General features: G+C 43.3%; 52 protein-coding genes and 1 pseudogene. 19 read left to right on the forward strand and 34 right to left on the reverse strand.

What is annotated here, in order from left to right; all coding sequences use genetic code 11:
* Nucleotides 1-753: 753 nt before the first annotated feature.
* Nucleotides 754-1,719 (forward strand): GDP-mannose 4,6-dehydratase, encoded by a 966-nt coding sequence (locus tag LYNGBM3L_RS16330; RefSeq protein WP_008185429.1) that lies wholly within the window; start codon nt 754-756, stop codon nt 1,717-1,719.
* 129 nt (nt 1,720-1,848) lie between these two features.
* On the opposite strand, the gene LYNGBM3L_RS34925 is transcribed toward LYNGBM3L_RS16330, so the two are convergent.
* The 6 genes from LYNGBM3L_RS34925 to psbQ all read right to left on the reverse strand — a co-directional run bounded on the left by LYNGBM3L_RS34925 (nt 1,849) and on the right by psbQ (nt 7,194).
* Entirely contained in the window at nt 1,849-3,342 is a 1,494-nt protein-coding gene (locus LYNGBM3L_RS34925) for a M23 family metallopeptidase (RefSeq protein ID WP_008185431.1), read from the reverse strand.
* Nucleotides 3,343-3,352: 10 nt separating this feature from the next.
* The gene (locus LYNGBM3L_RS40940) at nt 3,353-3,622 is read right to left on the reverse strand and encodes a hypothetical protein (RefSeq protein WP_131827241.1); all 270 of its coding nucleotides are present in this window, start codon (nt 3,620-3,622) and stop codon (nt 3,353-3,355) included.
* A gap of 96 nt (nt 3,623-3,718) precedes the next feature.
* On the reverse strand, nt 3,719-4,549 hold the full coding sequence (locus LYNGBM3L_RS16340) for a biotin--[acetyl-CoA-carboxylase] ligase (protein WP_008185433.1): 831 nt from the start codon (nt 4,547-4,549) through the stop codon (nt 3,719-3,721).
* A 29-nt stretch (nt 4,550-4,578) separates the two neighbouring features.
* Nucleotides 4,579-5,295, reverse strand: coding sequence for a hypothetical protein (locus tag LYNGBM3L_RS16345; RefSeq protein WP_229414541.1), 717 nt, complete (start codon nt 5,293-5,295; stop codon nt 4,579-4,581).
* 243 nt (nt 5,296-5,538) lie between these two features.
* Complete coding sequence (locus tag LYNGBM3L_RS16355; RefSeq protein WP_008185439.1) at nt 5,539-6,675, reverse strand: NAD(P)/FAD-dependent oxidoreductase; 1,137 nt, start codon at nt 6,673-6,675, stop codon at nt 5,539-5,541.
* An 18-nt stretch (nt 6,676-6,693) separates the two neighbouring features.
* The gene (psbQ, locus tag LYNGBM3L_RS16360) at nt 6,694-7,194 is read right to left on the reverse strand and encodes a photosystem II protein PsbQ (RefSeq protein ID WP_229414543.1); all 501 of its coding nucleotides are present in this window, start codon (nt 7,192-7,194) and stop codon (nt 6,694-6,696) included.
* A gap of 1,104 nt (nt 7,195-8,298) precedes the next feature.
* Between psbQ and LYNGBM3L_RS16365 the strand changes: the two genes are divergently transcribed.
* Nucleotides 8,299-8,505: a DUF433 domain-containing protein gene (locus LYNGBM3L_RS16365; RefSeq protein WP_008185444.1), complete on the forward strand. Its 207-nt coding sequence runs from the start codon at nt 8,299-8,301 to the stop codon at nt 8,503-8,505.
* A 21-nt stretch (nt 8,506-8,526) separates the two neighbouring features.
* Here LYNGBM3L_RS16365 and LYNGBM3L_RS16370 read toward each other — a convergent pair whose 3' ends face one another.
* Nucleotides 8,527-9,372 (reverse strand): alpha/beta fold hydrolase, encoded by an 846-nt coding sequence (locus LYNGBM3L_RS16370; RefSeq protein WP_008185446.1) that lies wholly within the window; start codon nt 9,370-9,372, stop codon nt 8,527-8,529.
* A 202-nt stretch (nt 9,373-9,574) separates the two neighbouring features.
* A complete protein-coding gene (bcmE, locus tag LYNGBM3L_RS16375; RefSeq protein WP_008185449.1) occupies nt 9,575-10,957 on the reverse strand; it encodes a thiamine pyridinylase in 1,383 nt (460 codons plus the stop codon).
* 368 nt (nt 10,958-11,325) lie between these two features.
* Here bcmE and LYNGBM3L_RS16380 point away from each other — a divergent pair, with 368 nt between their 5' ends.
* The gene (locus LYNGBM3L_RS16380) at nt 11,326-11,742 is read left to right on the forward strand and encodes a Tery_1686 family protein (RefSeq protein ID WP_008185450.1); all 417 of its coding nucleotides are present in this window, start codon (nt 11,326-11,328) and stop codon (nt 11,740-11,742) included.
* A 146-nt stretch (nt 11,743-11,888) separates the two neighbouring features.
* Here the strand turns inward: LYNGBM3L_RS16380 and cobJ are convergent, their stop codons facing one another.
* A complete protein-coding gene (cobJ, locus tag LYNGBM3L_RS16385) occupies nt 11,889-13,859 on the reverse strand; it encodes a precorrin-3B C(17)-methyltransferase (protein WP_008185453.1) in 1,971 nt (656 codons plus the stop codon).
* 397 nt (nt 13,860-14,256) lie between these two features.
* On the opposite strand from cobJ, the gene pheA reads away from it, so the two are divergent.
* The gene (pheA, locus tag LYNGBM3L_RS16390) at nt 14,257-15,117 is read left to right on the forward strand and encodes a prephenate dehydratase (protein WP_008185455.1); all 861 of its coding nucleotides are present in this window, start codon (nt 14,257-14,259) and stop codon (nt 15,115-15,117) included.
* A gap of 169 nt (nt 15,118-15,286) precedes the next feature.
* On the opposite strand, the gene LYNGBM3L_RS16395 is transcribed toward pheA, so the two are convergent.
* Complete coding sequence (locus LYNGBM3L_RS16395; RefSeq protein WP_008185458.1) at nt 15,287-15,928, reverse strand: LON peptidase substrate-binding domain-containing protein; 642 nt, start codon at nt 15,926-15,928, stop codon at nt 15,287-15,289.
* Between the two features lie 308 nt (nt 15,929-16,236).
* On the opposite strand from LYNGBM3L_RS16395, the pseudogene LYNGBM3L_RS36650 reads away from it, so the two are divergent.
* Together LYNGBM3L_RS36650 and LYNGBM3L_RS16400 are read left to right on the forward strand one after the other, a co-directional pair.
* A pseudogene (locus tag LYNGBM3L_RS36650) lies at nt 16,237-16,404 on the forward strand (element excision factor XisI family protein); the annotation flags it as partial.
* Nucleotides 16,405-16,525: 121 nt separating this feature from the next.
* Nucleotides 16,526-17,509 carry an alpha/beta hydrolase family protein gene (locus tag LYNGBM3L_RS16400; RefSeq protein ID WP_008185462.1) on the forward strand — a complete coding sequence of 328 codons (984 nt, stop codon included), beginning with the start codon at nt 16,526-16,528 and terminating at the stop codon, nt 17,507-17,509.
* Between the two features lie 288 nt (nt 17,510-17,797).
* On the opposite strand, the gene LYNGBM3L_RS16405 is transcribed toward LYNGBM3L_RS16400, so the two are convergent.
* From LYNGBM3L_RS16405 to LYNGBM3L_RS16420, 4 genes are all read right to left on the reverse strand, one after another.
* Nucleotides 17,798-18,940, reverse strand: a complete 1,143-nt coding sequence (locus LYNGBM3L_RS16405) for an IS4 family transposase (protein WP_044492478.1) — start codon at nt 18,938-18,940, stop codon at nt 17,798-17,800.
* Nucleotides 18,941-19,022: 82 nt separating this feature from the next.
* Entirely contained in the window at nt 19,023-19,277 is a 255-nt protein-coding gene (locus LYNGBM3L_RS16410; RefSeq protein WP_008185466.1) for a hypothetical protein, read from the reverse strand.
* A gap of 238 nt (nt 19,278-19,515) precedes the next feature.
* Nucleotides 19,516-20,181: a class I SAM-dependent methyltransferase gene (locus LYNGBM3L_RS16415; RefSeq protein WP_008185468.1), complete on the reverse strand. Its 666-nt coding sequence runs from the start codon at nt 20,179-20,181 to the stop codon at nt 19,516-19,518.
* A gap of 342 nt (nt 20,182-20,523) precedes the next feature.
* A complete protein-coding gene (locus LYNGBM3L_RS16420; RefSeq protein ID WP_008185470.1) occupies nt 20,524-21,501 on the reverse strand; it encodes an NAD-dependent epimerase/dehydratase family protein in 978 nt (325 codons plus the stop codon).
* 626 nt (nt 21,502-22,127) lie between these two features.
* Between LYNGBM3L_RS16420 and LYNGBM3L_RS16425 the strand changes: the two genes are divergently transcribed.
* Complete coding sequence (locus LYNGBM3L_RS16425; RefSeq protein ID WP_008185472.1) at nt 22,128-22,409, forward strand: tellurite resistance TerB family protein; 282 nt, start codon at nt 22,128-22,130, stop codon at nt 22,407-22,409.
* A 156-nt stretch (nt 22,410-22,565) separates the two neighbouring features.
* On the opposite strand, the gene LYNGBM3L_RS40945 is transcribed toward LYNGBM3L_RS16425, so the two are convergent.
* Nucleotides 22,566-22,760, reverse strand: a complete 195-nt coding sequence (locus tag LYNGBM3L_RS40945; RefSeq protein WP_131827240.1) for a hypothetical protein — start codon at nt 22,758-22,760, stop codon at nt 22,566-22,568.
* A gap of 141 nt (nt 22,761-22,901) precedes the next feature.
* Between LYNGBM3L_RS40945 and LYNGBM3L_RS16430 the strand changes: the two genes are divergently transcribed.
* From LYNGBM3L_RS16430 to LYNGBM3L_RS16435, 3 genes are all read left to right on the forward strand, one after another.
* Entirely contained in the window at nt 22,902-24,053 is a 1,152-nt protein-coding gene (locus tag LYNGBM3L_RS16430) for a linear amide C-N hydrolase (RefSeq protein ID WP_081431945.1), read from the forward strand.
* Between the two features lie 110 nt (nt 24,054-24,163).
* Entirely contained in the window at nt 24,164-24,394 is a 231-nt protein-coding gene (locus tag LYNGBM3L_RS40950) for a hypothetical protein (protein ID WP_131827239.1), read from the forward strand.
* A gap of 345 nt (nt 24,395-24,739) precedes the next feature.
* Nucleotides 24,740-25,006, forward strand: a complete 267-nt coding sequence (locus LYNGBM3L_RS16435; RefSeq protein WP_008185476.1) for a hypothetical protein — start codon at nt 24,740-24,742, stop codon at nt 25,004-25,006.
* A gap of 30 nt (nt 25,007-25,036) precedes the next feature.
* Here LYNGBM3L_RS16435 and LYNGBM3L_RS16440 read toward each other — a convergent pair whose 3' ends face one another.
* The 4 genes from LYNGBM3L_RS16440 to LYNGBM3L_RS16455 form a co-directional block, all read right to left on the reverse strand.
* Nucleotides 25,037-25,444 (reverse strand): DNA adenine methylase, encoded by a 408-nt coding sequence (locus LYNGBM3L_RS16440; protein ID WP_008185477.1) that lies wholly within the window; start codon nt 25,442-25,444, stop codon nt 25,037-25,039.
* A gap of 271 nt (nt 25,445-25,715) precedes the next feature.
* Nucleotides 25,716-26,609 carry a metal ABC transporter permease gene (locus LYNGBM3L_RS16445; protein ID WP_008185479.1) on the reverse strand — a complete coding sequence of 298 codons (894 nt, stop codon included), beginning with the start codon at nt 26,607-26,609 and terminating at the stop codon, nt 25,716-25,718.
* A 132-nt stretch (nt 26,610-26,741) separates the two neighbouring features.
* Entirely contained in the window at nt 26,742-27,224 is a 483-nt protein-coding gene (locus LYNGBM3L_RS16450; RefSeq protein WP_008185480.1) for a DUF2656 domain-containing protein, read from the reverse strand.
* A 173-nt stretch (nt 27,225-27,397) separates the two neighbouring features.
* Nucleotides 27,398-28,117 carry a metal ABC transporter ATP-binding protein gene (locus LYNGBM3L_RS16455; RefSeq protein WP_008185482.1) on the reverse strand — a complete coding sequence of 240 codons (720 nt, stop codon included), beginning with the start codon at nt 28,115-28,117 and terminating at the stop codon, nt 27,398-27,400.
* A 124-nt stretch (nt 28,118-28,241) separates the two neighbouring features.
* Between LYNGBM3L_RS16455 and LYNGBM3L_RS16460 the strand changes: the two genes are divergently transcribed.
* Nucleotides 28,242-29,324, forward strand: a complete 1,083-nt coding sequence (locus LYNGBM3L_RS16460; RefSeq protein WP_008185484.1) for a metal ABC transporter solute-binding protein, Zn/Mn family — start codon at nt 28,242-28,244, stop codon at nt 29,322-29,324.
* A 250-nt stretch (nt 29,325-29,574) separates the two neighbouring features.
* Here LYNGBM3L_RS16460 and LYNGBM3L_RS16465 read toward each other — a convergent pair whose 3' ends face one another.
* From LYNGBM3L_RS16465 to LYNGBM3L_RS16495, 7 genes are all read right to left on the reverse strand, one after another.
* On the reverse strand, nt 29,575-30,108 hold the full coding sequence (locus LYNGBM3L_RS16465; protein ID WP_008185486.1) for a hypothetical protein: 534 nt from the start codon (nt 30,106-30,108) through the stop codon (nt 29,575-29,577).
* A gap of 8 nt (nt 30,109-30,116) precedes the next feature.
* Nucleotides 30,117-30,881 (reverse strand): MBL fold metallo-hydrolase, encoded by a 765-nt coding sequence (locus tag LYNGBM3L_RS16470; RefSeq protein ID WP_008185488.1) that lies wholly within the window; start codon nt 30,879-30,881, stop codon nt 30,117-30,119.
* Entirely contained in the window at nt 30,865-31,800 is a 936-nt protein-coding gene (locus tag LYNGBM3L_RS16475; protein WP_008185491.1) for a hypothetical protein, read from the reverse strand. Before LYNGBM3L_RS16475 ends, LYNGBM3L_RS16470 begins: the two co-directional genes overlap by 17 nt.
* A 377-nt stretch (nt 31,801-32,177) precedes the next feature.
* A complete protein-coding gene (locus LYNGBM3L_RS16480; protein ID WP_008185493.1) occupies nt 32,178-32,954 on the reverse strand; it encodes a hypothetical protein in 777 nt (258 codons plus the stop codon).
* A gap of 591 nt (nt 32,955-33,545) precedes the next feature.
* Nucleotides 33,546-34,256 carry a PHP domain-containing protein gene (locus LYNGBM3L_RS16485; RefSeq protein ID WP_008185495.1) on the reverse strand — a complete coding sequence of 237 codons (711 nt, stop codon included), beginning with the start codon at nt 34,254-34,256 and terminating at the stop codon, nt 33,546-33,548.
* Between the two features lie 382 nt (nt 34,257-34,638).
* On the reverse strand, nt 34,639-35,847 hold the full coding sequence (locus LYNGBM3L_RS16490) for a HetZ-related protein (protein ID WP_008185497.1): 1,209 nt from the start codon (nt 35,845-35,847) through the stop codon (nt 34,639-34,641).
* Between the two features lie 500 nt (nt 35,848-36,347).
* Complete coding sequence (locus tag LYNGBM3L_RS16495) at nt 36,348-36,989, reverse strand: L-threonylcarbamoyladenylate synthase (protein WP_008185499.1); 642 nt, start codon at nt 36,987-36,989, stop codon at nt 36,348-36,350.
* 282 nt (nt 36,990-37,271) lie between these two features.
* On the opposite strand from LYNGBM3L_RS16495, the gene larC reads away from it, so the two are divergent.
* Nucleotides 37,272-38,711: a nickel pincer cofactor biosynthesis protein LarC gene (gene larC, locus LYNGBM3L_RS16500; RefSeq protein ID WP_008185500.1), complete on the forward strand. Its 1,440-nt coding sequence runs from the start codon at nt 37,272-37,274 to the stop codon at nt 38,709-38,711.
* Here the strand turns inward: larC and LYNGBM3L_RS40955 are convergent.
* Together LYNGBM3L_RS40955 and LYNGBM3L_RS16505 are read right to left on the reverse strand one after the other, a co-directional pair.
* Nucleotides 38,652-38,837: a hypothetical protein gene (locus LYNGBM3L_RS40955; RefSeq protein ID WP_131827238.1), complete on the reverse strand. Its 186-nt coding sequence runs from the start codon at nt 38,835-38,837 to the stop codon at nt 38,652-38,654. The genes larC and LYNGBM3L_RS40955 overlap by 60 nt on opposite strands.
* A complete protein-coding gene (locus LYNGBM3L_RS16505) occupies nt 38,837-39,811 on the reverse strand; it encodes a M48 family metallopeptidase (RefSeq protein WP_008185504.1) in 975 nt (324 codons plus the stop codon). Before LYNGBM3L_RS16505 ends, LYNGBM3L_RS40955 begins: the two co-directional genes overlap by 1 nt.
* 210 nt (nt 39,812-40,021) lie before the next feature.
* Here LYNGBM3L_RS16505 and LYNGBM3L_RS16510 point away from each other — a divergent pair, with 210 nt between their 5' ends.
* Both LYNGBM3L_RS16510 and LYNGBM3L_RS16515 read left to right on the forward strand, forming a co-directional pair.
* Nucleotides 40,022-40,477 (forward strand): helix-turn-helix domain-containing protein, encoded by a 456-nt coding sequence (locus LYNGBM3L_RS16510; protein ID WP_008185506.1) that lies wholly within the window; start codon nt 40,022-40,024, stop codon nt 40,475-40,477.
* Nucleotides 40,478-40,574: 97 nt separating this feature from the next.
* Nucleotides 40,575-42,317 carry a serine/threonine protein kinase gene (locus LYNGBM3L_RS16515; protein WP_008185508.1) on the forward strand — a complete coding sequence of 581 codons (1,743 nt, stop codon included), beginning with the start codon at nt 40,575-40,577 and terminating at the stop codon, nt 42,315-42,317.
* Here the strand turns inward: LYNGBM3L_RS16515 and LYNGBM3L_RS45835 are convergent.
* Entirely contained in the window at nt 42,314-42,472 is a 159-nt protein-coding gene (locus LYNGBM3L_RS45835) for a hypothetical protein (protein WP_154659822.1), read from the reverse strand. The two genes, LYNGBM3L_RS16515 and LYNGBM3L_RS45835, sit on opposite strands and share 4 nt — an antisense overlap.
* A gap of 180 nt (nt 42,473-42,652) precedes the next feature.
* Here LYNGBM3L_RS45835 and LYNGBM3L_RS16520 point away from each other — a divergent pair, with 180 nt between their 5' ends.
* The gene (locus tag LYNGBM3L_RS16520; protein WP_008185511.1) at nt 42,653-43,243 is read left to right on the forward strand and encodes a DUF2808 domain-containing protein; all 591 of its coding nucleotides are present in this window, start codon (nt 42,653-42,655) and stop codon (nt 43,241-43,243) included.
* 297 nt (nt 43,244-43,540) lie between these two features.
* Here the strand turns inward: LYNGBM3L_RS16520 and LYNGBM3L_RS43715 are convergent, their stop codons facing one another.
* Nucleotides 43,541-43,687 carry a hypothetical protein gene (locus LYNGBM3L_RS43715; RefSeq protein ID WP_154659823.1) on the reverse strand — a complete coding sequence of 49 codons (147 nt, stop codon included), beginning with the start codon at nt 43,685-43,687 and terminating at the stop codon, nt 43,541-43,543.
* A gap of 309 nt (nt 43,688-43,996) precedes the next feature.
* On the opposite strand from LYNGBM3L_RS43715, the gene LYNGBM3L_RS16525 reads away from it, so the two are divergent.
* Together LYNGBM3L_RS16525 and LYNGBM3L_RS16530 are read left to right on the forward strand one after the other, a co-directional pair.
* Entirely contained in the window at nt 43,997-44,992 is a 996-nt protein-coding gene (locus LYNGBM3L_RS16525) for an RpnC/YadD family protein (RefSeq protein ID WP_008185513.1), read from the forward strand.
* Between the two features lie 254 nt (nt 44,993-45,246).
* On the forward strand, nt 45,247-45,612 hold the full coding sequence (locus tag LYNGBM3L_RS16530; RefSeq protein ID WP_008185514.1) for a hypothetical protein: 366 nt from the start codon (nt 45,247-45,249) through the stop codon (nt 45,610-45,612).
* Here LYNGBM3L_RS16530 and LYNGBM3L_RS35425 read toward each other — a convergent pair.
* Complete coding sequence (locus LYNGBM3L_RS35425; RefSeq protein WP_229414545.1) at nt 45,594-50,192, reverse strand: HEAT repeat domain-containing protein; 4,599 nt, start codon at nt 50,190-50,192, stop codon at nt 45,594-45,596. The genes LYNGBM3L_RS16530 and LYNGBM3L_RS35425 overlap by 19 nt on opposite strands.
* A gap of 568 nt (nt 50,193-50,760) precedes the next feature.
* On the opposite strand from LYNGBM3L_RS35425, the gene LYNGBM3L_RS16540 reads away from it, so the two are divergent.
* A complete protein-coding gene (locus LYNGBM3L_RS16540; protein ID WP_044493524.1) occupies nt 50,761-51,936 on the forward strand; it encodes a clostripain-related cysteine peptidase in 1,176 nt (391 codons plus the stop codon).
* Nucleotides 51,937-52,119: 183 nt separating this feature from the next.
* On the forward strand, nt 52,120-52,245 hold the full coding sequence (locus LYNGBM3L_RS48745) for a hypothetical protein (protein WP_267872047.1): 126 nt from the start codon (nt 52,120-52,122) through the stop codon (nt 52,243-52,245).
* Between the two features lie 103 nt (nt 52,246-52,348).
* Here LYNGBM3L_RS48745 and LYNGBM3L_RS16545 read toward each other — a convergent pair whose 3' ends face one another.
* The 3 genes from LYNGBM3L_RS16545 to LYNGBM3L_RS16550 form a co-directional block, all read right to left on the reverse strand.
* Nucleotides 52,349-53,107: a phosphoadenylyl-sulfate reductase gene (locus LYNGBM3L_RS16545; protein WP_131827442.1), complete on the reverse strand. Its 759-nt coding sequence runs from the start codon at nt 53,105-53,107 to the stop codon at nt 52,349-52,351.
* Between the two features lie 174 nt (nt 53,108-53,281).
* Nucleotides 53,282-53,446, reverse strand: a complete 165-nt coding sequence (locus tag LYNGBM3L_RS43720) for a hypothetical protein (RefSeq protein ID WP_154659824.1) — start codon at nt 53,444-53,446, stop codon at nt 53,282-53,284.
* On the reverse strand, nt 53,415-53,609 hold the full coding sequence (locus tag LYNGBM3L_RS16550) for a hypothetical protein (RefSeq protein WP_008185522.1): 195 nt from the start codon (nt 53,607-53,609) through the stop codon (nt 53,415-53,417). Before LYNGBM3L_RS16550 ends, LYNGBM3L_RS43720 begins: the two co-directional genes overlap by 32 nt.
* Nucleotides 53,610-53,807: the final 198 nt, after the last annotated feature.

Consider the following 53,807-nt stretch of genomic DNA (forward strand, 5'->3'; position numbering starts at 1 on the left):
AGGGAGCAGGGAGCAGGGAGCAGGGAAGAGGGAAAAAATATGTGTACCTCATGAGGAGAAAAAGCGCTATATCGGTTTGTTCTACTTAGAGGATACTCGTAGCTGGAAAGTTCCCCATCTGACCAACTGCTGCTATAAGTAATTAGTCATACTTAATTCTTAATACCCACATAATAGCACTGACACCAATCTGTTCCCCTTTGCCAACTCTAAGTCAGCAGGTTATACTTGACTAGTAGTTTGCTATTCATCAAGACAGAAGGGGGTCTTATTTTTTTTTGGTGACGATTTAAAATAGAACCAAAGTTATTTAATAACACAAGATAATTTGTCGCCGTTGTCGGGAAAAGGTTACAGTAAATAAAAATTTACGAAAACAGTATCAACAAAATAGTTTTACCATAGTTATAATCAAAATAATTATAAGTGATGTTTGAAGTTATGGGGTAATTCACCTAGGTAATCAACTTAATTATCTCTATTTTTAGCTCTTGCCTCCGGTTTATAGTTTGACGAACGTAACGTTAATTTTTATCTCTATTTATATCTATCCCTATTTATATCCCTAAACAACTTAGCCTTAGCCATAATTCTCGACAATCTAGGATAATTAACTAAATTTAAAAGACTGTCGCTCAGGGCTATCAATTAGCATTATTGTTCTTTATTATAGTGTACACTTCGATTCATGATATCTAACATGGATAGTTAATATTAACATGACATGAATCGTTTATTTCCTGAGAAAAGTTAATGAAAAAGGCACTGGTTTGTGGAGTATCTGGTCAGGATGGAGCCTATTTAGCAAAATTGCTCTTAGACAAAGGCTATACTGTGTGTGGCACGTCACGGGATGCTCAAATGTCCTCCTTTAGGAACTTGGTGTATTTGGGTATCCGAGACCAAGTTAAGTTGGAATCAATGACACTGACGGATTTTCGTAGTGTCTTGCAAGTGCTGACGAAATTCCAACCCTATGAAGTCTACAACTTGGCGGGGCAAAGTTCAGTGGGTTTGTCTTTTGGACAACCAGTAGAAACCCTAGAAAGCATAGCGACTGGCACGATTAATTTACTAGAGGCAATTCGCTTTACTGGTGCTCCCATTAAACTCTATAACGCTGGTTCTAGTGAGTGCTTTGGGGATACTGGAGAACAAGCCGCTGATGAACAGACTCCCTTTCGTCCCAGAAGTCCCTATGGTGTTGCTAAAGCAGCAGCGTTTTGGGAAGTAGCTAACTACCGTGAAGCCTATGGGTTATTTGCCTGCTCTGGTATTTTATTTAATCATGAGTCTCCCCTACGACCAGAACGATTTGTGACCCAAAAAATTGTTAGTGCTGCTTGTCGGATTGCTAACGGTAGTCAAGAGAAGCTTCGTTTGGGCAATATGGCAATTCAGCGTGACTGGGGTTGGGCTCCTGAATATGTTGAAGGAATGTATTTAATGCTACAGCAAGACCAGCCAGATGATTATGTAATAGCGACAGGGGAGAGTTATAAATTAGAAGATTTCGTGGCAACGGCGTTTGCTACAGTTGACTTGGACTGGCAAGAGCATGTGGTGACCGATAGCAACTTATTCCGACCGACTGATTTGGCTTTAGGGAAATCTAACCCAGCTAAGGCAAGGGATAAGTTAGGCTGGCAAGCCCAATACAAAATGCCGGATGTGGTGCGAATGATGGTGGAAGCTCGGTTGGAGAGTTTGTCTAAGTAAAGGGTAAAGGGTAAAGGGGAAAAAGGGACTGGGGACTGAGACGGTGATATAACTGGTGCTGCTGATATAACTCTGTCCCCATTACCCCATCACCCGATCACCCCATCACCCGATCACCCGATCACCAGCCTAAAATCCTCGTAGGGAAAAGGAGGTATTTTGGGCTACCTGTAGGGCTTGGACTAGTTGACCTAAAGAATACTTCAAATGGGAGCCAGCATCCACTGCTACCCAGCCTTGGGGAGTGGCATGCCGCCATTCAAAGTGTAGGTGGGGACCAGTAGAATTACCGGTGCTGCCAACCCGCCCAATTACAGTTCCTTTTTGTACCCATTCCCCAGGTTGGACAAAGATTTCTGATAGGTGAGCGTAGCGGCTTTCTTGGGTACCTTCCTCATGGCGCACCATAACGGTCAAACCGTAGCCACCTAAGAAGTCAGCTGTTACTACTTCACCATCAGCGGCAGCAACAACTGGAGTACCTAGGGGTGCTGCTATATCTGTACCAGCGTGGAAACGGCGATTACCGGAAATCGGATGAGTCCGCCAGCCGAATAGGGAGCTAATGGCAGAAGGAATCGTTACGGGGAACACAAAGCTGGATTGCCTGAAATTGGCCAGTCCTAAGGGTCGTTGGGTGAGATTGTAGTAGGCTAAGGCTGTAGGAAGTTTCCTGACAGACCGATTCCGCCGAGCAACGCTAATCCCACGAGGAACCCATTTAGCTGGACGACTCTTGGCAGGTTTGACTCGATTAAATCTGACCGGTTGAACTGAATTATATGAATTATATCTGACTGGTCGAACCGGATTATATCTAGCAGTTTGAGTACTAATTACTCGTGGTCTGGGTAATTGAGTTACTCTACGGTTCCGTCTACTTCCAGAGATAGCAATTGGTTGACGCCTCGGGGCAACACCACAATTCCCCCTGAGTTGCCCATTTCTGGCTACAGTCCGACAACCCCTTGACCGTTCAGTTAAAACAACTGCCGAGGGGCGAGTGTACCGTTTAGTGGCACCAACATTGTAGTTTGTGCGGTCAATATAGCTATTTTTAGCAGCGGTTTTTGGAACTCTAGGCTGTAATGCTACTGGATTGAGCTTGACTTTCGGTGGCTTGGCGACAGTGGCTTTAGCTGGTACAGAGAATTGGGTTCTACGCTGTACTCGTTTGACTGCGATCGCTTTTGTCCGGACAGATTTCCTAGCTGGTGGAGCAATCGGTTTCTTAACCTGGATAGGCACCGAGGGAGCTACTGATTTCCGGGCAACTTTTGGTGCTCGTGGGGCAATGGGTTTAGTGACCTTGGTTGCTGCTACTGGTTTTGAAGCAGCTTTTGCTGGGGCTGGTTTGGCCACTGGCACAGCTGGCACAGCAAAGGAGCTTGGGGGTGTAGGTTTAGGCAAAGCAGCAATAAGAGTTGGATCAAATGCTGCTTCCGTTATAGATTTGGTAGTGGTGTTGACTGATACAGCTTCTATGGGTGACTGAGTTTTGGCCACAACCATACCGCTGCTGAGGACACCAATACTACTCATCACACTCAGTCCATGGATGAGTTTTGGGCATCGGTAGAAAATGCTATACAGGGTGCTACCAGGGGAGTTTTCTTTGGTCATTTACGACTCACTAAATAATTACTACACAGTTATACTCGCTCGGCTCAGCCATCAGCCATAATTCCGGCGTTGCGTCAGTCTTGGAATGAATAGGAGTAGAGTGGGCATCCTGCCCGCCCGGAAACTGTAACGGGCAAGATGCCCATGCCACGGCAAGATGCCCATGCCACGGCAAGATGCCCATGCCACGGCAAGATGCCCATGCCACAGGTGCGACCGTTGGCGAATTAAATTCGCTATAGGTGCGCACCGTCAGGAACGGGCAAGATGCCCATTCCACAAAACTATTAAAATCATTCCATTATTAAGCAACGCCATAATTCCTGTTTTGTTGATTAGTTGATGCTTAACATTTGACCCTTAACCGTAAGAGTTCTCAACAACTACGATAGCCAAGACTGATTGTACCGGGCTTGAGCAAAATTTCTTTTGGGGTCGGAGTATCGTGTAGATGCACTCGCAGTTCGCCCCTAGGGGTTACCCCTGTTATGATGCCTGGATTTCCTTCTACCATGACCTGGCTTCCTTGATAATTGAATAGCGCTAGATATCGTGGTAGCAAACTATTCATTCCTTCCTCTGACCAGAGTTGATATCCGGACAGTAGTCCTTGTAAAACAATCGCAGCCAGCATTTCTATAGAAGTCACAGTGGCATAGGACTCGGGTTGCCAAAATGAGCGCAAATTGATGCCAGATTCCGGCACTTCATTGCTCCAGTTAATTCCGACACCCACAACGGCTTTGGTAATTTGACCCTGTTTGACACGGGTTTCTGTTAGAATACCTCCGAGTTTGCGTCCCTTAAGTAGTAGGTCATTTGGCCACTTCAGAGACACAGGCATAGCGTAAGCTCTCAAAGCTGTAGCAATTCCCCAAGCACTACACATGCTTAGCTGGGCGCTGTCCAATGCCTGTAACTTGGGAGCTAAAGCTAAGGATAAGTAGAGTCCACCTTTTGGAGATTGCCATTGTCGTCCCCACTGTCCCCGCCCTGCTGTCTGTTGCCCAGCAATAACCATGGTGGGAACTGTTGCACCTTGGTTGAGCAATTCCCAAAGGGTTTGGTTAGTGGATGGGAGAGTGTCAAAGACCTGTAGAGGAATTGGTGGAAATTGCCCCATGGCTGGGGAGTTGAGGGGCAACTGTTCCCTTACTGCTTCCAGAGCAATTTCAAACGCTTGTTGATTAAATGAGCTTTTATTCATTTAAATGATAAGCTCACGTAAATGATTATCTAGCGTGAAGGACATTTATCTCGGCAATAGACTTCTAGAGATTTAATTGTCGCTGAGTCGCGATAGTTCTGGGTTTGGTTATATTCTTTCAATGGTGAAGCATAAAGGCCAGAAAACTGATTATTAGTATCATTGACGGCTACTCCCATGCGAAAGGCTATATCTTCCGATAGGTTGGCAAAATTGACGTATTCCCGAGACTCGCTGGCATAGTTAAAGGACAAGGTAGCATCACCGTAAGTTTGCTCAGCTAGTTTGAGGGGTGTGCCAGGGCCAACACCTTTGGTGGTGCGATAGTTAGGATTTGTGGTGAATAACGCTTCCATTACGGTTGAATTACCCATAGGTGTTCCCATCGGGTAAAGAATATAGTATTGGGGTTGTCCTGATTGGATAACTGCGATCGCATCGAAACCGACAATAAACGGTGACTTCACCTCAAATTTTGCTTTATCCCCTAGGGATTGTTTCAGCTGTCCCAAGGTCATTCCCAACTTAGCCGGTCCAATTCCTTTAGGAGAGATAGTAAAGGCATCTGATGCTGGTGGAGACAGTTTGGTTGTGGACTTTGAACTGCCAGATTTAGATGTGTCCTCTAAATTAGGCGGGCTTGGCATCGGTTGGGAAACCGGTGTTTTCTTAGTTGATGGAGTAGGCGACGGGCTACAGCTCATCAGCACCATCAGCAAACTCGTGATTAACCATCGAGATTTCATCAAAAATTCACGGCTGGATACTCCCCTGACACCCCATTGGGGTTAAACCTGAGAGGTTGCGCCGCGCCTCCTACAAAACAATTAGTTGATCAGTTAATGAACATTTAACCTATATATTTTAATTGATCGCTGTTTTTTGACGATTGACGGTTAACTGTTAAATCTCAATAGTAACTCTCAACAAAAACAATAGGTGCGCTTTCCGCATCTAATTATTAAATTCGCCACGGGTCGCACCTCTAGCTATTTTCCTGAGTCAATAATTTCTTCCCGAATTATTTGTGCGGTAGCCGGAGCAAGGAGTACACCATTGCGATAATGACCTGTTGCTAGCCAAACATTATTGTAACCAGGCAGTTGATCAATAACAGGGGCAGGTCGTCCTTCTGGACGAGGGCGTAACCCGTACCATGTGTGGATAATTTCTGCTGTGGCTAGAGCAGGGCAAAATGCGATCGCATTCTGTCTGACCACCTCCAGTAAGGCTGGTTGTGCTTCTACATTACCTGCATCATCGGGAAACTCAACTGTTGCGCCCACCCAGTAGTCTTGCTTACCTACTGGCAAAATATGAACATCATCACGAGTAATCACTGGCTGAAAATCTTCATATCCCATGGGCTGTGGCAGCCGCAATTTTACTCCTTGTCCCAGTACTGGTTTGAGAGTCAGAGGCAGATCTCGACTAACTTGCAAGTCTTGTGGTTGGAGCATCTTAATCAGCCCAGATGAACCCAACCCAGCAGCCACTACTAGCCAATCTATCTCTAGGGTTCCAGAATCAGTAGAGATTTGGGAGCAATTGAGAGAATTGTTGAGATCGGAACCTATGGATTCAAAGCCTTTAACTGTGATTCCAAAATTAAACCTAACCCCATTGGCCTCAGCACCAGCCACTAATACTTGGGTTAGGGCAGTTGGATCAATTTGTAGGTCTTGGGGAGAATAGATTCCAGCAATAAATTTATCTTGACTCAGCTGAGGGCAACGGTGCTTAACTTGGGGAACATCCCAAATTTCTAATTGCCAACCTTGGGTGAGGCGAGTTTGTACTAGTTTTTCCCAAGAGGCCAAGTCCTCTCCAGGCAAACACAGCTTCAAGATACCGTTGCGATTGACTGGAATCTGGTATCCCGTGAGTGCCTCTAATTCAGGAATCAGGGTCTGATAGCGCTGGATACTGACTTGTCGCAGCTGCCACGCCCTACCCTTGACTTTTTTACTAATGGCACCCATCAGTACCCCTAAAGCAGCACCAGTAGAGCCTTGTGCTGGCAGATGCTGGTCGAGCACAGTGATACTTAGCCCATTTACCCGACTAAGTTCATATGCGATCGCTGCTCCAACGATACCGCATCCAATAATAGCGACTTTACTCACAATTTTATCGATAACTTTTTAACTAGTGGGAATTAGTTCCAAAAAGTTATCAAATTTTTTCAAGGCTGCTTCGTAGTTTTTGAGTGCTAGCTGGGAGTTGCGCTCTACAGAAGCTTCATCAATTTTCACCAAAGATTTCAACAATACTTCAGCCGCTTGCTTGGCTGCTTTCTGGTCTTTGGGAAGAAGTTGACCAGCCAGATAGTTACTGCTGCGCCCTAGATCTCCTAACGGACCATGGATAAATGAACTAATATCTACCCAGTTTTCGTCTTGAATGTTGGCTTCGAGAACTGGCATTTTCTCGCGAAGCTCAAGCACTCTAGTAGCACTTGTCTGGATTTGGGCAATTTTTTCAGGGGTGTAGGTAGGAGCGGTGGTGGCACTTGGGCTACCACAGCTGACCAAAAAGGTCATCACCATTGCCAGAATCACAGTCAGAATAGACCGATAACTTCTCATCATCATTGTTTGTTCGCTAGCCAACCTCTCGGGAAAACTACTTAAGGTTCTTGACACTCCCCGCCAGCTTATGAGCGGGGATTCTTAGTTCTACGACACGCCTTGTCTTGATGCAGTCGCTCATGGGGGAAACCCCCAAGACCGCTTAGGTGCGCTTTCCGTAGGCGAATTAAATTCGCCACGGGTCGCACCTCTGCATCGCTAAAATTAGTTATCCAGCAAAGGCAGTACTTAAGCCAAATACCCGTTTAAAAACGCGCATATCGAGCCTAATTTAACTAAACGAGCGTGGGCTTATCTCCCTAAGCGTTGGGTCTCCCCCGTTCCCGTGTGCCCCACGGTACGTTTAGTTTTAAAATTTTATTTTACTGGGGTTTCGGTATCTGTTAAGATCCATGCGTTTTGGCGAGGTATGCGCGCTCCTCGTGTACTAGTATCGCTTTACGTCGTTGTTTTAAATTGGCAGTACCGACGAATCCTGCCTGTACTAGGCTACATGTTTATTCTATCACACTTTACTTAAAAGCCGTCCTATAATAACGGGGCTTTAAACCCAAAATTTTTGGTCAAGTACTATAACCCAATATTGGTCACATCAAACGAAAAGTTTAATACCCAATAGGGCACCTTGACCACTGATTGCATCAAAGCTTACCAACCCAAGCACTACTTTCAGCAAGATCTTGGTTGGCGACATACTAATTAATTCACGAGCTGCTCAGGTAGAAGCTACTGACTGCTGTTTGCCTTTCTCAAGCTTGTATCTGAGCTGTATAAATGTCAGATTAACAAGTTTATACAAAAATTAGAATTGGTTTGAAGTTGAGAATATCAAATTGATTGGTATCATGGTAAAAGCTAATAATTGGGATAACAATTATTAATTTCTCGATCATGACGGATTTTTAGTTTTAATTAAAATCAAGTCAAATAAGACTATATTACTAGTTCAGCAATCGTTACTGATGGAAATATTGACTAAGGCTTAAGCTAAGTAATGATGAAATAAATTCGCCAACCCTGATCACAAGATATTCTACCAAGCTATCATAAAACAAAATGTGATTTATAGTACTAAAAAATCTTTGGCTCTCTTTTCTACTCTTCCCTACTCCCTACTCCCTACTCCCTACTCCCTACTCCCTACTCCCTAAAACTCCAATGAGCGATCGCAATATTATTACCACCGAAGCGGATAAGCGAGGTGGTAAACCTTGTATTCGACAGATGCGCATAACAGTTGATGACGTTTTAGGCTGGCTAGCAGCTGGTATGTCTCACGCCGAAATTGTCGATGACTTTCCAGAATTGACCGAAACAGACATTAAAGCTTGCCTAGAATTTGCTGCTGATCGCGACATCGTTTAATTGCCACGGATACTGAAAAATTCAAGCTTTGCGTCTTAGAAACGGCACCAGTATTTCACTAATTTCCTTCGACCAATGCTCCTGAGGGTAATGTCCAGCTTCCTCCAGCTTCACCAATTCCCCATTCTTAAGCTGATTAGCAAATTGCTCAGCTTGGTCAACCGGAAGCCAAGGGTCTTTGAGTCCCCAAACAATTAAGGTTGGTTTGTCCCAGTTGCGGAAACCTGATTCAATTTCTGCCATACACTTGTTCATCTGGATATTCTTGATTGTCGCTACCAGAGAACGTCCAGGATCGGAGCTTTTGAGGAAAGGCTTGCGATAGAGATCTAAATACTTGTCTTCAATGCGATAGCGAGACCCCCCTTCCAGACTTCGGTCAACTAACAGGGGGTCTTGGGTTAACATATCTCCGATGAATGGCCATCCCCATTGCTGCATCTTGCTGGGTAACTTGGCAGCCGACGAGACAGGTGTATTGAGAATCACTAGACGCTCAATCTGGTCTGAGTGACGCAAGGCATATTGAAGTCCCACTGAGGCGAGAAAGCCTTGGACAACTAAGGAAAACCTTTCGATTTCCAGCTGTTTAAGGAAATCGCCTAAGGCTTCAATGAACGCATCTGGTGTGTAAGGAAAGTCAAGCCGATCCGGTTTTGCGGATAATCCAGAACCGAGCCAATCTGGTGCGATCGCATCGTACCCTACTTTAGCTAAATCTGGCATGATCTCACACCAGCAAAAACTCTGGGATGGCAAGCCATGAAGCAGTACTACTGGCACTGGTTTACTATCGCCAACGGCTTTAGCTTCCCGATAGAACCATTCCCAAGACCCGACTTCTATAGATTGTTCACTGATGGACACGGTTGTTTTGCCTTTACGCTGTTGCTTGTCGTGTGGCAATCCTGATCGACTTGTGAACAATACTTCCCTTGAAAATAGTTCGTCAGTCCTGAGTGCTGAGTTTTGAGTAAGAACTGTGACTGTTCACTTTTCAGCTCGGATTGCTATATGAGCTTACCCCTGAGTGGGAATTTAGACAAGTGAGGACTCAGGTGCCAGACTTTTATGGCAAGGGGCATGTGTTGCAACCACATACAGATGTTTCTTGTGCAGCTGGGTATGCATTGGTCCACTGACCGTTCCAAAAAGCGCCATGGTCGGCACATGTATCTCCACAAATCTCAGGAGCATAAGTGTTATTGAGAATAGGTTCGATAGCTGGATAATCACAGCCGCAAGAATAATTCTCCCTAGCCTTCTCACGAATCGTGTTTTTCATTTTCCCTAGCCAGCTACGGCTTTGATCATTCACCTTGAACATAATAATATTCTGACCTTGGATGAGCCCAAACATATCACCATAAAGCGGGAACGATTGCTCAAGAGTCTGGAATATGCTGGGACGAGTGGCCATAAGATACTGGGGATAGGGATGACTTGCATCTGCTCCAATACTTGCAATCATCGTTGTGGAGGCTGCCATCGTATTAGCTAGCTTTACAGCAAAGTCACGTGTCCCCCTGTTTTTAGTTGTAGTATTTACACCAATCACATCAGCATAGAAAACTTCTGGATAGGATTGATCTTGATCTGATAACGGCATGACCTTGAAGCCAATGTTTTGCCGTGTGTTTTCACTCATGTTTGACATCGCTTCTGTATAGCCCATGAGTGCACGTCCCCAATCATTACTAAACCACTCTGCCTGCTGGTAGGGCTGCTGCTTGGGCTCCATAGAATCCGTTGCATTCTCATAGCTTGCCATCCCTAGCAACTCTTGCATGTTGTCTATCGCCTGGGAGTTAAGTTGGCATTCATTCTCAGGCAATGGGAAGGGATATTCTCCAGTCAAGCTATGGGCAATGTCTAGGTAAAGAGTAGCATTTGTCGTGCCACCAGCCATATCAAGCATCATGCCCCGAATATCGGGGGGAATCTCGCTGGTATAGGTGCATGAAGACAAAGCACTCTGAATTTCATCTAGGTTCGTTGCATTGGCAATCGCTGGATCATCTTGTCTATAAAATAAGATATTTGCACAACCAAGCTGGGGAATTGCGTAATACTCCCCACCTACCTTAACCCCATCTATTGCGTATTCAACGAAGTCCTCCAAGTTGTCGATTTCACTAGCCTGTATCGGTTCGAGCCAGTTTTTACTGCGAAAGTAGTCGAAAAACATGGCATCGAATACATAAACATCTGCATCTTCAGGAGGATTATTCGAGTAACCCCCATCCCAATCCTCCGAAGGAACGAAATTCAAGGGAACGTTTGGTTCAACCAAATCCCATTCAGCTTGTATTGCTGTTTGGAATTGCTCAAGCCGAGGAACGTATGGATACAGTGCAACCTTTAGCTCTGTAGCCAATGCTTCTCCTATTCCTAGAAGACTGATAGCCAAGGCTAAAATTAGGGTCAAGCTGAAATTAATTAGTTTTTTCATCACTATTTCATCACTACATATCTAGCCCCTTTTTTCCCTCGTGGATCAATCAGTGCCTGCTGAACTTGTTGACAATCAGTAGCAGGCAGCAGTGGCAAGGATTGCCGACTTGTTCGAGTTGAGTAACCCGGGGGAATCGAAGCCAAGAACCATTGGAAACCTTTATTCTGACATCGGTTCCCCTAGCATATTATGAGTTCATTTTTCTTGCGCTTACCCTGGAACACTTGGTTCTTCTTTTGATCAAATTACTAAATTTTACACTAAAAGTATAAATTTTTATAAATAATTGGGTAGATTTATCTTAGGTTGTAATAAAAAGATACAAATTACGTTACTAACTAGCAGTTAACCATAGGAGATTAGGCGTGAACGCAGCTGAACAAGCAATCGGCTTAGAAGTCACCACCAAAATTGCGGCTGTTGTGAATTTGTTTAAGTCTGAATTCCCTGATGCCAAGGCTGACCTCAAGCCTTGGACCAATGACCCGGAAACCCGAGAACTGGTGGATCCTAACTCCATTGACATTGGTTTTCACTTCCCTGGCTGGAGTAGACGCTTCCAAAGTCGAAGTATTTTGTTACAGATTCGGTTTCATAAAGACCACTTGGATCAATCTCATCGGCTGATTGGTTTGGAAGCGACCGCCTTTAACCATCAAGGAGAAGCTTGGCGACTGTCCACAGTGGAGCGTTGGCAAATTATCGGTAATTGTCAGCCATCAGCTGAAGTGGGGGAAAAGCTAAAACATTTCTGTCGTCAGGTGTTTGAGTTGTTTCTCTGATTGAACTTGTTGAATCTGGTTTCAAGCCAATAACCTTGGCCAAAAGGCCACGCTTTAGGCTTTGCCGACGCTGCGCGAAAGCCAACAACCTTCAACATTAAACCTTAAACCTTCAACATTAAACCTTAAACCTTCAACATTAAACCTTAAATCTGATATCCCCTTGGTGTAATCATCCAATCCTGATGAATATCAGTGCTTTGATTACCAATTAGCACCATAGTTAGCATATCAATGGGTATTTCCAGCATTTTGTCAAGAGTTGTGAGAGTGATGTTTTCATCGTCTCGATAGGCTGAAACCACAATGGCTACAGGGGTATCAGGCTTACGATGCTTGAGAAAAATCCGTTGTGCGATCGCAATCTGCTCAGTACGATTACGCGATCGCGGATTGTACAACGCAGTCACAAAATCTGCTGCGGCTGAGGCTTCTAGACGCTTTTCGATTACTGGCCAAGGGGTCAATAGGTCACTCAAACTAATGGCACAAAAATCATGCATCAGGGGTGCTCCCACACGAGAGGCAGCAGCTTGTAACGCTGTAATACCAGGAAATACTTGCACCTGGGGTGTCTTACCATCCCAGCCCCTAGAGCGCAATTCTTCTAGGACTAACCCCGCCATACCATAGATACCGCAGTCACCAGAGGAAACCACTGCTACCGTTAATCCCCACTCAGCCAGTTCAATAGCCCGTTTTGCTCGTTGGGTTTCTTGGGTAATTGGTAAGGCTTCGATAATTTGTCCTGGACGTCGCAAGGTTGAAATTAAATTGATATAGAGGGAGTAACCAATCACAGCATCAGCGCTGGATATAGCCGTTTTAGCGGCTGGGGTTATTTGGTCAAGATTTCCCGGACCGATACCCACTAGCAACAGTTTCCCCATACGTCCAGTGTATTCTACTGGGGATTGAGCAATCGCTACAGTTACTGCTCCTGGTTGATTAGCTGATTTGACTATTTGTTTGGGAACTAATAAGGGTTGAAGGTTAGTCGCTTGTAAGTTAGTCGCTTGTAGGTTAGAACCTTCAACCTTCAACTTGCTAACCTTGGCCAAAAGGCCACGCTTCGCGAACAACTTGCTAACCTTCAACCCTCTAGCGCCACAGAGAGCTGCTGCTTCGGCAACGCTGGGAGTACCAACTTCTGCCGCCACCACATCCGATGGGTTGGGTACGGTTACGGAACGGAGTACGTCAGCTGGGAAAGTGCGTAAAGGCCAATGGCGCTCTTGGCACAATTGGACTATGCCGACTTCATCGGCTTTGCGGTCAATAGTAGCAATTCCTGCGATCGCATTTTCTGATAAACCATAACCCTCACAGGTCTGCCGAATCGCCATTTCAATCAACTGCTTCGATGTTCCTCGCTCACAGCCAATTCCCACCCACATTACCCGTGGATACCACTGCACGTTTGGTAAATCCGATTCTGGAGAAAATTGCTGGTGGGTGGGACTAATCCAAATCCTGGCTTTAGGTGAGATCGACTCGGATTCACTTGTAGCGCTATCCTCTGGAAATCCGAAATAAAAAGGATGTCCATCTCTAAGATGAGCTTGCCAAAGAGTGGAACCAGCCTCTTGAATTACCTGTACTATTTCCCCACGGGCAACCACAGCACTGACTCTAGTCCAATCCCCTTTTCCCCGATACCAGCCAAAGGGAATACCTAAGACATCAACTCCAGGTAGACCTAAATCCGCTGCTGCTCCCGTTAAAATAGGCGTTGAGTCGAGTTGGGAAGCAATTAACCGTGTCAGTTGATCTGCCCCCCCTTGATGACCACTACACAAACTAATTACAAAACCTCCCCCTTGATCAACTACCACAACTGCTGGATCACTGGACTTATCCGTTAACAAAGGAGCAATTAAGCGCACCGCTGCTCCGGCTGCCAAACAAAACACCAAAGCACGGTGGTTTGGCCAGAGGGAGGCAATGTGGTCTTTGAGAGAACCCTTGTAGACAGCAACCTGTTCTAGGGTGCTCAGAGAATTCGGTACCCAAAGAGTTGCACCAGTAGTTTGACACAGGGGTTGCAGGATTTGAGCCCCAGTAGGAGTGGTAGCGATCGCAGCTAGGGGTTGGAAATTTTCAAAAACCGATGCCATCATGAAAGAAATAAACGTTAACTAGGGCAGATCAAGATACCCAGCTTTACTCTTAAAATAGAATATTCCCGCTTGCTGTTTATCGGTTCCTCGATTCCCAAACAAGCCTAAAAATACCCCAGCTAATAATAACTGATATACTGACGAACTTAGTAGTGTTTTTTTTCAATAGTTTACAGTTAACATTTTGATAAATACCAAGTAACTTAAAATCTGATATAATCCTAATTTATTATTAATTATATTATTACAATTCAACCGCCATACTCTAGATAACATTTATAACTATATCATCAAACTCAATACTGATTTATGTTCACACTAAAAAATAATCACATCTCTTTACTAAATAACAAGCTGCTAACCTTCAAGCTACTTTAAAATTAGATTTTCTATTATGTCACTTTCTATTGCTTATCTCGGACCACCAGGAACTTATACAGAAGCCGCTGCCACAGCTTATGCTGAGCGACTCCAGAAACAACAGGGTCAGCAATCCCTCTTGTGTGCTTATCCCAGCATTGGCCAAACCTTACAGTCAGTAGCTAACCAACAAGCTGATCTAGCAGTGGTACCTGTAGAGAATTCCATTGAAGGCAGTGTCGCCATGACACTAGATCGGCTTTGGCAACTAGATCAGCTACAAATCCAACAGGCTCTGGTTTTGCCCATCAGACATTGTCTGATGTCACGGGCATCAACCATAGCAGACATTAAAACTGTTTATTCCCATCCCCAAGCCCTGGCTCAGTGTCAGGGGTGGTTAGAGCATTTTCTGCCATCAGTGCAACTGGTACCTACCAACTCCACTACTGAAGCGCTACAGTTTTTGGACAAAGATCACAATGCAGCAGCGATCGCTTCTCAACGAGCAGCAAAGCTTTACACTCTACCAGTACTGGCATCTAACATTAATGACTATCCCGATAATTTCACCCGGTTTTGGGTGCTGAGTTTAAAGCCATCTCCTGGAGGTAGTCATACCTCCTTAGCATTTAGTCCTCCTGCTAATATACCTGGATCCTTGTCTAAACCACTCCAGGTGTTTGCCCGTCGAGGTATTAATTTAAGTCGGATTGAGTCTCGTCCCACCAAACGATTACTTGGTGAGTACATATTCTTTATTGAACTGGAATCAGATCTGTATACACCATTATTTAAAGCTGCTCTTGAGGAAATAATTCCTGATCAGGAAATCCTCAAGATTTTTGGCAGCTACACCCTCATAAATGTTGATAATTTTACTTTCAACAGTTAACCGTCAACCGTGAACAAAACTGTTATAGCAGTTATTAATTGGGTGAGGTACTTTCGTTCTGGGTTAATGGAAGTAGGGAGTCGGGAGTCGGGAGTCGGGAGTCGAGAGCAGCGGATCTGGCCAAAAATCCTGTGTACCTCATAGCTATGAGAAACGCTACAATTAAAGCTTAAGTCAATGCATCTTTGAGTACAGTGCGTGCTGCTAAGTGATTGCGAGTTGAAGTGAGAATTTCTGTTTCCCGTTCTAGACGTTTTTCCGTGTCCAGGGTCTCTAAAAGTGCCTGCTGTTCTAAGGCTACGCCATACAGATTGCTAGCAACCCAGTAAGACAACTCAATCGGTAGATCGGGCAGGTCTTCTGGTAGCTCAATTTTCTGGTTGGTCAACTTAGCGGAAAGACGCACAACATCCCGCAATAACTGTGCGACGTCTTTTGCCTTTGGTTTGAGGTCTTTAGCAGGTGGCTGGTCTTCAATCCATTCCACTAGTCCAACCCTATAGGGTTTTTCACGAACGTACTCTAAGAGCCGAAACCGCTGCTGACCTAAAGTTACTATTTTCATCCGGTCATCGGGAAGACGCTGAAAGTGGATAACTTCAGCGCAACAGCCAACTGTAGCTGGTTCCTGTTTAACAGGATCCCACATTAAGACACCAAATCTGCGATCGCTATCCAAAATCGTGTTCATCATGATTCGGTAGCGAAATTCAAAAATGTGTAACGGCAGAGGGCGTCCAGGAAATAAAACTACTTCAGGTAGGGGAAATATGGGGAGTTCTCTGACAGCAATCGAGGATGAGGATACCATTGTGCCTGGGTTAAAAAGGTAACTTCGCTTATTTACATACTTTAACGGATTTTGTGTTTGACACTCCACGGCATAATTCTTCCTGTAGTCTTTTGTAGTGACCTAGCTACACTCGCGAGGCTAGGGGAGTGTAGGCTTGAGCTCCTCAGCAATAGCAGTCATAACTTACTACTCTGACAGCAGACCTGTAGGCTAAAGCATCCTGCGATACAACAGTATCAGGTCTTGATAATTGTGTATGATCCAGCCAATGAGGTGATTGTTGAATGGAGAAAGTAGCTCAATACCGCGAGTAGGTTCAGAGATTACTGAACCAGTACGCCCAGGATGATGTTTCTAATGATGAGGTGGAAGTACAACTAATTTTTGACACTGTTCGGGATCATTACCAGTGGATGAATGTGGGTTGGGAAGATTTGAATCGGATTTACCGTTCTATCGTTCATTTAGATATCAAAGACGGCAAAATTTGGCTTTTCCCAGAGTTGGTCTCGCGCCGCTAGCCTCAAGGCCGTTAGCCTTCCATCTATTGGTGTGCTTCAAAGCTCGCTGTAATTGATAAGCTGATTAAAATCTGAATAAATAAGTTTTTGTGGTATGGTTATTCGAGCAATTTTTCAGTCTACCAAAGTAGAAGATGCTTCCTCTCCATATGACACCATTCATTTGAAAGTTTTCTATCCAGCCCTGATGTCAGGCAGCGATCAGGAACAAAATATGGGTATTGTTCCTGCTGATCCTCAGCAGTCTCCCTTCAAAGTCGTCATTTTCTTTAATGGCATAAACTGTAGTCCGGAAGTATATCAGTGGCTTGCTATTAAGTTGGCAGAACGTGGGCTTGTGGTTGTCACTTTCTCCTGGGTTGCCGAAAACTTACCTGGTATAGTAGGTCTGACTCCAGGTGTTGACATCGCAATGTGGGCTCCAAACACCTATGGTTCAGCTCCAACAGCCTCTGCTTTACCAAGCCTATTGGTAGCATTAGAGAAATTACAACTTAACGGAGTTCTAGCTGGCCTGCTTGATTTAAAACACATCATTCTAGGAGGACACTCCGCTGGGGGCAGAGTTGCAATTGAAAGTGCAAATCCACGCTTCTTTCCACAAATTGTGGCTTCTTTTGCCTATGGTGCACATACAGCAGGAGGAAAGCAACTAGGATATCCATCGGGCAAAATCTTACCTTTACCTGATGCTTTACCATTAATGCTGATTGGAGGAACCTGTGATGGAGTTATTGCCAACAGCAGCCACCGCTATGGAGTAACTTGGGAACAAGCAACCACTCCAGTGTTACGCACTTTTAGAGAATCGATCTCAGGGGGCAGAGACGATAGTTATCTGCTACTTCTAGAGGGAGCCAATCATTTCTCTATTGCTTATCCATCTGATTCCACTACTGGTAGAGCTTTCCTAGACTATCCAGCATCTCAACCGGAAGACCTACTACGGAATTTGCTAGCAGAAACAATTGGTTTATTCATTGATGCTCATGTTTCCCATCAACCTCAAGCCTTGTCAGCAATCAATCAATACTTAAGTTCTGAGAACCCTTTGATTGCCTCCTTTGAACGGAAGTAATTTAAATTAATTTAGTGAGATTGTTGGGTTACTTAACTTAACCTAACCTAGCAGCGGGCTTGATCGCACTGTGTTACATTTTGACCGAAAAGTCTAAGGGCGCAAGCCCCTTGCTTCTAGCCATGGGGTAAGCCCGCAGGGAATTTATCCCTTTTCTGTCACTTTCCGAATTCAATGATTAACAAATAAGCCAGATTATCCAGAATAAAAAAAGGATTGACATTGATTAATTTCACTAATTAGCTGATTCAATCCCAGGCCTAACTTCTGGGGGGGCGACGAAAATAGTTATAAAGCAGACAGGACAAGCGATTTAGCTCTCATTCCTCGTAAATAATACTTCCATTTATTACGATTAAGTCTCATTAATTCTCGTACTAAATTAATACACTCATCGCTAAAACTGACCCAATTTTGAGCATATAATCCTATATAAAAACTACTGTGTCGTCGTTGTGAACGGCCATCTTCTTTTACTCTGCCGATATATTTTTGAATTCCTTTTAGTTTAATTTGCTGTCCTTGAATGGTAGCAGAAGTATAGGCTATTGATATCAATAAAATTAGCGAAATCAACCGATCACCATAGACATTAGTGTCTTCTAAATTATCGCCTCCTGTTTTAAAATCTCTAAACATTTCTTCAATGCCAAACCGTTTCTTATAAGCAGCAATCGCCAATTCTAAGGAATTTAAATTTGTCATAATGAACCATCCTTCTTTGGGGATAAATCCGGAAATATTACGCTTCCATTTGCATGCAACGTTAAAAGTGCTAAATCCCTTTATTTTAGTTATTTTTACTCCTTTAATAAAGAATGAAGTTCCTGGTATTAACCCAAGATTTGATAACTCAATCCAAATTTTCTTTTTGACTTCAATAAACTCATTTTTTTTGAGACGTAAACAAAAGTATACAGACTTTTCTGACAACCATTTCGCTAGCTTAACAGAACAAAATTCTCTATCTCCCAATAGGCAAATTTTATAATCTTTAAAAATGGGAATTATTGTTGATAGATGACTGCTCTGTTCTTTAAGATTACTGCTACCTAATTTTGGCATCAAAGTAAAGTATATTGGCAATGCTCTTTTATCCCAAATCAGGCTAGTTACTAAAAGATTTATTTTACCCCAATTTGTACGGTCAATTGCTATATAAACTAGTTCATCTGTTTCAAAGTATGTTTCTAGTATACTAGCTATGATAGGAAACCAAATAGTTTCAAATCTTAGATTTGGTAAAGACAAAAAGCGCTGAATTCTTTTTCTTATACTTTCAAATTTTATTCCAAGAGGTAAAGCATTTGCTAACTTTTCTATGCTAACTCTTTTGATTGATTGTACAAGCATCACTAAAATATTTAATAAAATAAAATTACGATACTTTAGTTGAATTTTAAGATGCTTTTGATAGAATAAGGGTAACATTTGCAACAGATAGGTCTTATTGACAATTTGAGACCTATCTTTTTCTATCACAGATCGTTACACTCTTGACGTATCAATCGTTTCAAGCCATATCGTCGCCCCCCCAGCCTAACTTACTATTAGGTAAAATATCTAACCATGGAAAAATAAGCCATAACATCATGATGGGTTGAATCAGTAAACGAAAATTGTTTAACACATTCTTCCATCCACCTTCATAATTCCATTGTTGATGATTAATCACCTGGATATCATCAGTATCTGTCACCTCATTGGCCACTTCTGCCGATTGATTTAAAGATAAAAAAGCTGGATAATTTAAACTAATCTCTGACAATATTCATCTATTATTGATACTGTTGCCTGGGTATCCCTGGCTAAATGTTTTAGGATTTGTTCCTCTACATCTATTGCTGTGCTTACCTTGTAGAGTTTCTTTTTTTTCTTTTTCTACTTATTATAACCGGAGAGTGACAGAAAAGGGTTAATCCTTGATTCTCAGGACTATCGCACTGTTTTATCAATATTGTTGATAATAATGCCTCCTGATTTATTCTTGCCCTTACCCTGGTTCTCTAAGGACGTTTCAGCGCTAGGGTTAAGCCGTCAGCGATCGGTACCAGACTAATAGTTACTCTTTGATCTTGTTGGATTTTCTGATTAAGAGCACGAATAGACTCGGTTCTATTATCTGTTATTTCCGGATCGGCTACCTTACCTAACCAGAGCACATTATCTATCAAAATTAGTCCACCTGGGCGAACTAATTCAATGCAACGCTCATAGTAGCTATCATAGTTAGCTTTATCAGCATCAATGAAGGCAAAATCAAATGTACCACCTTGAAAGTCTGCTAGTAAACGGTCTAGAGTTTCCAATGCTGGTGCAATGTGGAGATCAATTTTTTCAGCCACTCCTGCCATTTGCCAGTAGCGACGAGCGATCGCAGTATACTCTTCACTAGTATCGCAAGCAACTACTTTACCATCTGGTGGTAATGCTAATGCTACTACTAGAGAACTATACCCTGTAAATACTCCTATATCCAGAGTTTTCTTTGCCTCCATTAGCTGTATCAGTAGTGCCATAAACTGCCCCTGTTCTGGGGCAATCTGCATTACACCCATAGGATGTTGTGCGGTTTCTTGTCTGAGTTGAGTCAAAATTTCCGCTTCTCGTAAAGAAACTGAGTGAAAGTACTCATAAAGCTTACCGTGGAGTCCAAATGTTGTACTAGACATCAGGGATTACTCTCAAATTTTTCATACACTGCTTTAATTATTATTGTTGACATAAATTGGTCAGTTAGGAAATTTGGGAACCTAAGAATACACGTTTAAGTGTGTTGAGTCGCTTCAGGGGCGACATCAGCTCTCAAAATCTGACTATATAAAGCTTTGATGCCAATGAGCTCATACTCGATACAGTCGCCAATTGACCCTCCTTTCATTGTCATGAAGATCCGGACCCTTATAACTACGTCCAAGGTCTGCCCAAAACAGCATGTATTTTTTTATACCTTATGGGCTGAAATTATTAGCCAGTATCGATGTCAGATTGCATGTCGCCCCCCCAGCAAGGATTTACTCTTGACCATACTCATCTCTAATCATTATTAACCCATCTTTTAAAGAAATTTTAGGCTCCCATCCTAACACCTGTTTCATCTTATTATTACTAGCGCACTGATTGACAATCTCTGAATAGTTTACTCCTCCTTTAACCTCCACATATTTCACTCCTGGTTGGAAAATACTAATAATAATATCTATGATATCTCTTATCCTATACTCCTTACCACTACTAATATTAAAAATTTCACCGATAATATTGGAATTTGACTCTAATGAAGCTTTGGCTACCATGATAATACCTTCAATAGCATCTGATATATGAATAAAATCCCGTGTATATTCCTGACCATTATTGGTTAAACGTAATTCAGGAGGTAGACCGTTTTGCAATCTTTGTATAGTACGTGGTACTAGACGTGAACTCTTCCTATCTAACCCTCCATAAAGATTAGCAAAACGTAAAATATTTAACGGTACTTTATAAGTAAAGTAAAACGATTGCGCTAACAAATCTGCACAGACTTTAGAGGTTTCATAGATACTTTTTGCTAACAAAGGCTCGTCTTCAAAATAGGAGTTTATTTGAGTTGCATCTCGTCCATAAACCTTATCTGTTGTACTCAAAATTAGATGACATGGATAAATACTTTTTCGTATAGCTTCTAAGAGAATATAGACTGCACGTATGTTGTATTCACAGGTTACCAGAGGATTTTTAAAGCACCATCCTTCAACGGCAACACCTGCTAGATGGATTACTAAATCAATTTTGCTTGTTAATATTTTATGAACTACTGTATTCTCAAAATTTTCCAAAGAGCCGATGATAAAATCATCATATAAATTGTGGCTGGGAGTGTTTACATCTGTTGCTATAAAATAAATAGAAGGATACTCTGTTTTAATTTTTTTACATAATTCCCCACCTACATATCCACTCGCTCCAGTTACGAGCCATACTTTATTGCTTAAGATATCTTTTAGCATTTATAAATATAGATCAACAACAACACAGATTAAAAACGTAATTGTTCAAGAATAATCTTCTGTGATGAGCTAAGAAAGCTGTAAGGGCTAGGAGTCAAACAAAGCTAAAAGCTTTTCAAAAGCGAAGGAATTTTGTAAATACCTCCAAGGATAGAAATAATTTTAAGTGATAATGATCATAAAAAACAGCAATAATTAAATATTGTCATTATCATTATATTATAGGACGCTCCTATTTGCCTCCGGCTTGAATATTGTTTTACTCTCTGGAGCAGACAGGGATGGGAGTTATTCACACCGAAGCATAAACCAAAGTCGAAAAAACAAGCGAGACCACGCTAAAAAGACTCAAGAGCCCATGGTCGAAGATGAAGTGAGCCTCCTTGGGAGGAGCTTAGCTAATGCTTCTGAGTTAGAAGCATCTTATATTAATCTCCCGTTTTGAGGTTTTTTTTGGGCTTAAGTATCCGAAACATTGAGGGATGATAATGATTGAGTCTGAGACGTGAGTCCGCCATCTATCGGAATCAGCGCTCCAGTCATAAATGATGCACCATCTTGGGAAAGAAAATAAACAACACTAGCTATGTCTTTCTGCCTGTTACCATAGCAATACCGAGTATGACATGGCAAAAGATTACCCGGCAGATGATGATCTACTTGAGGTTCTTGCCCAGGCCCCCACTCTAGACAAAAACGGTCGTCGTGCGATTATTTATGCGGCCATTAAGGCTTGTGCTGCTGATGCAGAATATCATCCGGATGAACAGGCATCAGTCCACAAAATGGCCCAATATCTTGGCATTGAAGAAGATGTCGTTAATCAGATTGAGGAAATTTGCATGTCCGAAGCTGAGATGCGAAAAAAACGGATTGCTGTAATGTTCCCTGAAGGCATCCCTTATTAGACTTGTTATTGTTAGTGGCTGCTCGCAGGATTGGCGATCGCAATCAAGCTTTGGGGATTAGGAGTACCTCAATTGAGAGTAATTATGTTGTTGAATTAGTTACATTTCAACAACATAATCGCCCTTATAGAATTAAGGAATTCCCAACCCCTTACCCTAGCGAATGGGTAGGGGAAAGGATCGCTTTTTCTCCAAAGCTAGTCTCGCGCTGCTGCCCTCAAAGCCGTTAGGCATCCCAGGTCGTAGGTACCGTTTGTCACTGGGAGTCAGAGCGGGGCGATCGCCCCGCTCTGACTCCCAGTCGCCAAGGTCACAGATGCTGATTATGGTAGCGCTTGCTCGTGAGTCCAAGTCCTTTGAGTTGCGAGGTTCTCAAGGCTGGGTTGGGATGGTGGCGCGATCACTAGTGGCGAGGTCTAGAGAAATTTGGCAGGATCTGATACATTTTATTACTGGTGCAATCTACATGCATAAACACAGGAGGAATAAGTTATGCACTTCATTGTGCGAACTCTCAAAGCATTATTGATCTGTGGGTTAATCATAAATCTGGTTTTTTTGAGTGATGCTCAAGCATGTTCACGGGTCCTTCATGCGTCTTATACAAAAGACGTCACACCGACCTATGCTGTCACTGGCCGCAGTATGGATTGGTATGAAGACATTAAATCCAATCTATGGATGTTTCCGGCTGGAATGGAGCGAGATGGGGTAGTAGGTAAGAATTCTGTTGAGTGGAAGTCAAAATATGGAAGTGTGATCGCTGCTGGCTTCGATACAGCTACTGCTGATGGGTTGAATGAAAAAGGCTTGATGGCAAATATGCTGTATCTTGGCGAAGCAGATTTCGGCGAGCGTGACACCTCCCGTGAGGGAATATCATGGTCAGCATATACTCAGTATATTTTGGACAATTTTGCAACGGTTCAGGAAGCGGTAAGTGCATTGGAGAACGATGAGTTACAAGTCGTTGCCTCACCGCTTCCTAGCGACAGCGGTCTCGCCCATCCCCCTACACTCCATTTTTCTCTTTCAGATCCACTGGGTGACTCGGCTATCTTTGAACACCTCGAAGGCAAGCTGGTTATTCACCATGGAAAGGAATTTGCGGTGATGACCAACTCTCCTATCTACGACGAGCAAATAGCACTCAATGGTTATTGGGAATCAGTAGGTGGCGATGCTATGCTACCTGGAACACGCCGAGCAGCTGACAGGTATGTACGAGCGAGCTATTACCTAAAGAATCTACCTACTCCTCAGTCCGACAGACAAACACTGGCCAATGTAATGTCGGTCATGCGCAATGTATCAGTTCCATTCGGAGCAAGTGATCCAGAACAACCCAATATTTCCACTACCATTTGGCGAACAGCAGCAAATCACCTTAGCAAAGTTTATTACTTTGAATCCACTTTATCCCCCAATATTATTTGGGTCGAGCTGACAGCAGATGACTTGAAAGAAGGAGCACCAGTCAAGAAGTTGGAACTCTCAGGAAACTATGATCTAGTCGGTAATGTTACTGGTGATTTTATTGAAGCAGAGGCATTCAAGTTTACTGGCCCCTGCGATGAGGGAATTCCAATTGAAGACCTTCCAGATTTCTGCCTTGTCCGGTATAGCAGTCGATGTAAAGCTTAAGACATATTTCTGCTTCCTGCTCCCTACTCCCTACTCCCTTTCAACCAAAATACTCTGTCCTAAACTATACTTCGGTTGCTATAAGCTCAGTAGTCCCATCCTAGGCTAGCTTGAGGTACGAAACCCAGCTAAGACAAGCCTTGGCGTGGCTAATTAACCTTCCCGAAGGAGTCGCCCCAGAGCATCGGCTACCCTTCGGGAAGGCTACGCCAACATCGTTTGGGTCAGGCTATCCCAGGCAAAAGCCAATCATGAGTTACCCTGTGTATATGGTGCAGTTACAAGAGGTGCGACCCGTGGCGAATTTAATTCGCCAACGGAAAGCGCACCTAAGGAGATAAATCGAGGTTCCTTAAGCTTGAGAAAAATGTCGCTTATATCAATAATGATAACTATTACATCAGTGATATTAGTAAAATTATTGGGATTATAGTGAAAATGCTTAAAGGAGAAGGGTAAGCATTTAGCAGTCAGCAGTCAGCAGTCAGCTTAAAATCAACCTCGTTCCCGGGTGTAGTAATTAGTAAGTCCAGTAGGATGGGTTAGTGATAGCGTAACCCATCATTAATTGACGGTTAGTCTGGTAAGCACAAAAGTGCTGGAGTTCTTGAGCTTGCTTGGTTTCCTAAGCATTTATCACAGCAAATGCTCTGGGGGGTGGAGGCGATTGCTCTTCGTGAAGATAGATGGAAAAAACCAATACCATGTTATTCCCCGTACTCGACCCAGCCAATAGTGATTGGGATTTCGCTGAAGTTTGGATTGACCCCATGCTATCCCCTCCCTACATCCTGCTGTTACTGGGTAATTCATCAGGTAGTTGTTGTGTGTACGATCCTGCTGAGAATTACAAGGTTGTGTTTAGTGGAGCAACCTATGATGAAACCCAAACTTGGCTGTTAGAAGATGAATACGAGCCAATGGAAGGGCGACTTTCAGCATCGGAGTTATAAAGATTCCTGGTCATTCCAAATTCGCGGGTTTCACGATTCGAGCTTGGATCGTAAGCCCCTCGTCAAGCTCACAATAGCTTGCTTAGCACTCTGTGGAGTTAGATGAAAGTTGACAATAGTTTCAGCTAGCCATTCGGCACCACCACCTAAAATCACCTGCCACACAGCAGCAACCCCTTCATCTTTTTCTACCATAGTCACTCTACCTACTAAATTCTCGAAAGCAGCAGTAAGACTGACTATACCTCCACCAGCAAAAGGTTCAAAAAGTTCCTTGTCTGTACCACCTTTATTATACAACCATTGGCGAATTTGGGGTATTAGCCAAGTTTTACCACCAGCATAGCGAAATGGGCTACGTTGGGGGACACTGGCTACATTGATGACTTTTTTAGGACTGGTGAGAGAGGCAGTATTAAATAGCTCAAGTTGAGTCATTGGCTTATCCTTTATTGCGCTGACCCTGGTAATCCGAAGACCTCTGCAAGAGGATTGTTGGAGATATAAATCTACTCATAGTACTTATGCAAGTCTAAGACTACCGCAAGAAGGTCAAGATATTGATTGAAGTTCTACTGCGAAGGGTGACACTAGATGATTGGCAATATAGTCAGCAGCAATCAGCCGTCAGCTGTCAACTGATTGCTGATTGCTGATTGCTGATTGCTGATTGCTGATTGCTGATTGCTGATTGCTGATTGCTGATAGCTTACCCTCGATTCGATCTCAATAATTCTTTCAGCAAAGTCAATAACTTAGCCGGGCGACCTGCTATCGCTGGCTCCGTTAGAATACCTTGGGTTGGGCTAAACAAAAATGCCAGGAAAAATAAGCTAAAGATTACCATTACAATTGCTGGACCTGATGGCCAATTAAAATAATAGCTTATATACATGCCACTGACACTGGAAATAATTCCAATCATTGAGCCTAAACCCATCATATGATGTAATTCTTTGACTAATAAATAAGCGGTAGTCGCGGGTCCGATTAACAGAGAAATAACCAGCAACACCCCTACCGTCTGCATACTGGCGACAATGGTGAGAGTAATCGCCAAGATTAACCCGAAATAAATTAGTTTTACCGGTAAACCGCTAGCTTGGGCTCCCAAGGGATCAAAGGTATAGAATAATAGCTCTTTATAGAACAACTTGGTTAATACTAAAATTACTCCTGTAATCACCAGGGTTTGCCAGACATCTGCTGGTCTCACCCCTAAGATGTCACCAAAAAGAATATCTTCTAAGTCAAGTTGGTTAGTTTTCAGAACCGTAATTAGGATGACTCCTAAGCCTAAAAAACTGCTGAGGGTCAACGCCATTGCTGCATCGACTTTGACTCGGGTACGCTTAGGAATCACCGCTACAACTAAAGCGCTAATGATACCTACAATCAATGCACCAATAGAGATATTTATTCCTAAAAAAAATGCGATTGAGAGACCAGGTAAAACCGAATGGGCAATCACACTACTAATCAGGCTCATTTGTTGTACTATTAAGTAGCTGCCTACCACTGCGCCTAATATCCCCAACAGCACAGCCGTTGCGATCGCATTCCGCATAAATTCAAAACCTAGGGGCTCAATCAGCCAATTCATAGTAAATAAAAGGGAGTAGGGAGTCGGGAGTCGGGAGTCGGGAGTCGGGAGTCGGGAACTTGGGATCAAAAATTATCACAATTGATTTAGGAAACCTATAATTATAACCAACTAATGATAATTGATTTAAATTTAGGATGAAGTATTATTTATTTTTTCAATCTTGAAAACATTGTCAATGGTTTTACCAGCTGTTTTATCCTCCCATCCTAGGGCTGTTAAAAATTGCTCTGCTGAGGTCGTTTCTACAACATCAACTCCCCATTCTCCGGTTTGGAGAGTATCAGGAGAATTACTTAAGGGTGGAGTTTTCTTTAAACCTCCTAATATTAAGATATCTGGCAAAAAATCCCCCTTTTTTTGACTAATCCGCTTCTCTACTAGAGCTTGAGCACACAATTCTCCAACTTTAGGTGCAGTAAACTCTTGAGTAGGGAATAAAATTTCAACCATCCAATGGGGATGATCTAATTTACGACACTTTAAGGATGGATAGTTACTTAATCCTTCAGCAAATACCTGAGTGAATTCTTCCCGGTTTAGTTCAGGAAAACTATCTTCTGATAGTTCAAAGTTATGGGAAAGCAACATCCGACCAGTTTGAGAGTCAGTCATAAGTCCTGTGATATCCTGTTTGATCAATTTTCCAGCCCAGCAAGAATCAGTATATATTAGGTTGGGTTCATTGCTGAACAGTGAACCCTATCTAACATGTATTACTCTCCTACTCTGGGACTGACAGACTTAGCAGGCTCTGCACTCAGAACTAAGCACTCAACACTCAGCCCTCAAGCTGCGGCCAAACTCATCACCTTACCATAAGCCTTGCTCAGGTTTTCCGGTGTCAGCACTTGGGCCCTTGAACCCACAGCAATCAGTTGCTTATTCAATAAAAGGAGTTGATCATAATGAGCTAAGGTTTCTCCTAAGTCATGGCTGATCACTAGTAAGGTTTTGTCTTGGGATTTAAGTTCACTAAAAACCTCAAAAATAATGTCTTCCGTCTTTTTGTCGATGCCCACAAATGGCTCATCAAAAAATAATAACTCCGCTTGTTGAGCTAGAGCCCGCGCTAAAAATACCCGCTGCTGCTGTCCACCAGAGAGTTCGCCAATTTGACGGTGGCGATACTCGAACATACCCACCCGTTCTAACGCATTCTTAACAATTTCCTTAGATTGGCGACTAGGAGACCTAAACCAACCGGTGTGGACTGTACGACCCATCATCACTACATTCCATACCGTAATCGGATAGTCCCAATCAATTTGCGATCGCTGAGGAACATAAGCGACTCGTTTTAATTGACTCCGGAGGGGACGGGCTGCCAATTTCACTACCCCATTCACTGCTGGAATCAGTCCCAGCATCGCCTTCACCATAGTACTTTTGCCAGCACCATTGGGCCCCAGTAAACCAGTTAATTGTCCTGGCTGGAGGGAGAAGGATATATCACAAATAGCCCAAGTGTCTCGGTAACAGACTCCTAGGTTATGGACTTCTAACATTAGGTTTTGTGAGAACGACTACCGATATCATAGTTTAACGTGCCTGCAACTGATTGTCGTTCTCAGCTAAGCCTTGTAAAATGATTCTTGTTCTTGATCCCTACTAATTTAAACGGGTTGATCTATGCTGAAACCCTTACCAGTTAAACTTCCTAGCATCTTAGCTAGTGCTGCTGTCGCCCTTGGGGTAGCACTAGGTGGTTGTAGTCAAAGCAGTGAAACCTCATCAAGGGAGAAGCCACTAGTGGTAGCATCCTACAGTGTGCTTTGTGACTTAACAACAGAAATTGCCCAAGATACCATTGATATGGCCTGTCTGATTGAACCAGGTCAAGACCCTCATACCTACAAAGCTACCACCTTAGCTCGCCAATCCCTAGAGCAAGCCCAACTAGTTCTATACGGTGGCTACGACTTTGAACCAGAAGTTATTAAATTAGTTCAAGCCACTAATACACCAGCTCCTAAAATAGCGGTGCATGATCAAGCTGTGCCTAGTCCAATTATGGCGGAAGCACATCACCACGATGATCATGAGCAAGAAAAGGATGACCATAAGGATCACCATAAGGATCACCATGATGATCACCATGACCATGAGGAAGAAAAGACAGGATCCGCTCACAGTGATGAGGAACTAGAGCCCGACCCCCATATTTGGCATGATGTCCAAAATGGTATCAAGATGGCAGAAGTAATTCGTAGCCAACTGGCAGCACTTAACCCAGATGATCAGGAATTGTATGCCAAGAATGCCAAACAGCTAACCACTGAACTGGAACAGTTGGATGCTTGGGTCAAAGCACAAGTTGCTACCATACCCAAAGGGCAACGCCAACTAATTACTACCCATGATGCCCTAGGGTACTACATTAACGCTTACGGTTTTTCTGATTCTGATGCGTTGCAAGGGCTTAGCGCAGAAGAAGCACCGACAGCAGCACGGGTGAAAGAACTGGTACAGAAGATTAAGAAAAGTAAGGTACCAACAATTTTCGCCGAAGTAACAACAAATGATAAGGTTATTGGCACTGTCGCCAGAGAAGCAAAGGTTAAACTCTCAGACCAAAAGTTATTTGCAGATGGTCTAGGAGAAAAAGGGAGTGATACTGGAACTTATATTGGCATGATTACTAGCAATACCTGTGCCATTGTAGATGGTTTGGGGGGAAATTGTTCTTCTTTTGCTGCCAAAGCTGCTAAATGATTGCTGATATATAGCGTTAATTGCATGTATGAGGTACAATTATTAACCTCAAAGTCCCCCTTTTTAAGGGGGATTTAGGGGGATCCATTTGTAAGTCATGAGTCCTATAAACGCTATAATTTTCCTCGAATACCGTTGCCACTAAATCCGCCAGTTTTGTAGAGGCGATCGCCCAACACAGGAAACATCTCTATCGGCTTATATCATCAGCTGACGGTTGGTGTAATAACGATTTAATTTTCAGGAACGCCTAAGCATTATATTTCTTTTCCCACTCTTTTACGGCCATAGCATAATTTCCTTGAGCACTAATTAAGCTCCAAAATCTTCCAAAATCTTCCTGAGCATTGTCTAGGTTAAATTCCATTTTATGACTTTTGTTTTTGAGAAACAATTCAATATTAGCATTGACGGTGTTACAGTAATCAATACAAATATCAAGTCGTTCGTAATTAAACTGTTTAGGAAGGATTATTGATTCTGAGTAACCTTTAATTATAGGACTATCTAGGCGTTTTGCATAACTTTTAGCCGTTGACATGATATCCCGCTTTAAATGTACATAAAAAGCACAATCTCCATATTTTTTTTCCAAGGAACCGAGAAACCACGACAACCTATTATCTACTTCAATATGATTTTGAGAATATTGAAGGCGCTGATCTCCTATCAAAGATATTCTAGATTCGTGAGATACTGTATAGTTTTGAATATGCTGACAGGCTTTAGCAAATGTTGTAGAGCCACATCTTCCGGTACATAAAACAAAAACATTTGAAAACATAAGTTATCTCAACTCCGGATAACCAGACCATCGTAAGCCATAACGATATTGTGATGAAAATCCTTTATATATGTAAACAGCAACTCTTTGGTTTTAAGATCTGGATACTGTCGAGCCCCAAAATGAGTTATGATCGCCTTCTCAGCATGGGTAGCAGTTAGCACTGTCTTAAGTTGTTCTATGTCAAGATGAAATCCATTTGTTTTCTTTCCTCCAACCGGGCAAGATTCAGCAATGAGAATATCACAATCCTTAGTTATACTCAAGAGAGAATCGCATAAAATGGTATCAACACAATAACAAATAGATGTGTTGTCTAAGTGTAATTGAGCGCCGATGACTGGAGTATTATGTTTTAATGCTTGAGTCTTTATGGTAAAATTATCGAAATTCAAGGTTGTATCTTTAGCAACTCTAATCTCAATAGGAAATCCTAGTTTATCCCTCGGTTTCACAAACGGAAAAGAAAACAAAGTCTCCAAGTAACTCTTTAGACTTTCATGGATGACAATTGTCAGGGAAGCAGGCTGGAACATCGGTAAAATATGTAGCCCATAACAGTGGTCTAAATGTAGGTGTGAAAGCATAACAGTAACATTTTTACCACGAACGCTTTCTCTGTCTATTTTTCTAACCCCAGTGCCTAAGTCAAATAAAACAATATCTCTCTCATTTACAAATACCCCTACACAATTGGTAGCACCTGATGTGCTGTCAAACCAACCAGAAGTTCCATAAAAGACGATTTCCAAGGCTTTAGTCTCCTCTTTCATCAAAGTATCTCTTGATTTTTACAGCATACTCGTTGTTTTCGTTACGCCATTGCCATGCTCCATATTCATTAATTGTAAGATAATCAGCGATCGCAAAATTATCATCCTGAATTAATTTGTGGCGATCAGAATAGCGACGATTTTTATAATCTCCCTGAACAATATGATAAATCGTATTTTCTAGGTAAGAAACTCCTCCTTTAATGGTATGAAAAACTTTGTCTCCCCAAGAATGATATAGATTATAAAACGTATGATTAAAAAAAAGCGTCTTTAGAAGAGTCGAATGATATCCCATAGCAGAGGCCAATAAAACCTTGTCGCCACCCCCCAAAATCATAAAGTCGGGGAAGCCTATCTCTGTTATGGTGGCTGCCTTTGCCGCCCATCCAAAGCCCGGATTACATCCAAGACTTAAGCTGATGCCACTTTTACTGAAATAATCTTTAACTGTAATATCACGATTGAAACTCGTGACCACGGATTTGCGGCTAAGTCCAGTTAGGGAAAAATGGCCATTCTCAAGCTTTACATCTTCGACTCGATTGAAGATCTGAACCAGTCGGTAGTTTTCCAGTTTATCTTTTAATTGCTCTTCCCAACCCTTGTTAGTAAAAACGAGATCTGCATCAGCCCAAACAACATATTTATGCTTTTCATTCAAATGGGATAACGCTACGTTATAGAATCTTTCTTTTTGCCAAATTACGGAAGCCGAGGGAATCTTGATGATTTTAAGATTCTCCGAGGAAACAATACTGTCAGTATCTAAGCCATAACAAACCAGGATTATATCAACTTTTTGGTTCCTTAAGCAAGCTAGTGATTTGACAAGAGCAATATACCTGGATTCACTATTTGAAAAATTAAAATAAGCTAGAATAACGACCGTATCCATAACTGCAGTGATCCTTTTCATTGGTACTACTATACAATGGAAAGGCTCTCCCCATAAAAAATATATAGGAACCCTAAATCATTTTACAACTTCTACACGGATTCCTATATAGGCACTGATTGCATTATTGTTCAAGAAGCAAATGGCTTATTAATGTCGTCCCTAATGCTTTTGGGGTTGTTTGCTTTCACGTAGTGTCTCTATCATGAGAATCGAGGTGTTCGGCACACAGCCCCGTGGAACCACGCCAGTGAGGTCTTGGGGGTTACTCCCAAGACCTTACTACATCGCTGTTCCCTGATCGGAAGTTCCCTGATCGGAAGTTCCCTACTCCCTAAAACCTACTCCCTAAAACCTACTCCCTAAAACGAAAGTACCTCACCCACTTGATAGCTATATTATCGGTAGTAAAATTCAAAATCTTTTAATGCTGCTACTCTGGCTCGATTAAAATTATAGTGATAGCCCAGTTTGCGTTTCAAGGAAGCCCAAAACGTTTTCTGTTTTTTCTCATGAGAAGCATCTAGATGTTTTTTGACTTCATTAATCCTGTCCCAGCTAGAACTTCTGCTAATAGTGAATCCTGCTTTAGCAGCAGCCAGTCCTAAGGTAATACCTGAGCCACCATGAATACCTTGTAACTCAAAATAGCGCCCGATCATACCCCATTGTTTAATAAATTCTTTTTCTTTGCCACCATCTCTAGAAACAAAAAATAAAGATTCTCCTATATAAATTGCTTTGTCTAAGCAGATATCTAACTTAGAGGCTATCTGTTTAAGGGGCTTTAATCTTTCTGGATTATAGTTTTGTATATGCTCGATAATATTTCCTTGATGTCCTGCTGTAATTCCAGGCAGTACTTCAATAGTTTCAGGTAAGCTACCTATAATCCTGGTGTCAGCATCAATTTGTATGGCGACAGGAAACTTTGACAAAGCCTTCTCAATCTCAAAGCGTTTGTCATGATAACAATGAAGAATTCCTGTTTGCTGGTGTTTAAACGCTAAAACGTTCTTACAGTTATCAAAATCCTTGACATCATCGGTGGCAACTATTAATAATTTTCCTGGAGCATACTTTTCTAAATCTCCTGCTAGTTCTTTGGCAAGAAAGCGATACTTACTACGGAGAGCTAAAGTACAGAAGCAAAAATCTTTTTCTGGCTTAATCATAGTCTTCTCCAAAAACGGTTTTTTCCTTCCTATCTCTTGGTGCGCGTTCCCTTGGCGACAGAACATCGCGCCTGTCGCACCACTTTCTCAATTCAGAGTTTGAGCTGAAACTTATCCAGCTGATTTTCCGACTGCCAATCACCATGTAATGGCTTAAACGGTCGTGGCTGGAGCTATAGTCTCAAGCCCTAGCTACCTGAGCTATCTCAGGCTTAGTTATATAATTCCCAGAAATATAAAGCTAGTCACAGTATGGATGCGAAAAGTACCATCAATAGGAAATATCAGTCAATTAATAGACGTTGAGAAATTAACTATTATATGTATCGAATAGATGAGCGGAAAGTTTTTATGCTTTATTCTGCTGCTTTTGCGTTCCCGTAGCGGCTCTTTTGGAGCATCCCATTTCCCCCACGGCTTAAGATAGCCCAGCCTTCATAACAACCCAGCCGTAACCAGTCAACCTCTGAGATGAGAATTAGATCTCAAATGACACTTGTAAATGTATCGCTAAATGTATACCAGTTTACGGCTGAAGTTGTTGTTTAGTGATACCAACTACAACCACAGAAGTCTAATTAGATTTCCCTTTCAAATACGCTTGAGCAAGCTTAACCCATGAGTATCAGTGCCACAGGTATTAAATAGATTGTAGGTAGCACTCAACTGCAACACAAGCTTAGTTTGTTTTGGACTAGGTTGCCAGGGTTCAGGATTAGTGTAGGCATAGTAAGTTTCAACACCATCAATGCCTAAGTGGGCTATAGCAGTAATTAACTCATCTGCTGACTTGCGGTAACGGGCTGGATGAGCCAACACTGCTAAACCACCGGCCTGATGGATAGCATCAATCACTGCACCAGCCTTAGCATCATTACCGGTCGGTGCGGTTCCAGTGAAATAGCGCTTTAAACTAGGATGTTCTGGCTCAAAAGCATAGCCAAGGATATGAACGTCATCATTAAGGAGTTTGGCGGTAATTTCGACACCAGTCCAGAAGTGGGGTAATGAATCACAGAAAGATGACTCCTGCTGCCATTTTTCTATGCAAGCTTGAGCAACTTGATAACCAGCAACGGAGTGGTGATCGGTTATGGCAAGTCCCTTAAGACCAATGGTAATTGCCTGCTTAATCAACTCTTCCGGTTTGAGCCGACCATCAGAGTAAATGGTGTGCATATGAAAATTGTAGCGATAGGGACAGCTATCAGGCTCAATCGTTTCCCACACTTGCCGGAGAGCTTGTTGATTTTTTGCTGCTATCTTAGGTGAAGCAGACCCTTGAGCAATATTGACTACCATAGATACTTACTGTAATGACTATAGGTTGATTGACCAGATTGGATCTGCAGCCGCGAAATACTTTTAAGGGTCTAGGCCAATGGTTGAATCGCTCTAGGTTAAATCGCTCTAGGTTAAATCGCTCTAGGTTAAATCGCTCTATGCTTCTGACAAGCGTATGAAGCGCCCCGACTTGAGCACGAAAGCTCTCAACTGCCCCTGGTGTACCTAATCCCGAACTCCATTAGCCTAAAACCTAGAATAAAAATAAATAGAAATACGCGGTACGAGTTTTCAATTGTTAACATAACCATAGCAAACTTAATACTTTGTCGGTGTTGGCTTAACTACTTAAGCTTTACCTAACTCTCCTCCTTACTTGGTTGCAGAAGGAGATTTAAGTCTAATTACCATGGCCAATTTCTGAGTTACGAGTCTTCCAAGCTAGTTCCAAAACCTTAGTCCAGCGCTTTTGCACTTGTTTTTGGGTACACTTGAGAGCTTTGGCAATTTCTTTATCACTCTTTTGCGCCTGTTTCAGGGGCAGTAACGCTAGCTGTTGGCTATCGAGTTGGGCCACAAAGATATCCCACTGCTTCGATGACATCCCTAGTTTTTGATCCAGGTCTGCTCCTAGCCATTGGTGTACCAGTTTCCACTGAGCTGAACGAGAGAACTTTTCTACATGGTATTTAAAGCGCTGTTGTAGATAATCCCGCTGACGGGGTGTCAGACCCATGATTTCGTCAATCTCTGGTGCAGCCAGGTCTTGTAGCTTTAGCACTAGATAATCAGCACAGTCATTATGACCGTTAGACTCTAGGTATTTGATCAACTCAGAGATAATGCGATCGCGTAAAACAGCATCGCTGGGGTCAATGGTTTTCTCAATCAGGTTTGAACGTACCTGTTGTGCAGTAGCTGAACGGTTGTGCTCTTGGGCTTCTTCATCCCTACCATACTCCACAGCCTGTTCAATATCCACAGGGGTTTCATTAGGCTGACGTCGGGAAAAGCTTTGTGCTCTGAGTACAATCAACTGCTGGCTACCGCGACCACGTAGGGTAATGCGTCGCTTAGCATATTGCTCACTAAAGCCCATGTACTCTGCTAGTTCTAGCTGGGTACGGGGAGTGTAGTCAGAATCGACAGGATTTTCCCGGCGGAAGGCTTTGAGGCACTCAGCGTAAAAGTCCTGTAAAAAGTCCTCAATCAAATTGTATCGAGCAGAAAAGTTTAACTGAGATTGGGACGGTGCCACATGGCGATAAACCATGGTACTCAGGTTACTATGGAGTTCCACACGACCCTGCCGAGAACCTAGTTTGTAGTATGACAGACATTTGTGCAGTCGATGACGTGCTAGATTCAACTTCCAAGTATCAATTTCACCGGAATTCTGGATGCGATCGCTCTTAGTACAAATCCGTTCTACCTCCAAGGTGATCCGGTGGGCAACCGCTTGAATACTCCTGGATTTAGTTCCAATTTCCGACTGGAGTTCCTCCACTAAGACCTGGGTCAAGTTTTGGTTTTGATTATCTAGAGTAATTTCCGGAGCCTGATTGTTAGTGGCGGAATTTTGATTATTAGTAACCGTTTTAACTTGCATGGTATTGCCCCCAAAAATAGATTCACAGAATTGCCATTAAACAAGCAACAGAGGAAATGTGTGTGAATGTGATCTACAAACCTTGGAGTGGTCCGCTGTCCTTTGTCCTTGTCCACCCTAAATGTAGACTCGTGAGTCTAGCCCTGGTTCGGTGAGTGTGTGACTACTCTAAGCTGACTAGTTGTGACCCCCAGCACTCCTGTAGTTTCCGTAGGATTACATAACGCTGAAATGCTTACTATATATAGCGTTCAATACTTTCAACCATCAAGATGATTCAGGATGACCAAAACCTGAGGAGTGGTCAATCCAGAAACTGACTGAACTAGTGATGACTTTTCCGTAAACGACTAAGGTTTTGTTGTAGTCAAGTAGTGCTTGATGCTCTCATTACCCAACCTGAGCTGACTAGTTAATCACTAGCTAAAGCACTAGCTAAATCCAAGCGATCGCTTCCTCCCAACCTGAGCTGACTAGTTAATCACTAGCTAAAGCACTAGCTAAATCCAAGCGATCGCTTCATCCCATCCCAAACCCTGCCGCACCATCATCGGTTCTGAACTAGTCAGGTCGAGGATAGTTGAGACTTGAAATCCCGGTTCTAAGTCATTGTCCACAATGATGTCTACTAGACCATCGAGAGCATCAAATAGTTTAGCCCGTTCCAATCCCACCGTTGGAGTGTCACCATCCTGATTCGGTAGATGAGCTGAGGTAGAAATAATTGGATGACCTAGAGCTGAAAGCAACGCCTGACAAACGTTATGATCTGGGACTCGGATACCAGTAGTTTTACGATTGGGACTCATCACCAGCTTAGGTACTAACTTGGTTGCTGGTAACAAGAACGTATAGGGTCCCGGAATCAAATGCTTCATAATCCGGTAAGCTGGATCACTTACCCGAGCATATTTAGCAATATTGGACAGAGACGAACACAAAAACGTCAGGGGTTTATCATTGGATAGTTGCTTCAAACGCCTAACTCGTTGCACTGCGGACTTCACATGTACATCACAACCAATGGCATAGACAGTGTCAGTGGGATAGAGCATCACTGCACCATCTTCCAGAGACTCTCTTATTTTCTCTATTCGACGTATTTGAGGTGTTTCCGGATGGATAGTATAAATAGTAGCCATAAATATTGTTGAATTCGTCAATATTGAATTGCTAAAGCCTAGCCTTGGGAAAATTCACCAAGGCCAGACATAGACACGGTTCTGCCAAAGGATTAAAAACTACTCCGACCTAAGTGTGTTGCCAGTTTGGCTTTTTCTGACTCAGATGTCAGTATAGTTAGCAAGATCTGGCCATAATTCCCTGATATAGACCTGTAGGGTTTGTGGGGGATGAATTGCTCCAAATCCTTTTGTCTTAATTAATTTGTTTTAATTAATTTGTCTTAATCAAGAAGATCTAGAATGACAAAGCTAGCTTACTTAGATTGTCCCACTGGAATTGCTGGTGATATGTGCCTAGGAGCACTAGTTTCTGCGGGTGTACCGTGGGAATATTTAGTGGACAAGCTAGCAGGACTCGGAATTGAGCAAGAGTATCACTTAAGACTTAGCCAAGTACACCACAATGGTCAGTTGGCAACCAAAGTTGATGTAGATTTACCAGATCAAAACTATAAGCATGATCACCATCAACAGGAACACGGCCATGAACACCACCATGAACACGGCCATGAACACCATCATCAACACAGGTCAGGCATAACAGAGATCAGTACACCTGAGCAGAATCATAATCATCATCCCACACGACACTTACCAGACATAGAAAAATTAATTACAGCAGGAAAATTACCCTCAAGAGTATCCCAGTGGACTCTTGCTATCTTCCGGAAACTAGCAGAAGCCGAAGGAGCCGTTCATGGTATTTCCCCAGACAAGGTTCACTTCCATGAAGTAGGCGCTACTGATGCCATTATCGATATAGTTGGTACTTGCTTAGGCTTAGATTGGCTAGGAATTGACCAAATCTATTGTTCCCCACTCCCCACTGGTGGCGGTACAGTATGGGCAGCTCATGGTCGGCTACCGGTGCCAGTACCAGCAGTACTGAAATTGTGGGAATCCCGTCAGGTGCCAGTTTACAGTAATGGGATTGAGCGGGAATTAGTAACACCAACAGGAGCAGCGATTGCCGTTACCTTAGCCACTAGCTTTGGTTCACCACCAGCAATGACTATCCAAAAAATAGGTAATGGTGCCGGTTCTCGACAATTACCCATTCCCAATATGTTGCGATTGTGGATTGGTGAGTCCTCAGAAGCTGTTAATGTTGGCAAGTTCAAGGTTAAACCGTCAAACTTACCCCCACAAACCCTACACCAGTCACCCCTTTCTGCTAACTCTTCTTCTGCTAACTCTTCCCTAGAAACTATCTCAGTCCTAGAGACTCAAATTGATGATCTCAATCCTCAAGCCATTGGCTATGTATTCCAAGAGTTATTTAACGCTGGTGCTGTGGATGTGTTCACTCAAGCTATTGGCATGAAGAAATCTCGACCCGGTATCCTCCTGAGTGTGATCTGTCATCCTCAAGATCTAGAGGCCTGTCAGGCAGTATTATTCCGAGAAACCACTACCTTAGGAGTGCGACGTCTGACTCAGCAAAGAGCGATCTTACCTCGGGAAATCCAGCAGGTACAGACTAAGTATGGCCAAATTAGTGTGAAAGTGGCTTGGAGCGATCGCTCACCTCACAAAACGATTATGAATGTCCACCCAGAATACCAAGATTGCGCTAAGTTAGCCAAGGAAAATAACTGCTCTTGGTTAGAAGTACATCACTTAGCACTCTCTACTTGGTATTCTCAACATCAAGCAAAGGGAGCAGGGAGTAGGGAGTAGGGAGTAGGGAGTGGGGAATCGGGAGTCGGGAGTCGGGAATCGGGAGTCCGGAGTTGGGAGTCGGGTTTCCAGGTAAGCTGACAGCTGACGGCTGACAGCTGACGGCTGACAGCTGACAGCTGACATTATTTCTTCTTGATGCGATTAATTTCCCGTTGCAATTCCTGGATTTGACGCTGCAACTGTTCCGCTTCATTCACTGAGTTGTTCGATGGTGGATTCGAGTCAACGTCAACTGCTCCCTCTTTGGTAACACGTTGATAATTGCCCTGACGAATTTGGCGATATTCCTCGGAATTTGCCCACTTTCGCAGGTAGTGTATGCGTTCAACTGGAAAGGGATGGCTCAGAAATTGACGATTAATACCACCATTATAGAGTAAAAACTTATAGATTTGATTGAGACTGTCTTGGTCTAGTTCTTGATAATTTTCTGATTGACGGATAAATTCATCAAGACTGCATTCCTGTAGATGCTTAGCACTCCCACCAGACACTTTCATCATCGTTTGCATCACAGTCTTCAGGTCATCTATCACTAGTAAGGCAGCACGGTCAGCGGATAATTCAGCTTTGCGACGCCATTCATAAAAAGCGAAAAGTAAGCCAGTGCTGACGATATTCCCTAAGCCAAAGGTCATTTCACTTAAAATAGAGGCAGCATTCATTGCCCAAATACCCATCTGAATTAAGATGGTGTGACCGCACTTGATATGTCCTAATTCGTGAGCCAGGATAGTACGAATTTCTGCTTCATTGAGTAAGTCTAATAAGCCAGTGTTTACAACGATGTAAGGATTGTCTTGACCTAAAGCATAGCTATTAACCTGAGAGTTTTGACTAACAAATAGGGCTGGTTCGGGATTTACATCTAAATCCCGAACACATTCTCGAAATAAGTGATAAATATTGGCATACTGGCGCGGTCCGACTTTGATACTGTTCCCCATCAGATAGACAAACTGGGGACGCTCGTAAAGAAATTCCACAAACTTACGAGAAACTAAGTCAAAACCAGGGACACTGCGTAACGCTTGCTCTGCTTGTTGGTCAAGGGGGTGTTTGAAGGCTTCGCTGGAAATTCCGGGATAGGTGGCCATAGTAGTCCAGTACTTTAGTGGTCTAGTTCTTTAGGCATTAGGCATTAGACATTAGACATTAGGTACTAGGTATTAAGTACTAAACCCAAAACCCAGAACCTAACACCTAAAACCTAACACCTAAATTTGGCTTGTGTCCTTGCCAATTCTTTGATGATTAGTTATAATACTGATATCGGAATAGTAATCTAAGTGAGAGGAAAATAACAAATGAACAAGTGTGTTGGTACTACTGAAGCAGCATCTCTGTTGGGTATAACTCCTCGACGATTACGGCAACTGCTTGAGTCCGGTAGAGTAAGGGGTGCTTATAAAAGCGGTAAATTCTGGATTATTCCCCTGTTCAACTATTTGCCGCAAATCACCAAGAAGAACCGGGGACCGAAAGGAACTTGGCGTAAAAGTCGTCCTCCGGCTTTAGCCAAAATTAATGTCAATCGTAATCGAATTGGCTCCAATAACCACAAAAGCCCTGAAGAGCGGCTACCAGTGATTTCGGTAAAACGAAGTGGCCACAATAACTATGGCAACCAGGTAGAAATCCTCGGTCCGTGTCGGATTGTGTATCAGCCGGATAACCCTCTTGATTGTGGAGCTCGTCTGTGGATCGAAACCTTCAGTGATATTCACTTTATCGGTGGCAGTTTTCCCGCCAGTGGTGCTTAGGAGAAAGTTAAAGGTCGTTTGATCAAAATTTCAATTAACTAATCAGAAAATTCCTAAGTTCGATAAAATCAAATCACAATGTCTCTTGAGCTGTATTGTGCATCCATTTGTTGCTGAATCAATTCATTGCATTAATCCCAATTGCCCAGCACCCTACCCTCAGCCAAGGGATAACAACTTTTGCAATGGTTGTGGAGCAAAGTTAAAGCTCAAGAATCGCTACTTTCCTCTCCAGCTTTTGGGTTCAGGAGGATTTGCCAACATATACACCGTTTGGGATTTGCAGTCGAAGACAGAAAAGGTGCTGAAGGTTCTGCTGGATACTAAACCGAAGGTATTGCAGCTATTTCAGCAAGAGGCAGATGTTTTGCAAGGTTTGGATCATCCAGGCATTCCCAAAGTTGAGCAAGATAGCTATTTTGTCGTTGATCTAGGTGTTGAGGCACAGCCAGACCTGCACTGTTTGGTTATGGAAAAAATCAACGGTTCAACCTTGGAGCAAATGCTCAGGGATCATCCTCAGGGATGTCCAGAGATATTAGTGCGAGACTGGCTCTACCAGGCAGCAGAAATTTTACAGGTGTTGCACAATTGTGGAGTGATTCACCGTGACATCAAACCCTCAAATTTAATGCTACGGGAAACCACCGGAGAGCTAGTGGTGATTGATTTTGGGGGAGCTAAACAATTGAGTATGGGTTCTGAGTTTTCTCAGAATGATTCGACTCGGTTGATTACTCCAGGTTACTCTCCACCGGAACAGATAACTGGTGCAGCCATTGGACCGGCTGCTGATTTCTATGCCCTGAGTCGAACCATGATTCATTTACTGACTGGTCAAGAGTTGAAGGATTTACAAGACCCAGTAACTGGTCAATTTCGGTGGCGAGAGCAGGCAGTGGTAAGTCATGACTTGGCGGACTTGCTAGATGAAATGCTCAGCGTAGTACCCCAACAACGACCAACAACTACCATTGAGATTCATCTGCGTCTAGGTATGACTCCTAGCCCTAGTTACCAGCCTATCCCAGCACCAGTCTATTCGTTTCAAGGAAATCAGGTAGCTGCTCTGGGGTTATCTAGCCCTAAACTAACACAATCTGTGACAGGGTTGACTCATTCGATCACATCCCTAAAACATTTCCTATTAGCAGTAGTGATCAGCATCGCACTAGCTTGTCTCGATAGTGTTTGGGAGATGTTCCTCGGAGCTTTTGGGGGAGTTTTTTGTGCAACGGTTGGGTTTATGGTATTGAATTGGACAAGTCTTGGGGAGAAAGTGACAAATTGGCTCTCTGACCAACTGTATATGATCTTGCCTTCGCTGCAAATAACGATGTGGCAAGAAATGCTGTTGTTTGGGGCGGCTGGCTTAGGTACAGCTTGGGGGTTGACCGCTGCAGGAGGCTTTGGTCAGCAGCGGCGTTTTTTAGTGGCAGGGATAATGGGTATTTTTGGTTATAGCCTGGGATGGTTGATGTGGCAGGCAACGGTACCTACGCTATTATTGGTGTCTTATGTACCTGACCAGGGGTTGCTGCCATGGATTACTGCGGTTACAGTAATGCTCCTGGTACTAGGATTAGGGCTACCCAGTCATAATCTTGTTCATGCCTTAGTGGTGGCAGCAGGAACTGGTGGCGTATTTGGGGGTCTAGTGTCATCTGATCTATTGCCAGCAGGATTTGTGGTTAATATGTTTTCCTTTTCTAGAACCGGTAAACTGGATTTCTATCAGCCTATGACTTTTTTTGCTATGTTGGCTATGCTAGAAGGATTTTGGCTAGGGGTGAGTTGTTACCTGCTAGTGCCAGTAATGCGTTGGTTTGGTTGGCGTTAAGGGAGTAGGGAGTAGGGAGTAGGGAGTAGGGAGTAGGGAGTAGGGAGTAGGGAGTAGGGAGTAGGGAGTAGGGAGTAGGGAGTAGGGAGTAGGGAGTAGGGAGTAGGGAAGTTGGAAGTGGTAAAAAATCCTGTGTATCTAATAGGTATGAGCAACGCTATACTCGATTTTATTATGGTTTTCTAAGGTAGATATCACGTAATTTTAACGGAAGAGTCTGATACTTAAGATTAAGTCCGGTAGAGTAGTTATCCTTGAAGGGTATTGGTTAATTAACAATTTTTCGTTAAACAGTCAATTTCTTTCGGGCGCTTTCTTGATTAGAGGTGATTGAGATGACTAATAATATAGCACGTTGGGGATTAACTAAGGCTCGTCTTCTAGGCTCTGGTGCATTTTTATTGGGTATATTGCTACCCACTACTCTTTATGGCTTACCTGCTAAGACGATTGAAATCGGTAATGGTAAGACTGTGTTTAACCGTGCTCCGCGTTTAGTTAGGGCAGCTACGAGCTTTACTAGAGTAAGGGTTCCATCAACGTACCAATTCACCCTCAGATTACCTGAAGATGCTGGAGAGTCTTTGCAAGCTGTAACGATTACCCAGAATAAAACTAATATCGAGAAAGTCAAATTTGATCCGAGAAAGAGTCGTGGGTTTGTGGGCGATACTTTTGCTGGTGGCTCATCCCTGACCTTGGCGAATATTGGCGGGAATGAATCGTCTAACTCGGATCAAGTAACTGTTGTGTTTGATCCACCGGTCACTCCTGGTCAAACGATTACAGTTTCGGTTAGAGCTAAGGAAAATCCTGAGTTTAGTGGTTCTTATTTATTTGGAGTCACGGCTTTTTCTACTGGAGAGAATAGCCCTGGTTTATTCTTAGGTAGCCGTAGGTTGTTTTTTGATGAGTTTGGAGACTAACCGGCAAGTGGGTTAGTCCTAGTGTAAGCATTCAGCTATCAGCATTAAGCTATCAGCATTAAGCTATCAGCATTCAGTGGGAAGTTTATGTAGGGTGGGCAGTACATCAGACAGATAAGATCAGCTGGGAAAGCCCGTTAGTAGGCACTGCCCACGATCGGATTAATTACTTGTAGCCAGTGTATTTAGCAAATGATGGCTTGACCGGAATAGCTGATGTTATGTAGGGTGGGCAGTGGATTAGACAGATAAGATCAGCTGGAGGGCGTTGGTACCCACTGCCCACCATCGGATTAATTACTTGTAGCCAGTGTATTTAGCAAATGATAGCTTTACCGGAATAGTAAGAAATGGAGCTGAAGCTTGATCACAAAGAACGACAGTATAGAAAAGCGATCGCGTAGCGTGACCATTCGCGTAGCGTGGCCTAAAGGCCAAGGTCAATCGCTTTTCTAATACCAGTCAGCTGATGGGAATAATGAAACACAGGAAACTTTAGAAGATGGGGAGTCATATCAGCAACTGGCTCCCCTTTTTACTGGCTGCATCCCTATTCCATAAAATTACTAAATTGTCGATTTCACTTATTTTATAAATCCTAGAGATTGCTTTCAGTAATTTTAGTATTAATCTCGCCATAATCTGCTATTTAACTATACAATGTACTACACTGAATACCATGACAGTAATGAGAGCATTTATCTCTTTTTGATGAGATGGTTTTTAGGATTAGTCTAGAATTAAAAAATAGAAATGAACGAACCCATAGCTGACTATGACAATCCTTGGAAAGAAGCATTACAAGCGTATTTTGAGTCATTTTTGCAGTTTTGTTTTCCCCAAGTACACACTCTGATTGATTGGAATCAGACACCCCAAGCCCTTGATACAGAGCTACAGCAGATAGTTGGTGCTGCTGAATCAGGAAAACGAATCGCTGATAAATTATTCCAGGTGTGGCTCTGTGGTGGAAATGAAACTTGGGTCTTGATTCATGTAGAGGTACAAAGCCAAAAAGAATCAACCTTTGCTAAGCGAATGTACCAATATCATTACAGGGCATTTGACCTGTACGAAAAACCTGTGATTAGCTTAGCGGTATTGGGAGATGAAAATGCGTCTTGGTCTCCATCGTCCTATGAATATGGCTTGGGAGGTTGTCGCCTGAGTCTAGAATTTCCGATAGTTAAATTATTGAACTATCAGTCAATGTGGCAGGTGTTGGAATCGAGTACTAATCCCTTTGCAGTAGTGGTGATGGCTCATCTAAAGACCAAAGCTACCCATAAACAACCAATGGAGCGCAAGCGATGGAAGTGGTACCTAGTTCGGAGACTTTTTGAACGAGGTTATAGTAAAAACGATATAGTGAAGCTGTTCCAGTGTATTGACCAAATGATGGCTTTACCGGAAGAGTTAGAACTGGAGCTGAATCAACAACTTGAACGTTATCAGGAGGAAAGACAGATGCCTTTGATTAGTCGAGTCGAAGAAAGGGCAATGAAGAGGGGTCTGGAACAAGGACTTCAACAAGGACTTCAACAAGGACTTCAACAGGGACTTCAAGAGACAGTGGTTAAAATTTTACAAAATCGGTTTGAATCGGTATCACCGGAATTGGTGGGAGCGATTAATAGCATAGAGGATATCTCTGTGTTGAAACAGTTGATTGATCACTCTCTTAAAAGTAAATCCCTTGAGGAATTTGAGCAGCTCTTGGCACAACATCAGCTTAGTCAGGAGAATTGAAGAGTAAGGACACGGGCAAGATGCCCGTTCCACCAAAATGCCCGTTCCACACCTGATGCCCATTCCACCAATTTGATGTAGGGTGGGCAGTGCATCAAACAGATAAAATCAGCTGCGGCATTGGGTGTTCCTAGGCACTGCCCACCACCGAATTAATCACTTGCAGCCAGTGTATTGACTAGATCATCGCTTGACCGGAATAGTTACAAAAAGAGCTGAATCAAGAACTTGAACGTTATCAGGAGGAAAGACAGATGCCTTTGATTAGTCGAGTCGAAGAAAGGGCAATGAAGAGAGGTTTTGAAAAAGGATTTCAACAAGGATTTCAACAAGGACTTCAACAAGGACTTCAAGAATGTCGGAAAGGCTTACAAGAGACAGTAGTTAAAATTTTACAAAATCACTTTGAATCGGTATCACCGGAATTGGTGGTAGCGATTAATGCCATAGAAGATATCTCTGTGTTGAAACAGTTGATTGATCACTCTCTTAAGAGTAACTCCCTTGAGGAATTTGAGCAGCTCTTGGCACAACATCACTCCCTCGGTGCGCTTTCCGTAGGCGAATTAAATTCGCCACGGGTCGCACCGCTCCCTACTCCCTACAACTCAATGGAATAAGAATCCAAACCACTTTGTCCTGGACCCTGAGTCCACCGTGAATCAGGTTTCCAAGCACCATTTTCTTCTTCCCGGCGGCGAGTGCGGACAGTGAGCTGATTACCGTTAATTTTCAGTAGATTATATTGCCAGGGATAACCGGTTACTAGTTCTCTGGTCGGTGCGCCAAAGGTGCCAGCACAAATTCTATCGAGTTTGCGCCCATCTTGGCTGAGGTCGTAACGGAAAAGACTGGTTTCAGCTTTGTGGATGTGTCCATGGAGGAATAAGCGGAATCCAGCTTGGGCGAGTTGTTCCATGAATCCTTGGTCAGTAATGCGATCGCTTCCGTTACTATTCAGGGGATGGTGCCAAACCGCTATTTTCAGGCACTTGCCGTAGTCTTGATTAAGGCGAATCTTGGTCAGGGCGTTAGCCAGAGCAACTGGGTGAATGCTAGCACGGTCTTTGAAGTGGTGATCCAGTTGCCAAGCGGAGTTTAGTCCTAGAATCAGCAGGTTTTGGTCTGGGAGATGGTAGATCATCCCTTGCTGGTGATAGTCCAGGGGATAGGGTTGAGCTTTGATGGCTTGATAGAATTGACTGAAGTGGGCAAAGCGTTGTTGGTATTTGGTGTCATCTCGGACTCGAATCACCTGATCAGTGACTTTGATGTAGTCACCGTCTTGGAGTTTATCGTGGTCTTTTGTGCGTTCGCGTAGCGGCTCTGAAAGAGCATCGCATAACTCATAAGCCTCTTTTGCGAGGTCCCAGTTGAGGTCATGGTTACCGGGAACTAGAACAATTTGCTTCGGGTCTAGGGGGAAGTCTTGGCGGAGGTTGTGGAGAAACTGTTGTGCAGCCTGGTATTCTTGTTGCGTGGAATAATTGGCGATATCACCGGAGAGGATAAGAGCATCAAGGTGAGGGATTTGAAGGTCTTGCTTGAGGTCTTGGGCGAGTTGGTTTGACCAATTCTTAGCTTGGTCAAGGGTGGTGATGTGGAGGTCCGAGAGGTGGAGGATGTATATGGTTTGAGTGGCAATAAATTTGGGAGAATCGTCTTTGGGAGTAGGTTTGGGACGATAGGTTGGGTTGTAGACTTGGCAGCGCTCTTGAATGGCGTTAATGATATTTATAGTTTTCTTAAAAATATCGTTATAATTAGTTGCTGCCAATTCTTCGTTGTTGAGGCGATTAATTAGTTTAGGAATAGTGGCTTCTGTCCCGATTTTTCCCAGAGCTTCTGCCGCACGAATACGCACAAAAACGTTGTCATCATCCAGACATTTAATTAAGGGGTCTATGGTGGCTTCTGTTCCGATTTTTCCCAGAGCTTCTGCCGCGCGAATACGCACAAAAACGTCGTCATCATCCAGACATTTAATTAAGGGGTCTATAGTGGCTTCTGTCCCGATTTTTCCCAGAGCTTCTGCCGCACTTATACGCACAAATGAGTTGGGATCATCTAGCAATTTAATTAAGGGGTCGATGGTGGCTTCTATCCCGATTTTTTCCAGAGCTTCTGCCGCACTACTACGCACAAATGAGTTGGGATCATCCAGCAATTTAATTAAGGGGTCGATGGTGGCTTCTATCCCGATGTTTCCCAAAGCCTCTGCCGCACTTATACGCACCTCATAGTTATCATCATCCAGGAATTTAATTAAGGGGTCGATGGTGGCTTCTGTCCCGATGTTTCCCAAAGCCTCTGCCGCACTTATACGCACATAATAGTTATCATCATCCAGAAATTTAATTAAGGGGTCTATGGTGGCTTCTGTCCCGATTTTTCCCAGAGCTTTTGCGGCACTTATACGCACATCATAGTGGGAATTATCCAGCAATTTAATTAACGGGTCTATCGTAGATTCTGTACCGATTGCTCCCAGAGCAGATGCCGCAATAATAAGCACATCATAGTGGGAATTATCCAGCAATTTAATTAACGGGTCTATCGTAGATTCTGTACCGATTGCTCCCAGAGCAAATGCCGCACTACTACGCACAAATGAGTTGGGATCATCCAGCAATTTAATTAAGGGGTTTATAGCGGCTTCTGTCCCGATTTTTCCCAGAGCAAATGCCGCACTCCTACGCACAAATGAGTTGGGATCATCCAGACATTTAATTAAGGGGTCTATCGTAGATTCTGTCCCGATTTTTTCCAGAGCATCTGCCACACTTATACACACAGAATAGTGGTCATCATCTAGCAATTTAATTAAGGGGTCTATCGTAGATTCTGTCCCGATTTTTCCCAGAGCAGATGCCGCACTACTACGCACAGAATCTTGGGGATCATCCAGCAATTTAATTAAGGGGTCTATGGTGGCTTCTGTCCCGATTTTTCCCAGAGCTTTTGCGGCACTAATACGTACAGATGAGTAGTGATCATCCAGCAATTTAATTAAGGGGTCTATGGTGGCTTCTGTCCCGATTTCTCCCAGAGCAGATGCCGCACTAGTACGCACAGATGAGTAGTGATCATCCAGCAATTTAATTAAGGGGTCTATGGTGGCTTCTGTCCCGATTTTTCCCAGAGCAGATGCCGCACTAGTACGCACAAATGAGTTGGGATCATCCAGCAATTTAATTAAGGGGTTTATAGCGGCTTCTGTCCCGATTTCTCCCAGAGCAGATGCCGCACTAGTACGCACAGATGAGTCGTCATCATCCAGGCATTTAATTAAGGGGTCAATCGCCACTTCTGTCCCGATTTTTTCCAGAGATTTTGCCACACTAGTACGCACAGATGAGTCGTCATCATCCAGGCATTTACTTAGTTCAGGTATCGCTCTGTCTGATTTAGTTATTTCCAACAGCTCAACCTTAAAAGACTTCGGAACCTCTAACCTAGCCACCAACTCGACAGTATCTTCCTGAAACTTGGGTTTTACTGCTCCTGCTAACCTGGCTCCCAGTTGCCAATCCACATCTAACCCTAACCTTACCACCCGCTGTGCTTGGGCTTGATCATCTACCAATTGCAGCATCAGCACCAGAGTTTCTGTCCATTTCAAATAATTGAGATAGTTTTGTTGTAACTCCTGATCCCTAAGGTTTGGTAATTGCTTCAATAAATATTCTGCTGTATAGTATTCTTGGATCAGTTGGTGTCGAAACTCAATCAATTCTCCTGATGCTTGAATCAAGTGATGGTTGAGTAAGTCATCAAGCCAAGTCTTGGCGCAAACATTAGGATTAACAACAGCCTTATTAAGTAGATAGTTAGTTAAAATTTCCTCAGCTTTTGTTTTAGCAATAGCAACGCTGATCTCCTCGGGTTTATCAGGATTATCCCCTGTTGTCATCACAAACCCTAACTGTTGCAGCAGCTCAGGCCAAAATTTTCTTGATTGATTATCGGAAACCTTAACATCTTGCTTGATTTGCTTAGAATAAGACTGGGTAAATAACCGAAACACTAAACCGAGATTTGACGGTATCTTACCTATAGACTTAAATAGGTCACATAGCATCATCAATAGTAGGGGGGTTTGCCCAAACTCCCGTAAGCGATCGCCCAACTGCTTAAGCATCTGCTCCCCCTGTTGTGGCAAATACTTGCGGACAAACTCCGACATTTGGGCTGCACTCAAGGGTTGCATTTCCAACTTCTTTTCAATCCCCAGGTCACCACCCACTCCTAAATCCCTAGTGGTCAAAATCATGGAAGTAGTCTTCTGGTAATCCTGCCGAAACTGAGTCAAATGTAGGCGTGCTTCCTCTGAGGGTAGCTCGTTCACGCCATCGATAAGTAGCAAGAATTGTCCCTGAAACAATAGTCTTTCGATTTCGGTAGAGTCGAGGAGTACACCATGGCGTTTCAGAAAATTCCGCACTAACTCCAACACCGATGTCTGGTAATATCGCAGTTCCACCAGCACCGGAATTTTCCCTTGTATCCCTTCATTTGCCAACAATTGGACTAAGGCGGTGGATTTGCCTGAACCCGGACGTCCCACCAGTAATACATGGTCATTAGCATACTTGAGCAATCCTTCTAGAACAGGCAAGCGTTCAGTTTCTTCCCGATTCTGGTTTCTTTGTGGCTGCTCCGACTTGATGGTTTCGACCATTAGGTCAAAGTTGAACAGCATCGGGGTCTGTTGCTGCTGCTTGCGCTTGCGGTCTTCGACATCGCTTAGGGTATAAACTTGCCACGATTGGGCGTAGGTGTCACGGATTGATGCTAGATAGGGATCCCAAGTGACCATCTTAAGGTTTAATCGGGTTGAAGGTTTAAGGTTGTTCGCGTAGCGTGGCCAAAGGCCAAGGTTAGTTGGTTGTTCGCGTAGCGTGGCCAAAGGCCAAGGTTGTTCGCGTAGCGTGGCCAAGGTTAGTTGGTTGTTCGCGTAGCGTGGCCAAAGGCCAAGGTTATGACGATTGAACCAGTATGCGTTCGCGTAGCGTGGCCATAGGCCAATCGCATAAGCGCGGAAGCGAAGCTTCCGGAGCGTAGCGTGGCCATAGGCCAATCGCATGATTGTAGAGGCACTATCGGAATAGTATGCGTTCGCGTAGCGTGGCCATAGGCCAATCGCATAAGCGCGGAAGCGAAGCTTCCGGAGCGTAGCGTGGCCATAGGCCAATCGCATTATTTCTAGACTGTAGCAAACTGGCTTGATGCTTGTTCCACGTATTCTTGTAGAGGCATTATCGGAATAGTAAGCGTTCGCGTAGCGTGGCCATAGGCCAATCGCATTATTTTTAGGCTACAGTTCGCCTTGGGTGCATCTCATTAAAAATATTGCGTAGGGTGCGTTAGGGGGCGGGGGATTTTCTCAGTAGCCATGGTTAGGTTGCTGCCCGTAACGCACCACCGGGTCAAACAGCTTTTAGGAGATGCATCCGGAGCATACCCATAAGCTGATAGCTTATAGCTGATAGCTTACGGTTTAAAGTTAAATACTATGTTAAAGGGCACGATTATTATTATAATATAAATTGATTATTTATACTCAAAGACCTATTGAAAAATATTACTTTATTTAAACTTGTTACAAATGGTTAATATCTAAAATTTTTTTGTATACTAAGTATAGTAATTAATTGTGTTGCTTAAGCTCTCGCTGATGGCGGTAGCCGAAATATTATCTGTTGGTATTAAGGTTAAGTTATTATCAATATAGCTACAAAGCTTGAATTTACATTTCTGTCGTGATCATGAAACGAAGAAAGTTCTGTCGTTATGTTGCGTTAAGTTCAGCTTGCTTTGCTGGAGTCGTAAGTAGGAATTCTTCTTCTGCCGTGGGTTCCCAGTCTTTCCAAACTAAATCACGTCATCAATGGGTGGTCTTGTATTGGATGCCATACGATAACGACCTTGTACGTTTTGGTGAGCCAATCGTTGAAATGTTAACCCGTGGTACGAAAAACTCTGAAATTGCTGTAGTCGTTCAATCAGACTACTGGGGCGAGCCAAAAATGCGTCGTCGTCAGCTTGTTAATGGGATTACCAATGAGATTGATGTAGCAGGGGAAAACAGTAGTGACGTATCAGCTTTTTCAGCGTATCTTGATTGGGCAAATCAAACCTTTGAAGCAGAGTCTTGGGCGGTTATTGTTGTTGGTCACGGTGGAAAAATTAACGAAATTAGTCCTGATGATCACAAGACAACTGGTCAAACCCGGACTTGGATGAGAGTTGACCAGTTTGCCAATGCGGTTAGTAAATTTAACCAAGCTACTAATGGACGAGTTGAGCTACTTTTCTTTCAGAATTGCAACAAAGCTACGCTGGAAGTTGTATACGAAGTCAGGAATTGTGCTCGATATACCCTTGCCTCTCAGCTGACTCTTGGTGCCCCGAATTACTATTACGAGAGCTTTCTCAATCACCTTAAAAAGCCATCGGTTGGTGGACGTGAAGCAGCCATAGCTATCATGGATTCTGAGAGGGCTGATATGTATCACACCCTGACACTGGTAGACAACCAAGCCGTTGAGGGTATTCCAGATAAACTCTCACGGTTACTTCAGCCGATTCTCAACAGCCGTTTGCCAGCAATTAGAGACTCAGAACTCCCAACCTATCACTATTTTGGTGAACAGCATTGTGATGCACTTGTTTTACTTGGTCATCTGTTCAGGAGCAGCAGTCAAAGACAAAATGAGTTTACTGAATTTGCTGATTTTCTGCGTTCATCAGTTATTACCTCCTACAAAACAGGAGGAGAATTTTTTGGTGGCCGTCCTCCTAGCAATACCAATTCAAAGGAATTATGTGGTCTAAGTTTATATCTTCCAGAAACTGAACAGGCTACTTCTCGCTACAGTTCACTGGCTTTATATCAAGAAGTTGATTTAGTAAGCTTATACAGATTAATAGTTACCAGTTGATTACTGGGTGAAGTGTATTGGTAACAAGTTAAGGTTGTGTGCAATTTGTCAAAAAAATAGTTACAAAATTGAAGCAGTATGCGATCGCATGATTGTAGAGGCACTATTAAACTAGTATGCGATCGCGTAGCGTGGCCGTAGGCCAATCACATTATTTGTAGACTACTGTAGCAAACTGGCAAGATGCCAGTTCTACCAATTATTTGTAGAGCCACTATCGGAACAGTAAGCGTAGGCATCTGTGATAGTAGTAGCAAACTGGCAAGATGCCAGTTCTACTCATTATTTCTAGAGGCACTATCGGAATAGTAAGCTTACACATCTGTGATAGTAGCAAACTGGCAAGATGCCAGTTCTACCAAGATGCCCGCGTACGCATTCCAATTCCCTACTCCCTACTCCCTGTTCCCTATTACAGAGAGCTAGAATCAAGACTTGCAGCTTCACCAGGAGTTTCAGGCAAGTGTATACCACACTCTTGCTTAAGGCCATGAAAACGGGTATCCCGTTCATCCTGATCATCAAAGGATAAAGGTCGGCTGGAATGCCAATCACCGACGGTTGTATAACCCTCATCAAACATGGGATGATAGGGTAAGTCATGAGCGGTGAGATACTTATAGATATCCCTAGAGTGCCAGTTAAGAATTGGCAAAATCTTATACTGCTCCCCCTGCTTGTTAACCCAGCCCATACTCTTGCGGTGGTCAGTCTGTTGCTTGCGCAATCCTGCTAACCATCCCGTTGCGTTTAGTTCCCGCAAAGCGCGCTGCATCGGTTCCACCTTGCGGATCTGGTCGTAGCGGTTGAGGGATTCTACATCCTGCTTTTCCCAGAGTCTGTCATACAAGGCTTCCATCCGTGCTGGACTCATGGCAGACTGGTATACTTTAACATTCAAGTTGAGTCGTTCGATCAACTCCTCGGCAAATCGATAGGTTTTCACCGGTAGGTAGCCCGTATCTATCCAAATTACCGGTATATCTGGAACGACACTAGTGACCAAGTGCAGCATGACCGCTGACTGGATCCCAAAGCTGCTACTCATCACTAAGCCATCACCAAAGGTTTCAGCTGCCCATTCTACGATTTTGGTAGCGCTAGTGTCAGTCAGTTGCTGATTTACTGCTTCCAAATCCAGCTCAATTGGGTTTGATGTCACCCCGGTCATGGGGTCTAACTGCTGAGATTGGAGCTGGTTTGTTTTCCCATTCCCATCGAGGTGATCAGGGCTTTCGATAGGTGCAGCCTGTTGATTTCCAGAAGCTTGATCAGAAACGATCAGATTCAGTCGCGGCATGGTGGTAGTGTCTTGTTTTTACTCTGGATATATTGTTATGGTAATTTATTTGTGAATAATCTCTTTGGCAAGAGGCAAGAGGCAAGAGGCAAGAGGCAAGAGGCAAAAGGCAAGAGGGAACGCTGATCTGACTCCCGATTCCCGACTCCCTACTCCCGACTCCCGACTCCCGATAATCCTAAGAGTCTTCTTCAGTGATCGGCTCGCCAATATCAAATATAATCACAAATTGAGCATCGGGCATTAGCCGTTTCAGAGCCTGCATATGACCCTCCGCATCCGAACGTTTGCGGAACCGAGCAACAATCACTCGTTGCATCTGTGGTAATAAGCGCACCACCACCCATGGATGTAGGCGTTCAGCATAGGACATAATTTAATGTATCTCCTGTTATAAGGGGTCCTAGAGCCAGCCTTCAGCCTGGAATATCTTCAGGCTGGCTCTTCCCGTTTAACGTTTCGTTTAACGTCTGGGGCAATTTTATTATAACATAAATAATCTTACATTATAACAGATTTTGAAAATATTTGTAACAAAGTTGTGAGGGACTCGGGAATCGGGAATCGGGAA

Origin of the sequence: Moorena producens 3L, from assembly GCF_000211815.1 — a bacterium.
Classification (GTDB): domain Bacteria; phylum Cyanobacteriota; class Cyanobacteriia; order Cyanobacteriales; family Coleofasciculaceae; genus Moorena; species Moorena producens.

Bases quoted from the DNA above. Each gene is read 5' to 3' on its own strand.
- LYNGBM3L_RS16330 (WP_008185429.1), top strand. From the start codon at position 754: ATGAAAAAGGCACTGGTTTGTGGAGTATCTGGTCAGGATGGAGCCTAT.
- LYNGBM3L_RS34925 (WP_008185431.1), bottom strand. From the start codon at position 3,342: ATGACCAAAGAAAACTCCCCTGGTAGCACCCTGTATAGCATTTTCTAC.
- LYNGBM3L_RS16340 (WP_008185433.1), bottom strand. From the start codon at position 4,549: ATGAATAAAAGCTCATTTAATCAACAAGCGTTTGAAATTGCTCTGGAA.
- LYNGBM3L_RS16345 (WP_229414541.1), bottom strand. From the start codon at position 5,295: ATGAAATCTCGATGGTTAATCACGAGTTTGCTGATGGTGCTGATGAGC.
- LYNGBM3L_RS16365 (WP_008185444.1), top strand. From the start codon at position 8,299: ATGAGCGATCGCAATATTATTACCACCGAAGCGGATAAGCGAGGTGGT.
- bcmE (WP_008185449.1), bottom strand. From the start codon at position 10,957: ATGAAAAAACTAATTAATTTCAGCTTGACCCTAATTTTAGCCTTGGCT.
- cobJ (WP_008185453.1), bottom strand. From the start codon at position 13,859: ATGGCATCGGTTTTTGAAAATTTCCAACCCCTAGCTGCGATCGCTACC.
- pheA (WP_008185455.1), top strand. From the start codon at position 14,257: ATGTCACTTTCTATTGCTTATCTCGGACCACCAGGAACTTATACAGAA.
- LYNGBM3L_RS16395 (WP_008185458.1), bottom strand. From the start codon at position 15,928: ATGGTATCCTCATCCTCGATTGCTGTCAGAGAACTCCCCATATTTCCC.
- LYNGBM3L_RS16400 (WP_008185462.1), top strand. From the start codon at position 16,526: ATGGTTATTCGAGCAATTTTTCAGTCTACCAAAGTAGAAGATGCTTCC.
- LYNGBM3L_RS16405 (WP_044492478.1), bottom strand. From the start codon at position 18,940: ATGTTACCCTTATTCTATCAAAAGCATCTTAAAATTCAACTAAAGTAT.
- LYNGBM3L_RS16415 (WP_008185468.1), bottom strand. From the start codon at position 20,181: ATGTCTAGTACAACATTTGGACTCCACGGTAAGCTTTATGAGTACTTT.
- LYNGBM3L_RS16420 (WP_008185470.1), bottom strand. From the start codon at position 21,501: ATGCTAAAAGATATCTTAAGCAATAAAGTATGGCTCGTAACTGGAGCG.
- LYNGBM3L_RS16425 (WP_008185472.1), top strand. From the start codon at position 22,128: ATGGCAAAAGATTACCCGGCAGATGATGATCTACTTGAGGTTCTTGCC.
- LYNGBM3L_RS16430 (WP_081431945.1), top strand. From the start codon at position 22,902: ATGCACTTCATTGTGCGAACTCTCAAAGCATTATTGATCTGTGGGTTA.
- LYNGBM3L_RS16435 (WP_008185476.1), top strand. From the start codon at position 24,740: ATGGAAAAAACCAATACCATGTTATTCCCCGTACTCGACCCAGCCAAT.
- LYNGBM3L_RS16440 (WP_008185477.1), bottom strand. From the start codon at position 25,444: ATGACTCAACTTGAGCTATTTAATACTGCCTCTCTCACCAGTCCTAAA.
- LYNGBM3L_RS16445 (WP_008185479.1), bottom strand. From the start codon at position 26,609: ATGAATTGGCTGATTGAGCCCCTAGGTTTTGAATTTATGCGGAATGCG.
- LYNGBM3L_RS16450 (WP_008185480.1), bottom strand. From the start codon at position 27,224: ATGACTGACTCTCAAACTGGTCGGATGTTGCTTTCCCATAACTTTGAA.
- LYNGBM3L_RS16455 (WP_008185482.1), bottom strand. From the start codon at position 28,117: ATGTTAGAAGTCCATAACCTAGGAGTCTGTTACCGAGACACTTGGGCT.
- LYNGBM3L_RS16460 (WP_008185484.1), top strand. From the start codon at position 28,242: ATGCTGAAACCCTTACCAGTTAAACTTCCTAGCATCTTAGCTAGTGCT.
- LYNGBM3L_RS16465 (WP_008185486.1), bottom strand. From the start codon at position 30,108: ATGTTTTCAAATGTTTTTGTTTTATGTACCGGAAGATGTGGCTCTACA.
- LYNGBM3L_RS16470 (WP_008185488.1), bottom strand. From the start codon at position 30,881: ATGAAAGAGGAGACTAAAGCCTTGGAAATCGTCTTTTATGGAACTTCT.
- LYNGBM3L_RS16475 (WP_008185491.1), bottom strand. From the start codon at position 31,800: ATGAAAAGGATCACTGCAGTTATGGATACGGTCGTTATTCTAGCTTAT.
- LYNGBM3L_RS16480 (WP_008185493.1), bottom strand. From the start codon at position 32,954: ATGATTAAGCCAGAAAAAGATTTTTGCTTCTGTACTTTAGCTCTCCGT.
- LYNGBM3L_RS16485 (WP_008185495.1), bottom strand. From the start codon at position 34,256: ATGGTAGTCAATATTGCTCAAGGGTCTGCTTCACCTAAGATAGCAGCA.
- LYNGBM3L_RS16490 (WP_008185497.1), bottom strand. From the start codon at position 35,847: ATGCAAGTTAAAACGGTTACTAATAATCAAAATTCCGCCACTAACAAT.
- LYNGBM3L_RS16495 (WP_008185499.1), bottom strand. From the start codon at position 36,989: ATGGCTACTATTTATACTATCCATCCGGAAACACCTCAAATACGTCGA.
- larC (WP_008185500.1), top strand. From the start codon at position 37,272: ATGACAAAGCTAGCTTACTTAGATTGTCCCACTGGAATTGCTGGTGAT.
- LYNGBM3L_RS40955 (WP_131827238.1), bottom strand. From the start codon at position 38,837: ATGTCAGCTGTCAGCTGTCAGCCGTCAGCTGTCAGCCGTCAGCTGTCA.
- LYNGBM3L_RS16505 (WP_008185504.1), bottom strand. From the start codon at position 39,811: ATGGCCACCTATCCCGGAATTTCCAGCGAAGCCTTCAAACACCCCCTT.
- LYNGBM3L_RS16510 (WP_008185506.1), top strand. From the start codon at position 40,022: ATGAACAAGTGTGTTGGTACTACTGAAGCAGCATCTCTGTTGGGTATA.
- LYNGBM3L_RS16520 (WP_008185511.1), top strand. From the start codon at position 42,653: ATGACTAATAATATAGCACGTTGGGGATTAACTAAGGCTCGTCTTCTA.
- LYNGBM3L_RS16525 (WP_008185513.1), top strand. From the start codon at position 43,997: ATGAACGAACCCATAGCTGACTATGACAATCCTTGGAAAGAAGCATTA.
- LYNGBM3L_RS16530 (WP_008185514.1), top strand. From the start codon at position 45,247: ATGCCTTTGATTAGTCGAGTCGAAGAAAGGGCAATGAAGAGAGGTTTT.
- LYNGBM3L_RS35425 (WP_229414545.1), bottom strand. From the start codon at position 50,192: ATGCGATTGGCCTATGGCCACGCTACGCTCCGGAAGCTTCGCTTCCGC.
- LYNGBM3L_RS16540 (WP_044493524.1), top strand. From the start codon at position 50,761: ATGAAACGAAGAAAGTTCTGTCGTTATGTTGCGTTAAGTTCAGCTTGC.
- LYNGBM3L_RS48745 (WP_267872047.1), top strand. From the start codon at position 52,120: ATGCCAGTTCTACCAATTATTTGTAGAGCCACTATCGGAACAGTAAGC.
- LYNGBM3L_RS16545 (WP_131827442.1), bottom strand. From the start codon at position 53,107: ATGACCGGGGTGACATCAAACCCAATTGAGCTGGATTTGGAAGCAGTA.
- LYNGBM3L_RS16550 (WP_008185522.1), bottom strand. From the start codon at position 53,609: ATGTCCTATGCTGAACGCCTACATCCATGGGTGGTGGTGCGCTTATTA.